This is a genomic window from Kitasatospora sp. NPDC059462, from assembly GCF_042749955.1.
GTDB lineage: Bacteria > Actinomycetota > Actinomycetes > Streptomycetales > Streptomycetaceae > Kitasatospora.
Genome location: NZ_JBHYUU010000002.1, coordinates 1 through 55,967 on the forward strand (window position 1 = coordinate 1; position 55,967 = coordinate 55,967).

Below are 55,967 nucleotides of genomic sequence, written 5' to 3' on the forward strand. Positions count from 1 at the left end.
GCCCGCCCGCCATTGACATCTAGGCCCCAAGCCTACCTGAAGGGCGTGGCATCTTTACCGGGTCCCGACCGGGCGCGGGTGGGATGGGGGGGAGTACCGCACCTGCCCGCCCGCGTCATGAACGGGTCGCCAAGATCTCACCTGCCGGACAGGTCGGGGGGCTATCCCCCGGCCCGGGCGCACGGCACACTTCTACGCGCGTACTTCTACGCGCGTCACCGAGGTCCGTTCCGTAGTCCCACCGGGAGAGTCGTCCAATGTCCCTGAACCGCCGTGACTTCGTCACCCGGTCCGCCGCCACCGCCGCCGGCGCCGCCCTCGCGAGCAGCGCCGCCCTCGCCGCCGCCACCCCCGCCGCGGCGGCCGGACCGGACGAGGCCCGCGCCAAGGGCCGGACCAAGCGCCAGGCCTTCACCGTGATGGGCACCACCGACCTGCACGGCCGGGTGCTCAACTGGGACTACTTCACCGACGCGGTCTACGCCGACAAGGCGCACAACGAGGTCGGCCTCGCCAAGATCTCCACGCTCGCCAAGCAGGTGCGCGAGGAGAAGGGCTGGGACCGCTGCCTGCTCATCGACGCCGGTGACACCATCCAGGGCACCCAGCTGACGTACTACTACGCCCGGGTCGAGCCGATCGCCACCGACGCCGACACCGCGCCCGAGCACCCGATGGCGCTCGCCATGAACACCATGGAGTACACCGCCGCCGCGCTCGGCAACCACGAGTTCAACTACGGCATCGACACCCTGCGCGCCTACGAGGAGCAGCTGGACTTCCCGCTGCTGGGCGCCAACGCGCTGAACGCCCGCAACGACAAGCCGGCCTTCCCGCCGTACGTGATCCGCAAGCTGAAGCTCGGCAACGGCCCGGCCCTGAAGGTCGGCATCGTCGGCCTGACCAACCCGGGCATCGCGATCTGGGACAAGGCCAACGTCGCCGGCAGGATGACCTTCCCGGGCATCGTCGAGACCGCGAAGACCTGGGTGCCGAAGGTGCGGGCGGCCGGCGCGGACGTCGTCGTGGTCGCCTGCCACTCCGGCACGGACGAGGCCACCTCCTACGGCGACCAGCTGCCCTGGCCGGAGAACGCCTCGGTGGCGCTGGCCGAGCAGGTGCCGGGCATCGACGCCGTCCTGGTGGGCCACGCCCACAAGGAGATCGCCCAGCGCCTGGTCGTCAACAAGGAGACCGGCCGGACGGTCGTGCTCTCCGAGCCGCTGTGCTGGGGCCAGCGCCTGACCTGCTTCGACTTCGAGGTCGAGTTCGACAAGGGCGCGTGGAAGGTCGTCTCGCTCACCTCCCGGGTGCTGAACTCCAACACCGTCCCGGAGGACCCGGAGATCGTCGGCCTGATGACCGAGCAGCACAAGAAGGTCGTCGAGTACGTCAACCAGGTCATCGGCACCGCCAGGATCGAGCTGTCCATCGCCGAGGCGCCGTTCCGGGACACCCCGATCATCGACCTCATCGGCAGGGTCCAGGCCGACGTGGTGCGCGCCGCGCTGGCCGGCGGCCAGTACGCCGAGCTGCCGGTCCTCGCCCAGGCCGCGCCGTTCAACCGCACCGCGGTCATCCCGTCCGGCCAGGTCAAGCTGCGTGACGCGGCCGGCCTGTACATCTACGAGAACACCCTGGAGGCCCGCGTCCTGACGGGCGCCCAGATCAAGGACTACCTGGAGTTCTCGGCGAAGTACTACGCCCGGCTCGCCCCGGACGCGCCGGTCGACAAGGCCACGCTCACCAACGCGCAGAACACCCCGGACTACAACTACGACGCGGTGTACGGCGTCTCCTACGACATCGACATCTCCCAGCCGGTCGGCTCGCGGATCGTCGGCCTCTCCTTCGAGGGCAAGCCGATCGACCCGACCGCCCGGTTCGTCCTCGCGGTCAACAACTACCGCGCCAACGGCGGCGGCAACTTCCCGCACGTCGCGGCCGCCCAGAAGCTGTGGGCCAACTCGGACGAGATCCGCAACGCGATGATCGCCTGGGTGAAGGAGAAGGGCGTCATCGACCCGGCGGACTTCTTCACCGAGTCCTGGCGCCTGGTGCGGGCCGGCCGGCCGGTCTTCTGACGCCACCCGGTTCGACCCCACCACCGGACGGCCCCCGGGGCGCCCGCCCGGGGGCCGCTCCCGTGCTCAGGCGGCGAGCAGTGCCAGCTGCCCCATCGCCTCGCGCTCGATCCGCGCCAGCTCCCCCAGCAGGCGCCCGGCCCGCTCCAGGTGCGCCGCGTCCCCGGACTCCCCCGCCGCGCCGACCAGGGCGGCCACCTCGGTCCAGCCCGCCGCGGCCTCGGCGTACCGGTCGCGGGCGCCGCGCACCCGGGGGTCGCCGAGCAGGTCGGCGCTCTCGCCGAGGAAGTCCCGGTAGAGGTTGCGGAACAGCGCGCCGCCCGTCCCGGCCTGCTCCATCATCCGGGCGGCCTGCGGCAGTTGGATCCGCGGCCGGTCGGCGCGGGCCAGCCAGCCCGGCACCAGCGCGGCGGCCTTCGCGATACCGCGGTGCCCGAGGTTGGCGATCGGCGGGTTCAGGAACGCCGCCGCACACGCGGCCATCGCCGGGGCCGGCAGGCCCCGCACGTCCGGTGCTCCGCCGGGCCGGGTGAGCGTGAAGGAGCGGTGGCGGGCGGTCATCGGGCCGCGTTCGGCGCGCGCCGCGGCGAGCGAGGCCAGGCTGGTGGTGACCGCGCCGCCCTGCTGGGCGGTGTCCACCAGGTGCGCGTCGTGCGCGTCGTAGCCCTCCATCGCGACCACGTGCCCGCCGAAGTGCACCCTGGAAGTGAAGTACTCCAGGTGGTAGCTGTCCAGCTGGAGCCCGACCGGGCGCCCCGCGTCCAGCTCGCCGACCACGTTCTGCCAGGCCCGGCGGGCGGAGGCGGTCTCCCGGACGTCCAGCTCCAGCCCGAGCCGGGCGGCCAGCGCGCGGGTCAGCTCGAAGGGCTTGACCCGGCCGCCGAGGAACGGGAAGTCCATCCCCCTGCCGTCCCAGTAGACGAACGACAACCCCGCCCCGAGCCCGAACAGCATCGGCTCGGACAGGTCGATGCCCTCGTGGCGCAGCAGCACGCCCAGCGCCGTCGTCTCGCAGTGCTCCCCGCCGCGCGACCCGCTCACGCCGCCTCCTCCGTCCGCTCCTCGACCCGGACCACCAGCCGGGTCGTCCACTCCTCCGCCGGGGCCTCCCCCGGTCCGACCAGGTACGCCTCCCGCACCGGCGCCAGCGGCCGCAGTCCGCGCTCGTGCACGGCGGCCAGCAGGGCGTGGTAGGCGAGCGGCAGTTGGGAGTACGGGCCGTGGTGGACGGTCTCCACCACCGGCCCGCCGGGCAGCACCTCGTGCTCCAGCCCGGCCGCCTCGTGCGCCTCGTCCACCTCGGCGCCGACGGCGATCCGCATGCCCTCCCCGAGGTCCAGCGGGAACAGCCCCCACAGCGGCGGCCGCCACGGCGTGCCGTCCAGGTGCGCCAGCAGCAGCCCGACGCACCCGCCGACCCGCTGCGCCAGCTCGCCCGGGCCGGCCACCGCCCGCACGACGGCGAGCGTGCGCCGCGGCTCGCGGCCGAGGGTGATCTCGTAGCCGGGCAGCCCGCCGCCGTCCGCGAGGCGTTCCAGCAGCTCCAGGCGGGCCCGGTCGCGGCTGATCCGCTCGGCGACCCGGTCGCGTTCGGCGCGCAGCAGCCGGGCCCGTTCCGGCTCGCCGGCCGCCATGGTCGCGGCGATCACCGCGAGCGGCAGGTCGAGTTCGCGCAGCAGCGCGACGGTGAGAGCGTCACGGGCCTGGGCGGGGGCGTAGTAGCGGTAGCCGGTGGCGGGGTCGACCCGGGCCGGCGGCAGCAGGCCCGTGTCGTCGTAGTGGCGGAGCTGTTTGACGCTCAGCCGGCAGAGGCGGGCGAAGCGCCCGATGGTGAGGAAGTCGTCCTGGTCTCGCACGGGCCCATGGTGGACCCTCCCCCCGTGGGAGGGTCCACTTCGCCCGCTCTCCGGACCGGACGGCCGGCGGGCGAGACGCTGGGACATCTTTCCGAGACAGCGGGATATTCAGCCGCGCGCGGGCCCTGCCTACCGTTGATCACGTCAACGAGAGCACGATCCTTGCGAGAAGGAGCGGTCCCATGCGCGCAGTCACCCAGAAGTCCTTCGGCGGTCCCGAGGTCCTGGAGCTCGTCGAGATCGAGCGGCCCGCCCCGCGCGGCGGCGAGGTCCTGGTCCGGGTGCACGCCAGCGGCGTCAACCCGGTGGACGCGGCGGTCCGTTCGGGCGCGTTCCCGCTGCTCGGCGAGCCGCCGTTCGGGGTCGGCTGGGACATCTCCGGCGTGGTCGAGGAGGCCGGTCCCGGCGCCCGTTTCAAGGCCGGCGACGAGGTGTTCGGGATGCCGTTCTTCCCGCGCGCCGCCACCGGCTACGCCGAGTTCGTGGCCGTGCCCTCCCGCCAGGTGGCCCGCAAGCCCGCCGCGCTGGACCACGTGCGGGCCGCCGCGCTGCCGCTGGCCGCGCTGACCGCCTGGCAGGGCCTGGTGGACGCGGCGGGGCTGGCCGGGGGACAGCGGGTGCTGATCCACCGGGCGGCGGGCGGCGTCGGCCACCTCGCGGTGCAGATCGCCAAGGCCCGCGGCGCGCACGTGATCGCCCTCGCGAGCGGGCCCAAGCACGACTTCGTGCGTTCGCTGGGCGCCGACGAGGTGATCGACTACCGCGAGGAGGGCTTCCTGGGCCGGGTCGGGCAGGTGGACGTGGTGTTCGACTCCTCCTCGCAGGGCACCGCCTCGCTGGAGGTGCTGCGCGAGGGCGGCGTGCTGGTCTCGATCATGGAGCACTGGAACACCGCGCTGGCCGCCGAGGTCGAGGCCGCCGGGCGGCGGTTCGCCGGTGTCTCGGTGGAGCCGGACTACGCCTCGCTGGAGGCGATCGCCGCGCTGGTCGACGAGGGCCGGATCCGGCCGCACATCGCCGGGACCTTCCCGCTGGAGGAGGCCGGCAAGGCCCACGAGCTGATCGCCACCGGCCGCACCCAGGGCAAGATCGTCCTCACCGTCGGCTGAGCCGTGGGGTGCGCCGTAAGGTGCTCGGGGACACACTGCGACCGGGGGAGACCGGGTGGACATCCTGACCGAGGCACTGAGCTCGATGCGGACCGGGCAGCCAGCCTCCGTCCGCACCGAGGGGCGGGCCCCGTGGGGGCTGCGGCTGCCCCCGGTCGCCGGCGCCGGGTTCCACGTGGTGCTCTACGGCACCTGCTGGCTGGTGCCGCTGGAGGACGACGCGGCCGAGCCGATCGCGCTCAGCCCGGGGGACGTCGTCTTCCTGCGGGACGGCCGCGGCCACGTCCTCGCCGACCACCCGCGGACCCCGGCCGTCCCCGAGCAGCCCTCGCACTTCCGGCCGGGCCTGCCGATCGGCACCGTCAGCCTGGGCGGGGACGGGCCGCGCACCAGCCTGCTGTGCGGCAACTACCACCTCGACCAGGCGCGGCCGCACCCGCTGGTGCGGCAGCTGCCGGAGATCGTCCACCTGCAGACCCGGCACGGGCGCCACCCCGAGCTGAGCGCGGCCGTCCAGCTGCTCGGCGCCGAGCTGGAGAACCCGCGGATCGGCTCGGCCGGCATCGTCCCGGCGCTGATCGACTCGCTGCTGCTGTACATCCTGCGGGCGTGGTTCGAGGAGCAGCCGCCCGCCACCGCGGCCGGCTGGGCGGCGGCGCTCGGCGACGCGGCGGTGGCCCCGGCGCTGACCGCGATCCACGAGGCGCCGTCCGCGGCCTGGACGGTGGAGTCCCTGGCCATCCGGGCCGGGCTCTCCCGGGCGGCGTTCGCCCGCCGCTTCACCACCCTGGTCGGCGAACCGCCGATGGCGTACCTGACCCGCTGGCGGATGACCACCGCGGCCCGGCTGCTGCGCGAGTCGGAGGCCCCGCTCACCGCCGTGGCCGCGCAGACCGGGTACGGCTCGGAGTACGCCTTCGCCAAGGCCTTCAAGCGGGAGTTCGGCCTGGCGCCGGGCGGCTACCGCCGCGAGTCCCGGGCCGCCTGAGTCCGGCTCAGCCCTTCCCGGCCGCCTCCCGGACCGCCGGGGCGACCTCCCGCGCCCACCGGCGGAGGGTGACCGGGTCGGGCGAGCCGTGGTCGGCGGCGAAGAGGGTGAAGCCGGACGCGCCGTGCTCCAGCACCGCGCCGGTCAGCTCCGCCACCCACTGGTCCACCGAGCCGCCGAGCCACCTGCCCTCGGCGTCGCGGGTCGCGGCGAGCGGCCGGTCGGTGATCCGGCCGGGCAGGTTGTAGACGGTGCGCACCTCGCGCGGGTCGCGTCCGACGGCGGCGGCCGCCTCGTCGACGACCGGTCGCGAGGTGCGGTAGCGCTCGCTGAGCCAGTCCGCCGCGTGGCCGGGGATCCAGCCGTCGGCGACCCGGCCGGTGACCGCCAGCGACTTGCGCCCGTTGGAGCCCGTCCACACCGGCGGCGCGGCCACCGGCGCCGGCTCGATGTCCCGGACGCGGTAGTGCCGGCCCTCGTGGGTGAGCGGCGGGCCGCCCCCGGAGAGCCGCTTGATCAGCACGATCGCCTCCTCGAAGGCCTCCACCGCCTCGCCCGGAGCGAGCCGCTCGACGCCCAGGTCGGCGATCCGGTCCCAGATCCCGCCGGCGCCCATCCCCAGCACCACCCGCCCGCCGGACAGCGCGGAGAGCGAGGTGACGGTCCGCGCCAGCAGCGGGGCGGGCCGGCTCGGCAGGTTGGTGACGTTGGCGAAGCCGCTGATCCGCCCGGTGCGCCCGAGCAGGAAGCCAAGCGCGGCGTAGGCGTCCACCCGCGCGCCGAGGTACGGGTGGTCGGACAGCGAGAAGTGGTCCAGCCCGTCCCGGTCGGCCTGCTGGACGACGTCCAGCAGCTGCGCGGTACCGGCGAGCTCCCCCGGCGCTCCGAACCCGAAGACGACGCCCGCGTTCTCGATGCTCATCGTTCCCCCAAAGCAAAAAAGAGCTGAAGTTCGCAGCACGAACCTATTGGTTCGTTCCGCGAACTGCAACCCCTTCCGGCCCCCGGCCGCCGGCTAACCGCCGAACACCGGCGGCACCTCGTTGTCCAGCACCACCCGCCCGAGCAGCCCGGCGAGCACCTCCCGCTCCCCGGCGGACAGCCCGGCCGGCAGCTCGTCGATCCGCCGGCAGGTCTCCGCGTGGAACCGCTCCCCCAGCGCGAGCCCCTCCGCCGTCAGCGCGACCCGCACCGACCGCGCGTCCCCCTCGCAACTCTCCCGCCGCACCAGCCCGTTGCGCTCGCTCCGGTCCACCAGCCCGGACAGGCTCGACTTGGCCAGCCGCAGCACGCCGCCCAGCTCCCCCATCACGTACGACCGCCCCAGCAGCACGCACAGCAACTGCCCCTGCTGCGGCGTCAGCCCATGCTCCCGCGCCGACTCGGCGTACACCGCGTCCACCAGGAACGCCGCCCGCACCAGCGCCCCCACGACCCCGATCCCGCCACCCTCGCTCTTCGCCATCCGGCCAGCCTAACAGCAGAAATTCGCACCACGAACTACTGCGACGGGGTTCGGCCCCCGCGACCGCCGGACGGCTCCGGCGCCCCGCCTAGGACTTCTCGCCGACGGCGGCCCAGATGCCGATCTGGGAGTCGGTGGGCCGCTCGGGGGTGTCGGGGCGCCAGAGGGGGGCGGTGACCAGGCCGGGGTCGGCGAGGGTGAGGCCGTCGAAGAAGCGGAGCACCTGCTCGCGGCTGCGCATGGTCAGCTGGGCGGAGGCGCTGCGGTAGACGGCGGGGCCGCGGCCGGCGTCGGCGGTCGGGGTGAAGTCGAGGGTGCCGTGCGACAGCACGAGGCGGCTGCCGGGCGGCAGGGCGTCCACCAGGGTGCGCACGATGCCGTACGGGTCGTCCTGCTCGTCGATGAAGTGCAGGACGGCCACGAGCAGCAGTCCCACCGGCTCGCCGGAGTCCAGTGCCCGGCGGACCTCGGGGGTGGCCAGGATCGCGGCCGGGTCGCGCAGGTCGGCCTGGACCACCGAGGTGCTGCCCGGGGCGGCGCCGCTCAGCAGGGCGCGGCCGTGCACCAGCACGATCGGGTCGTTGTCGAGGTAGACCACCCGGGCGTCCGGCCGGACCTGCTGGGCGACCTCGTGGGTGTTCCCGGCGCTGGGGATGCCGGTGCCGATGTCGACGAACTGCCGGATGCCCTCGCCGGCGAGGTGGCGCACCGCGCGGCCGAGGAAGGCCCGGTTGGCGAGCGCGCTGAGCCGCACCATCGGGCTGATGGCGAGCACCCGCTCGGCGGCCTCGCGGTCGGCCGGGAAGTTGTCCTTGCCGCCGATGTAGTAGTCGTACATCCGGGCGGGGTGCGGGATCTCGGGGCGCAGGTCGGCGGGCGGCCGCACCTCGTCGCCCTCGTCACCGACGAGCCACTCCCGGCCGATCTCCTGAAACCCGGTCACCCCTGCCACCCCTTCGGTCCGTTCCGGTCACCCACGGTCGCATGCGGTCGAACACAGTCCCCACTGGTCCCCGCACGATCCGACAGGCGCAGCATAGGGCAGCCCTGCCGGGCAAGTGGAACCCGGCCGTCCCCTCCGTCGCGGGAGCGGGCGGAGCGGACGGCCGGAGCGGCCGCGGCCGTCAGAACGGGAAGCGGCTGCGCCCGTGCTGGATCGAGATCCACTTCACGGTGGTGAACGCGTCGACCGTGGCATCGCCGTTCAGCCGGCCCACGCCCGAGTTCTTCTCGCCGCCGAAGGGCACCACCGGCTCGTCCGCGATGGTCCCGTCGTTGACGTGGATCATGCCGGTCTCGATCCGCTGGGCGACCCGCACGCCGCGCTCCACGTCGGCCGTGTGCACCGCGCCGCTGAGCCCGAACGGGGTGTCGTTGGCGATCCGCACCGCCTCGTCCTCGCCGTCGAACGCCACCAGCAGCACGACCGGCCCGAACAGCTCGTTGCGCAGGATCGGCGCGTCGGCCGGCAGGTCACCGAGCACCACGGGCTCCATCAGGCTGCCGGTGGTGGTGCCGCGCAGCAGCGCGGTGGCGCCGGCGGCGACCGCCTGGTCGACCTGCGCGGTGAGGGCGTCGGCCTGGACGGGGTTGATCAGCGGGCCGATGTGGGTGGCCGGGTCCCGCGGGTCGCCGACCTTCAGGGTGGCGACCTTGGCGACGAACCTGCGGGTGAACTCCTCGGCCACCGTGCGGTCGACCAGCACCCGGTTGGCAGCCATGCAGACCTGCCCCTGGTGCACGAAGCGGCTGAACACGGCCGCGTCCACCGCGTAGTCGAGGTCGGCGTCGTCCAGCACGATCAGCGCGCTGTTGCCGCCCAGCTCCAGGACGGTGCGCTTGAAGTGCGCGGCGGCGACGGTGGCGACGTGCCGGCCGACCTTGTCGGAGCCGGTGAAGGAGATCACCTTGGGGACCGGGTGCTCGATGAACGCGTCGCCGATCTCGGCGATGTCGGTGACCACGACGTTCAGCAGGCCGGCGGGCAGGCCCGCCTCCTCGAAGATCTTGGCGATCAGGGTGCCGCCGACCACCGGCGTCTCCTGGTGCGGCTTGAGCACCACGCCGTTGCCGAGCGCCAGCGCCGGGGCGACCGCCTTCATCGACAGGAACAGCGGGAAGTTGAACGGGCTGATCACCCCGACGACGCCGACCGGCAGCCGGTAGAGCCGGTTCTCCTTGCCGTCCACCGGGGAGGGCAGCAGCCGGCCCTCGGCGCGCAGCGACAGCTGCATCGCCTCGCGCAGCATGTCCTTGGTGAGCGAGAGCTCGAACCAGGCCTTGACGGCGGTGCCGCCGAGCTCGGTCATGATGTCGCGGGTGATCTCCTGCTCGCGGTCCTCCAGGATCCGCAGCGCGCGCTCGAACACCAGCCGGCGGGTGTAGGGGTTGGTGGCCGCCCACTCCTTCTGCGCCAGCGCCGCGGCCCGGTAGGCCTGGTCGACCTCCTCGACGGTGGCGACGGTGATGGCGGCGATCTTGTCGCCGGTGAAGGGGTCGACGTCGACGATGTCCCAGGAGCCGCTGCCCTCGCGCCACTCACCGTCGATGTACTGCAGCGCCAACTCGGAAAGGTACGACATCTGATCCCTCTCATGCCTACGGGAACGCACGAACATCGCTCGCGGTCGTTCGCGATCAGATCTGATCGGGGCTCATCGTACTTATCCGTCAGAGTTCTTGGCGTACGGAGCGAAGAAGTTCTCGTGTCCGCTCGGGGGAGAGGCTGTCCGCCACCAGACCGTCCATCGCGCCCGCGTACTCGGCGACCTCGGCCGGCTTGTCCAGGTACAGGGCGGTGGTGAACTGCTCCAGGTAGACGATGTCCGGCAGTTCCTGCTCGTCGAAGGCCAGCACCGAGAACGCCCCGCCCTCCGCCCGCAGCCCGCCGAAACCCAGCGGCATCACCTGGAGTTCGACGTTCGGCAGGTCGGTCAGCTCCAGCAGGCGGTCGACCTGCGCCCGCATCGGCTCCGGGCCGCCCCAGGGCCGGCGCAGCACGGCCTCGTCCAGCACGGCGACCAGCCGCGGCGCCCGGTCGGCGGTCAGCACCTCCTGGCGTTTGAGCCGCACCTCCACCCGCCGCTCGATCTCGGCCGCCTCGGTGACGTGCCCGCCGTGGGTGATCACCGACCGCGCGTAGTCGGCGGTCTGCAGCAACCCGTGGACGAACTGCACCTCGTAGCTGCGGATCTCGGTGGCGGCCTCCTCCAGCCCCAGGTAGTTCTGGAACCAGCCCGGCAGGACGTCCCCGTAGCCGTGCCACCAGGACGTCGCGTTGGCCGCCCGCACCAGACCCAGCACCGAGGCCCGCTCCGGCTCCGCGTCGACCCCGTACAGCGTCAGCAGGTCGGCGACGTCGCGCTCCTTGAAGCCGACCCGGCCGAGCTCCATCCGGCTGATCTTGGACTCGGAGGCCCGGATCGAGTACCCGGCCTCCTCCCGGCTGACGCCCCGGGCCTCCCGGAGCCTTCGTAGTTGCGACCCCAGCAGCAGACGCCGCACCGTGGCACCACCACCCGCCTGAGTCGCACCCATCGCCTCAACCCTCCGCACCTCGCGCAGCCCCCCGGCCGTCGGCCGCAGTCTTCCATCAGGGACCGACAAACAACAGTCCTCGGAACACCCTCCGCGGAGCCGTCGGCCGCCGCCGTGACCGCCCGGACGACCACCGTCCGGATACGCGCGGTAGCCGACCCGTAGCTCCCCGGAACGCACTCTAGTCCCCCACCGTCGCCATGGACATCCCCAACCCCCCGATGACCCCCCGGGATCCACAACTCGGCCGGAATCGACAACGGTTGACGCAACCCGAGCGCGCCGCCGGGCGTCCCCGACGATGTGCTGAGACGACTTCGCACCGCCGCCGTGGTCCTGCTCCCCGTCCTGGCCGTGCTCACCGTCCCCGGTGACACCTCCCCCGTCCCCGCCGTCACGCCGGCCGCCGTCCGCGACACCCCGGTCCCCGCCGGGGCGCTGGAACGCGCCCGCCAGGTGGCGCAGTCCTGGCCCGGCTCGGAGTCCGAACGGATCTGGCGCGACGGCTACTACCCCCAGCAGGACGGGCAGTACTGGCTGCCGAGGGACTTCCACCAGGACGACCGCGCCTTCGCGGCGTTCCTCGGCGACCGGATCGACCTGGACGCCGAGTTCCCCCCGTTCTCCGGCCCGGGGACGGTCTCCTTCCCGGACGGGACCTCCCGGACCCTGCCGCTGACCGACCCGCGCGCCGCCTACGAGCAGCTCGTGCGCTACCGCGACAGCCCCTGCACCAGGGAGCCCTGCGACACCGTGCTCACGGTCATCGCCGTCCGGCCCGCGACCCGGCCCCAGATCACCAGCCGCGGGACGGCGACGGTCCCGGTCTGGGAGTTCCGGTTCGCCGGAGTCGACGACCCCTACGCGGTCGCGGCCGTGGAGTCGCAGGAGCCGCCCGGCCCGCACAAGGTCGAGGACGGGGACCTTCCCGAGGGCGTCACGGACCTCTGGTGGGCCAATCGCACCGCCGGCGAGAGCGACTTCTGGGCCCTGTTGTCCCCCGAGAACTGCGCCGCCCCGCTGCCGGGCGCGACGTACGGGACCGCCGGCGTCCTGGTGCTGATCGGCCGCACCGACGGCCGGCCGGCCGACTGCGAACCGAACGGCGACGCACGGGAGGCCCGGTTCCGGCCCGCCGAGCCCCTGGGCGACCGGGTGGTCCTCAACCTCGCCGGCCGCCCCGTCTACTTCCCCGCCGGCTGACCCGCAGGCCGGCCCGGGGACCGGCCCGCCCCGGGAAACGCGAAAGGCGCCTGCCCCCAAACTGGTCGGGGATGTGGGCAGGCGCCATGGACCGCGGTGGCCCGGCGACGCTGACGGGGTGCGGCTCGGTACGACCCGGCAGTGCGGCGCCGGGCTACCTGGACCGGATCAGACCACCAGGGGGCGGTCCGTCGGCCGGATCGGTGCGGGCAGCGGGGTCTTGCCGCCCAGGTAGGTGTCGACCGCCGCGGCGGCCGAGCGGCCCTCCGCGATGGCCCAGACGATCAGCGACTGGCCCCGTCCGGCGTCACCGCAGACGTAGACGCCATCGACGTTGGTGGCGAAGCGGCCGTCGCGGGCCACATTACCGCGTGCGTCGAGGTCCACGCCCAGCTGCTCGACCAGACCGTTCTTCACGTCCGTCCCGGTGAAGCCCATCGCCAGGGTGACCAGCTGCGCCGGGATGGCCCGCTCGCTGCCCGGCACCTGCTCGAACTTCCCGTCCTTGAACTGCACTTCGACGAGGTGCAGCTGCTGGACGTTGCCGTCCTCGTCGCCGGTGAAGTGGGTGGTGGAGACGGAGTAGACCCGCTCGCCGCCCTCCTCGTGCGCCGAGGTGACCTTGTAGGTCATCGGCATGGTCGGCCACGGCTGGCCGGCCGGCCGCTCCTCGCCGGGCCGCGGCATGATCTCCAGCTGGGTGACGGAGGCCGCCCCCTGCCGGTGCGCGGTGCCGACGCAGTCCGCGCCGGTGTCGCCGCCGCCGATGACCACGACGTGCTTGCCCTTGGCGCTGATCGGCGACTCCACGAAGTCGCCCTCCTGCACCTTGTTGGCCAGCGGCAGGTACTCCATGGCCTGGTGGACGCCCTTGAGCTCGCGCCCGGGCACCGGGAGGTCGCGGGCGGTGGTGGCGCCGGCCGCGACGACCACCGCGTCGAAGCGCTCGCGCAGCTGCTGCCCGGTGAGGTCCTCGCCGACGTGCACGCCGGTGCGGAAGCGGGTGCCCTCCGCGCGCATCTGCTCGATGCGGCGGTTGATGTGGCGCTTCTCCATCTTGAACTCGGGGATGCCGTACCGCAGCAGGCCGCCGATCCGGTCGGCCCGCTCGTACACCACCACCGTGTGCCCGGCCCGGGTGAGCTGCTGGGCGGCGGCCAGGCCGGCCGGCCCGGAGCCGATCACGGCGACCGTCTTGCCGGACAGCCGCTCGGGCACCTGCGGGGTGACCCCGCCCCGGTCCCAGGCCTTGTCGATGATGGTGACCTCGACGTTCTTGATGGTCACCGCGTCCTGGTTGATGCCGAGCACGCAGGCCGACTCGCAGGGCGCCGGGCAGAGCCGCCCGGTGAACTCCGGGAAGTTGTTGGTCGCGTGCAGCCGCTCGATCGCGCCGTTCCAGTCGTCCCGGTAGGCGAGGTCGTTCCACTCGGGGATGAGGTTCCCGAGCGGGCAGCCGTTGTGGCAGAACGGGATGCCGCAGTCCATGCAACGGCCGGCCTGCTTGGTGATGATCGGCAACAGGCTGCGTTCGACGTAGACCTCGTTCCAGTCGCGCAGGCGCACGTCCACCGGACGCCGCTCGGCCAGCTGCTTGGGCGTGGTCAGGAAGCCCTTGGGGTCAGCCATGTGCCGCCTCCATCATCTTGCGAGTGGTCTCGGCCTCGGAGAGGCCATCGCGCTCAGCGGCGTCCTTGGCGGCGAGCACTGCCTTGTAGTCGGTCGGCATGATCGTGGAGAAGCGGGAGACCCCGCTGCCCCAGTCCGCCAGGAGCTCGGCGGCGACGGTGGAGCCGGTCTCCTCGTAGTGCTGCTGCACGGTCTCGCGCAGCCATTCGCGGTCGGCGGCGCTCGGGGCCTCGATGCCCACCATGCCGCTGTTGACGTTCGCGGGGCGCAGGTCCAGCACGTAGGCGATGCCGCCGGACATGCCGGCCGCCAGGTTGCGTCCGGTCTCGCCGAGGATGACGACCCGGCCGCCGGTCATGTACTCCAGGCCATGGTCGCCCACGCCCTCGACGACCAGGGTGGCACCCGAGTTGCGGACGGCGAAGCGCTCACCGGCCTTGCCGCGCAGGTGGATCCGGCCGCCGGTGGCGCCGTAGCCGATGGTGTTGCCGGCGATGACGTGGTTCTGCGCGTCGTTGCCGATCGCCGCCGCGTCGCGGGCCGGACGGACCACGATCACGCCGCCGGACAGGCCCTTGCCGACGTAGTCGTTGGCGTCGCCCTCCAGGCGCAGCGTGATGCCGCGCGGCACGAAGGCGCCGAAGGACTGGCCGGCCGAGCCGGTGAAGGTGACGTCGATGGTCCCCTCCGGCAGGCCCTCGCCGCGGTACCGCTTGGTCACGTGGTGGCCGAGCATGGTGCCGACGGTCCGGTTGACGTTGCGGATCGGCAGCTGGATGCGGACGGCCTCGCCGTTCTCCAGGGCGTCCTGGGCCAGGTCGATCAGCTGGTTGTCCAGGGCCTTGTCCAGCGCGTGGTCCTGGGTGGTGGTGCGGTGCAGGGCCGCGCCCTCGGGCAGCTCGGGCACGTGGAAGAGCGGGGCCAGGTCGAGCCCGGCGGCCTTCCAGTGGCCGACCGCGGCCTCGGCGTCGATGTGCTCGGCGTGGCCGACGGCCTCCTCGACGGAGCGGAAGCCCAGCGAGGCCAGGATCTCCCGGACCTCCTCGGCGATGAACTCGAAGAAGTTGACCACGAACTCCGGCTTGCCGGAGAACCGCTCGCGCAGCACCGGGTTCTGGGTGGCGACGCCGACCGGGCAGGTGTCCAGGTGGCAGACGCGCATCATGATGCAGCCGGAGACCACCAGCGGGGCGGTCGCGAAGCCGAACTCCTCGGCGCCCAGCAGGGCGGCGATGACGACGTCGCGGCCGGTCTTCAGCTGGCCGTCGGTCTGCACCACGATCCGGTCGCGCAGGCCGTTGAGCAGCAGGGTCTGCTGGGTCTCGGCGAGGCCGAGCTCCCAGGGGCCGCCCGCGTGCTTGAGCGAGGTGAGCGGCGAGGCGCCGGTGCCGCCGTCGTGGCCGGAGACCAGCACGACGTCGGCGTGCGCCTTGGACACGCCGGCCGCGACCGTGCCGACGCCGACCTCGGAGACCAGCTTCACGTGGATGCGGGCCTCGGGGTTGGCGTTCTTGAGGTCGTGGATCAGCTGCGCCAGGTCCTCGATCGAGTAGATGTCGTGGTGGGGCGGCGGCGAGATCAGGCCGACACCCGGGGTGGAGTGCCGGGTCCTGGCGACCCACGGGTACACCTTGTGGCCGGGCAGCTGGCCGCCCTCGCCGGGCTTGGCGCCCTGGGCCATCTTGATCTGGATGTCGTCGGCGTTGACCAGGTACTCGGAGGTGACGCCGAAGCGGCCGGAGGCGACCTGCTTGATCGCCGAGCGGCGCTCCGGGTCGTGCAGGCGCTCCGGGTCCTCGCCGCCCTCGCCGGTGTTGGACTTGCCGCCGAGGCGGTTCATCGCGATGGCCAGGGTCTCGTGCGCCTCGCGGGAGATCGAGCCGTAGGACATGGCGCCGGTGGAGAACCGCTTGACGATCTCGGAGACCGGCTCGACCTCCTCGACCGGCACCGGGGTGCGGCCGAGCGCGTCGAGCTTGAACAGGCCGCGCAGCGTCATCAGCCGCTCGGACTGCTCGTTCACCCGGTCGGTGTACTGCTTGAAGATGTCGTAGCGGCGGTTGCGGGTGGAGTGCTGCAGCCGGAAGACGGTGTCCGGGTCGAACAGGTGCGGCTCGCCCTCGCGGCGCCACTGGTACTCGCCGCCGATCTCCAGCGCGCGGTGCGCGGCCGGGATGCCGGAGGCCGGGTAGGCCTTGGCGTGCCGGGCGGCGGTCTCCTTGGCGATCTCCTCCAGGCCGATGCCGCCGAGCTTGGTCGTGGTGCCGGCGAAGTAGGCGTCCACCAGCTCCCGGGAGAGGCCGATCGCCTCGAAGACCTGGGCGCCGCGGTAGGAGGCGACGGTGGAGATGCCCATCTTGGACATCACCTTGAGCACGCCCTTGCCGAGCGCCTTGATCAGGTTCTTGATCGCCCTCTCGGGCTCCGCGCCCTGGATGAACACGCCCTGGGCGACCAGGTCCTCGACCGACTCCATGGCCAGGTACGGGTTGACCGCGCCGGCGCCGTAGCCGATCAGCAGCGCGACGTGGTGCACCTCGCGGACGTCGCCCGCCTCGACCAGCAGCGACACCTGGGTGCGCTGCTTGGTGCGGATCAGGTGGTGGTGGATCGCCGAGGTGAGCAGCAGCGAGGGGATCGGGGCGTGTTCGGCGTCGGAGTGCCGGTCGGAGAGCACGATGATCCGGGCGCCGTCGGCGATGGCCGCGTCGGCCTCGGCGGCGATCGCGGCGAGCCGGGCGGCCAGTGCCCCGCCGCCGCCGGCGACCTTGTAGAGGCCGGACAGCGTGACGGCCTTGAGGCCGGGCTGGTCGCCGTCCGCGTTGATGTGGACCAGCTTGGCCAGCTCGTCGTTGTCGATCACCGGGAAGGTGATGCCGACGGAGCGGCAGGACGCCGCCTCGGCGGCCAGCAGGTTGCCCTCGGGGCCGAGGTTGGACAGCAGCGAGGTGACGAGTTCCTCGCGGATGGCGTCCAGCGGCGGGTTGGTGACCTGCGCGAAGAGCTGCACGAAGTAGTCGAACAGCAGGCGCGGCTTCTCGCTCAGCGCGGCGATCGGCGAGTCGGTGCCCATCGAGCCGAGCGCCTCGGCACCGGTCTTGGCCATCGGCGCCAGGATGACCCGCAGCTCCTCCTCGGTGTAGCCGAAGGTCTGCTGGCGGCGGGTGACCGAGGCGTGGGTGTGGGCGATGTGCTCGCGCTCGGGGAGCTTGGCGAGCTGGATCTGGCCGCCCGCGACCCACTCCTCGTAGGGGTGCTCGGCGGCGAGCGCCGACTTGATCTCCTCGTCCTCGACGATGCGGTGCTCGGCGGTGTCGACGAGGAACATCCGGCCGGGCTGCAGCCGGCCCTTCTTGACCACCCGGGTCTGCTCGATGTCGAGCACGCCGACCTCGGAGGAGAGGACGACCAGGCCGTCCTCGGTGATCCAGTAGCGGGCGGGGCGCAGGCCGTTGCGGTCCAGCACGGCGCCGATCTGCGTGCCGTCGGTGAAGGTGACGCAGGCCGGGCCGTCCCAGGGCTCCATCAGGTTGGAGTGGTACTGGTAGAAGGCGCGGCGGGCCGGGTCCATGGTGGCGTGGTTCTCCCACGCCTCCGGGATCATCATCAGCACGGCGTGCGGCAGCGAGCGGCCGCCCAGGTGGAGCAGCTCCAGGACCTCGTCGAAGGAGGCCGAGTCGGAGTGGTCCGGGGTGCAGACCGGGAAGATCCGCTCCAGGCCCTGCCCGTTGCGGTTGGCCGGGATGAGGTCGGTGGCGAGCTGCGACTCGCGGGCGGTCATCCAGTTCCGGTTGCCCTTGACGGTGTTGATCTCGCCGTTGTGCGCGACGAACCGGTACGGGTGGGCGAGCGGCCAGCTGGGGAAGGTGTTGGTGGAGAAGCGCGAGTGCACCAGGCCGAGCGCGGAGGCGTAGAGCCGGTCCGACAGGTCGGGGAAGAAGGGCTCCAGCTGGCCGGTGGTCAGCATGCCCTTGTAGACGATGGTGCGCGCGGACAGCGAGGGGAAGTAGACCCCGGCCTCGCGCTCGGAGCGCTTGCGGACCACGAAGGCGATCCGGTCCAGCGCGAGGCCGGCCTTGCCCTCGCCGGCCAGGAAGAGCTGGCGGAAGCGCGGCATCACGCCGCGCGCGGTGGCGCCCAGCAGGTCGGGGGTGACCGGGACGTCGCGCCAGCCGAGGACGGTGAGGTCCTCCTCGGCCGCGATCGCCTCGATCCGGGCGACGGCGGCGGCGTCCTCGTCGTCGGCGTCGGGCAGGAAGGCGATGCCGACCGCGTAGGACCCGGCCTCCGGGAGGTCGAAGGAGACCTTGGCGCGCAGGAAGGCGTCCGGGATCTGGGTGAGGATGCCCGCGCCGTCGCCGGAGTCCGGCTCGGCGCCGGTGGCGCCGCGGTGCTCCAGGTTGCGCAGGACGGTCAGCGCCTGCTCGACGACGGTGTGGTCGGCGGTGCCGGTCAGCGTGGCGACGAATCCGACGCCACAGGCGTCGTGCTCGTTACGCGGGTCGTACAGGCCCTGAGCAGCAGGTCGCGCATCCGGAACGAGCGCGTACGGCGGGCGGGCGGCGCCGGCCTGGGGCTCGTTGGCGGAGTGCATGGATGCAGACAGCATCGGCTCTCCCGTCGTCGTCTTTCGAAACTGGTGCAGTAGGGACGACGTTGGCCCTGATGCGATTGAGGCACGCACGTTACATGATGCCGAAGGTCCCGGGAAGCGGAGTATTGCGTCCACATCGCGGACTGATCCGCAGGTCACCGGGTGGGTGAGGGGACGTGCCACACCGCACGTCCCGACGATTGTGCCCGGCCCTCCAGGGCCTGAAACAGGGCCGAAATCCCGCGATTCCGGTGGCCCGTCGGAGCGGCCTGCGATTCCATCCCGGAACGTGACCGGGGGATGCGATTCTTCGGCCCATGGGCCCACATGGCGAGACAAGGCCAGGCGCGGCCGGGCGACCGTGTGTGCAACCTCACCCGTTCGGCTGCATAACAATGCAACGGCACAGTGCCCGGCCGTCCCCTGCGGCGGCCCGTCCGGCCGTCAGCCGACCTGCCCGCCGATCAGCGCGCCCAGCAGGTAGGTCACCCCGGCCGCGATCCCGCCCAGCGCCAGCTGCCGCACGCCGCTGTACCACCAGCTGCGCGCCGTCACCCGGGCCACCACCGCCCCGCAGGCGAACAGGCCGGCCGCCGCGACCAGCAGCGCCGGCAGCAGCGAGGTCGCGCCCAGCAGGTACGGCAGCAGCGGCAGCAGCGCGCCCACCGCGAAGCAGACGAACGAGGAACCGGCCGCCACCCACGGCGAGGGCAGGTCGTCGGGGTCGACGCCCAGCTCCTCCCGGGCGTGGATCGCCAGCGTCTGCTCCGGGTCGGCGGACAGCTGCCGCGCCACCTCGTGGGCGAGGTCCGGGTCGACCCCGCGCTCGACGTACAGCTGGGTCAGCTCGGCCAGCTCGCCGTGCGGGTTGCGGCGCAGCTCCAGCCGCTCGACCTCGATCTCGGCCTGCACCAGCTCCCGCTGGGACGCCACCGAGGTGTATTCGCCCGCCGCCATCGAGCAGGCGCCGGCCGCCAGCCCGGCGAGGCCGGTGAGCACGACGGTGCTGCTGGAGACGGCGCCGCCGACCACACCGGTCATCAGCGCGAAGTTGGAGACCAGGCCGTCCATCGCGCCGAACACCGCCGGGCGCAGCCAGCCGCCGTTGACGTCCCGGTGGTGCCCGGCGGCGGGTATCCGGGGGTGGTGTCCGCTCTCGTGTTCCAGGGCGGTCGCAGTCACGGCCGTTCCCCTCCGTCCATCGGTCCGATCGCCTTACCTGTCGACCGTAGCCCTGTTGAGCTGGGCATTTCCAGCAAAGTAAGGCTGTCCGAACATGGCTCCGGCCGCCCTGCGCACGGGGTGCGGGGCGGCCGGGAGCGGGGGTCGGTGCAGGTCAGGCCGGGTGCTTGGCACCCTTCTCCAGCGGGTCGGACTTCTCGGCGCGGCCGTCCTGCGGCCGGTCGTCCGTCGGCCGGTCGCCCTCCGGCCGGTCGTTCCCGGGCTCGTCGGCCGGCGCCGCGGCCTCCGCCTCGGCGCGCGCCATCGGGTCGATGCTCGCCGGGTCCTCCCGGCCGGGCCGCTTCTTCCCGACGACCACGAAGTACGCCACCGCGCCGAGGAAGACGAGGATCGCCACCCAGTCGTTCAGCCGCAGGCCGAGGATGTGGTGCGCCTCGTCGACCCGCAGCCACTCGGTCCAGAACCGGCCCGCCGTGTACCCGGCCACGTACAGCGCGAAGGCCCGCCCGTGGCCCAGGGTGAACCGCTTGTCCGCCCAGATCACCAGGGCGGCGACGCCCACGCACCAGAGCGACTCGTAGAGGAAGGTGGGGTGGTGGATCGTGGTGACCACCTCACCGCCGGGGAGCGTCTTGGTGATCTCCAGGCCCCACGGCAGGGTGGTCTCCCGCCCGTACAGCTCCTGGTTGAACCAGTTGCCCCAGCGGCCGAGCGCCTGGGCGAGCGCGATGCCCGGGGCGATCGCGTCGGCGTAGGCGGGCAGCGGGACACCGCGGCGGCGGGCGCCGATCCAGGCGCCGACCGCGCCCAGCGCGATCGCGCCCCAGATGCCGAGGCCGCCCTCCCAGATCTTGAAGGCGTTCCAGGGGTTCTTCCCCTCGCCGAAGTACAGCTGGTGGTCGGTGATCACGTGGTACAGCCGGCCGCCGACCAGGCCGAACGGCACGGCCCAGACCGCGATGTCGCCGACGGTGTGGCGGCCGCCGCCCCGGGCGACCCAGCGCTTGCTGCCGAGCCAGACGGCCACGACGACACCGAGGATGATGCAGAAGGCGTAGGCGCGCAGCGGGATCGGTCCGAGGTACAGGACACCCCGCGACGGGCTGGGAATGTAGGCGATATCCATGGCAGCTCCGACGCTACAGGGTCGGCGGCCCGTCCAGGACACCCCGGCGGGTCACAGTCGGGCACAGATCGGCGCGCGGGCCCGGAGCACGGCCCGGCGCCGCCCCCTCCGGACGGGGAGGGGGCGGCGGCCACCCCGCAGCGTACGCGCCCGGTTCAGCCGGCGTTGGGCGAGGGGTTGTTGGCCTCCGAGGCGGTGCTGGTGGGCGCGGGCGACTGGCCGTGGCTGCCCGGGGTGCCCAGCTGCTTGCCCTGGTTGGCGGCGTCCACCCACGCGACCAGGTTGGCCGGGGTGATCTCCTCGTTGTTGAACTTGGGGTAGATCGGCTGGCCGTTGAGCAGCACGGTCGGCGTGGACTTGAAGTTGGACTTGTCGAAGTCCTGCTGCACCGCGGACACCCAGTCGCCGAACTTCAGGTCGTTGACGCAGGACTCGAAGGCCGGCGTGACCAGGCCGTCGACCTGCTTGGCGAGGTTGATCAGGGTCGCCTTGTTCCCGAACGCGTCGTTGGTCTCGTCCGGCTGGTTGCGGTAGAGGACGTCGTGGTAGTCGCGGAAGTGCCCGGCGTCCTGGGCGCAGCCGAGCGCGTTGGCGGCGTACTTGGAGCCCTTGCCCGGCACGGCCCGGTCGATGAACGAGACGATGTGGTAGTTGGTGAAGATCTTGCCCGCGTCCTCCAGCTGGCTGATGGTGGGCGAGAACTCCCGCTCGAAGACGCCGCAGGCGGGGCAGCGCGGGTCCTCGTAGACGGTGAGGACGGACGGCGCGTTGTCCGAGCCGACCGGGACGACCAGGTTCTTGTCCCCGATCGTGCCGGCCGGTACGGCGGTGGGGGTCTCCGGCGTGGAGCGCTGGTCCTGCACCACGACGCCGGTGACCACCGCGGCGGCGATCACCGCGAGCGCCACTCCGCCGATGACCAGCTTGCGCTTCCGCCGGCCGCGGACCTCCTCCTCGGCGCGTTCCGCCAGCATCCGCTCACGGGCGGTGCGCTTGCCTTCTCGGTTCTTCTCGCTCATCAGCCTTGGAATTCCAGGTTCGGGGGTGGGGGTGCGGGTGGCGGGGTCCGGGGAGGGTGGGGCGGGCGCTCAGCCCGCCAGCAGGCCGTCCACCGAGAACTTGGTGCGGGGCCACCGGAGCAGCCAGCCGGCCGGCACCAGGAACCCGGTGTCGCGCAGGATCTCCTGCAGGTACTCGGTCTGCGAGGCGTCGACCGCCCCGCCGCCGCCGAAGCAGCCGCAGTCGATCGAGATGCCGCGCGCCCAGGCGGAGGCGATGCCCCCGATGAAGGCGAGCAGCAGCACCGCGGAGACCGCCGCGGCCACCCGGGTGCCCAGGCCGGCCAGCAGCAGCAGGGCGAGCGCCAGCTCCAGGAAGGGCAGCCCGTGGCCCACCGGTTTGACCAGGGACTCGGGCAGGATCTCGTACGCGCGCACCGCCTGGGCGGCCTCCGCCGGGTCGGCGATCTTCGCCAGCCCGGCCCAGCCCCAGACCACGGCCAGGCCCAGCCGGGCGGCCGTGCCGATCCACTCCGTCGCCGGCCCGGCCATCCGGACAACCCCCTCGGGAAACACCGTCACGCCCCTATGAACCGCTCCCGGGGACGCCGGGTTCCTCCGGTTTTCGGAGTTAAGCCAAAAGAGTGAAGGTTGATATGTTCTGAGGTGGTTTCACCCTAACGAGTGGTCAGGGTCGCAGCCGAACGGCCATCCCAGGTCGTGCCGGTCGACGTCGTGCCGGTCGGTGCGCCCGGAGCCGCCGGACCCGGCGGGGGCCGGGCGGCCCGCCCGCGCGGCCGCCGCCTCCATCCGGACCGCCTCCGCGCAGACGTAGGCGTCCCGCTCGGCGCGCTCCACCCCCCGCCTGGCCAGCGCCGGCCCGACCGCGCACTGCGCCCCGAGCGCGGCGCCGAGCGCCAGCGCGGCCGCGGCCGCCCGCAGCAGCACGGCTCGCTGAAGACCGGGCATCGGCCGACCCCTTCCGCTCGCTTGGCCCCCGGGCACGTCGCTCGTGCACTCGTCCCTCCACTCAACGCCGCCCAACCGCGGGCTGGTGCGCGTGCCCGCCACTGTTCACCCGTTCGGGTCGAGGGGGTGACCGAACGGGTCCGGGAACGCCGACGGCCCGCCACCCCGGGCGGGGTGGCGGGCCGTCGGGCACCGCGCGGGAGGGGTGGTCTACCGCCGGCGGACGCCCTGCGCCAGTTCGCCGGCCAGTTCGCGCACCGCCGCCAGCGCGGCCGGCTCGTCCCCGTCGGCGTCCAGGATCCGCTGCACGAACGCCGAGCCGACGATCACGCCGTCCGCGAACCCGGCCACCTGGGCGGCCTGCTCCCGGGTCGACACGCCGAGGCCGACGCAGACCGGCAGCTCGGTGGTGGCCCTGGTCCGGGCGACCAGGTCCTCGGCCAGCTCGCCGACCTGCGCCCGGCTGCCGGTCACGCCCATCACCGCGGCCGCGTACACGAAGCCGCTGCCGGCTGCCGTGACCTCGGCCAGCCGCTTGTCCTTGCTGCTCGGCGCGACCACGAACACGGTGTCCAGACCGTGCTCCCCGGCCGCCTTGCGCCACTCCTCGGACTCCTCCACCGGAAGGTCCGGCAGGATGCAGCCCGCCCCGCCGGCCGCGGCGAGGTCGGCGGCGAACCGCGCGACGCCGTACCGGTCCACCGGGTTCCAGTAGGTCATCACCAGCACCGCCGCGGCGGGGTGCGCGGCGGCGACCTCCTGGACGGTGCGCAGCACGTCCTTGATCCGCACGCCGGCCCGCAGCGCGATGTCGTCGGCGGTCTGGATGGTGGGGCCGTCCAGCACCGGGTCGGAGTGTGGCAGGCCGATCTCGACGACGTCGCAGCCGCCCTCGACCAGCGCGCCGACCGCGCGGATGCCGCCGTCCACCGACGGGAAGCCGGCCGGCAGGTAGCCGATCAGCGCGGCGCGGTCCTCCGCCTTGGCGGCGGCGAGGACGCCACTGAGCTTCGAAGCCATGGTCACTTACCCCCGTGGGCGGAGCCGGCGCCCGGCTCGTCGTAGAGGCCGAAGTACTCGGCGGCGGTGTGCATGTCCTTGTCGCCGCGCCCGGAGAGCGAGACCAGGACGGTGGCCTCGGGCCCGAGCTCGCGGCCCAGCTCCAGGGCGCCGGCCAGCGCGTGCGCGCTCTCGATCGCCGGGATGATGCCCTCGGTGCGGGACAGCAGCCGCAGCGCCTGCATGGCGGCGTCGTCGGTGACCGGGCGGTACTCGGCCCGGCCGGTGTCCTTCAGCCAGGCGTGCTCCGGGCCGACGCCCGGGTAGTCGAGGCCGGCCGAGATCGAGTGCGACTCGATGGTCTGGCCGTCCTCGTCCTGCAGGACGTAGGTGCGCGAGCCGTGCAGCACGCCCGGGTCGCCCTTGGTGAGGGTGGCCGCGTGCCGCGGGGTCTCGGCGCCCTCGCCGGCCGCCTCGCAGCCGATCAGGCGCACCCCGGCGTCCGGGATGAACTCGTGGAAGATGCCCATCGCGTTGGAGCCGCCGCCGACGCAGGCGACGACCGCGTCGGGCAGCCGCCCGGTGCGCTCCAGGACCTGCTCGCGCGCCTCCACGCCGATGACCCGGTGGAAGTCGCGGACCATCATCGGGAACGGGTGCGGCCCGGCCACGGTGCCGAACAGGTAGTGGGTGGAGTCCACGTTGGCGACCCAGTCGCGGAACGCCTCGTTGATGGCGTCCTTGAGGGTGCGGCTGCCGGAGGTCACGGCCACCACCTCGGCGCCGAGCATCCGCATCCGGGCGACGTTCAGCGCCTGGCGCCGGGTGTCGACCTCACCCATGTAGATGGTGCAGTCGAAACCGAACAGGGCGCAGGCGGTGGCGGTGGCCACGCCGTGCTGGCCGGCGCCGGTCTCGGCGATGATCCGGGTCTTGCCCATCCGCTTGGTGAGCAGGGCCTGGCCCAGCACGTTGTTGATCTTGTGCGAGCCGGTGTGGTTGAGGTCCTCGCGCTTGAGCAGGATGCGCGCGCCGCCGGCCTCGGCGGAGAACCGCCGCACATCGGTCAGCGGGCTGGGCCGGCCGGTGTAGTCCTTGAGCAGCGCGTCGAGCTCGGCGGCGAAGGCCGGGTCGGCCTTGGCCTTCTCGTACTCCTCGGCGACCTGCTCCACGGCGGCGACCAGCGCCTCCGGGATGAAGCGGCCGCCGTACGCGCCGAAGTAGCCGCGCGCGTCCGGCACCTCGGCGCCGGGCAGGTAGTCCTTCTCGGACCGTTCGGACATGGTGAAGTCCCTCGGGAAGATGACGACGGTTGACGGTGACGTCCGCCGGCTGCGATCAGCCGGACGTCGCGCGCCATCGCCGCCCCGGCACCTGCCCGGGCTCGCAGCCGATGACGTACCGCACCCGCCGGCCCAGCACCCGCCGCGCGGGCGCGCGGCAGCCGCGCGGGCGGCAGCCGGGGGCGAGACGGGTGGCGATCTTCATGGCGGCGGGATCAGTCCTTGTGCCGGATCGCCGGGTGGGCGCCGGCCGCGACCAGGTCGGCCACCGCGGCCCGCGGGTCCTTGCCGGTCACCAGCGACTCGCCGACCAGCACCGCGTCCGCGCCCAGGTTGGCGTAGGAGATGACGTCCAGCGGGCCGCGCACCCCGGACTCGGCGACCTTGACGACGCCGTCCGGGATCGCGTGGACGACGTTGCCGAAGGTGTTGCGGTCCACCTCAAGGGTCTTGAGGTTGCGGGCGTTGACGCCGATGATCCGCGCGCCGGCGTCCACCGCGCGCTTGATCTCCTCCTCGTCGTGCACCTCGACCAGCGGGGTGAGGCCGATCGACTCGGCCCGCTCGATCAGCGACACCAGGGCCGGCTGGTCGAGGGCCGCGACGATCAGCAGCGCGAGGTCGGCGCCGTGCGCGCGGGCCTCCCACAGCTGGTAGGCGGTGACGATGAAGTCCTTGCGGAGCAGCGGGGTGTCCACCGCGGCCCGGACGGCGTCCAGGTCGGCCAGCGACCCGCCGAAGCGGCGCTGCTCGGTCAGCACGCTGATCGCGGCGGCACCGCCGGCCGCGTAGTCGATCGCCAGCGACGCCGGGTCCGCGATCGCGGCCAGCGCGCCCTTCGACGGGCTGGAGCGCTTGACCTCGCAGATCACCCGGACACCGTCGCCGCGCAGCGCCGCCACGCCGTCCTTGGCGTCCGGCGCCTTGGCGGCGAGCTCCTTGAGCTCGTCCAGCGAGACCCGGGCCTGCCGCTCGGCGAGGTCCTCGCGGACCCCTTCGACGATCGAGTCGAGCACACTCACTCGGGCGCCCCCATCATGTCTGCCAGTCCTGGTCCTGCTGGCGAGGAGCCGGACGACCAGCGGGCCTCCGGCCCTTCGATGGTATCGGCAAGGGGGAGCGCACAGCGCATCCGCCCGGCGCGCGTCTCACGGTACGGACCCCCGGACACCCCCGCGAACTGCGGCTTCACACCATCGCCACCCCGGCGGTCAGACCGGCGGCGGGGCCAGGCCGGCCCCGATCGGCAGGTTGCGGACCACCGTGAAGACGAGGACGAGCAGCCCCACCAGCACCCAGCGCCGGGCCCCGAGCGCCGGCCGGGGGCCGGGCAGGGCGCGCACCGCCGCCCAGAGCCAGCGCACCCAGAGCACCGCCAGCACGGCGAACAGCAGCACCGCCACGGCGTTGTCGTGCAGCGCCCCGCTGAGGTCCCCGTGGGCCAGCGCGTGCACGCAGCGCAGCCCCCCGCAGCCGGGACACCACCAGCCGGTGGCCGCCAGGAAGGGGCAGTCGGGGTAGTGCCCGGGGACGTTCGGGTCCACCGCGGCGACGTACCCGGCGGGGAGGGCCACGGCGGCCGCTGCGGCCAGCGGCGGCACCAGCCGGCGCGGCGCGGAGGGCCGGGCGGAGGCGGTGGGGGCGGGGGCGGCGTTCACGCCCATGATTGTGCCCCGCCGCGGCACGTTTCCGGCCCCACCGGGACACGCGGAACGGCGGCCCGTGGGCCGCCGTTCACGCGAAGCGCCGGTCGGTCAGGCGGAGGCGGCGGCCAGCGCGGCCTGCTCCTCGTGGGTGTACACGTTGGTGCTGGGCTGCTTGCCCATGCCCGCCATCGACATGGCCTTGCCGACCACGCCGCCGAGCAGGACGACCGCCAGGCCGGCCCAGGTGAGCAGCACCGACGGCAGGATCATCGCGACGCCCGCGACGCAGAAGCCGAGGAACGAGATGGTCACGCCGGTCCAGGCGGCGGTGGTGTGGCCGTGTGCTGCTGCTGCCATTGGATGGTGCTCCTACGCTCTCGGGGGCCCGGCCGGGCCTGCTCGGCCCCTCCCGGGTTGACGTGTCCCATGGACGTCTCCATTGTGCCGGGCCACACACCGGCGCCCCAAAGGGGGTGGCGGGTCTATCGCGTCACAGTGCTCCGCCCGCGTCCGCGCCGGTCAGCGCGCCGTCGGGTCCTCGCCCCGGTCCAGCGCCTTCCACAGGTCCGCCGGGCTCTCCGCGGCGGCCGGCCGCCGCTTCACCGGCGCCTTGCCGGCGGGCGCCTCGTAGCGGCTGCCCATGGCCGGCCAGCCGCGCCCGTACCGGGCGGTCAGCAGCCCGGCCAGCGCCAGCAGCAGCCCGCCCAGCAGCGCCACCCACGGCCAGCCGGTGTGCCCGACCCCGGTCGCGGCCGAGCCGGTGAGCGCGAGCTTGCGGGCCGCCTCGGCGTCCAGCGCGCCGGTGTCCCCGGCGCCCGCCGCGGCGGCGGCCGCCGCGCCCAGCCCGGCCAGTACGGTCAGCGCCCCCACCGCGATCCGGCCGGCGCCGCGCACCGCGAACACCGCCACCGCCGCCGCCAGCGCCACCAGCGCCAGCCCGGCGGGCAGTTCGGAGATCTTCCCGCCGGTGACGGAGACCTCCAGGGTCCCCGCCGTCCCCTCGGCCCAGACCCGGCCTGCGGCGGTCAGCACCAGCACCGCGCCCAGCACGGTGAGCAGCAGCATCACCCCGAGGGTGCGCCGCCCGGCCCGCGCGGCGGGCGCGGTCGCGGCGGCGGGGTCGGGGTCGGCGGTCACGGTGTCGGCAGGGGCTTCGGCGCTCACCGCTCCAGTGTCCCCCGTCCTCACCCCGCCGCCGCACCCGGGGTGGGCGGCTCGGTGGGGAAGCCGCCCGTCTCCAGCACCAGTGTCCGCTCCCCCAGCGGCAGGAACAGGTCGTTGCCGAAGGGCACCCGCTCCGCCTCCCGGTACCCGGTGCCGGGCAGCGGACGGCTGTGCACCGTGCAGACCCTCTCCGCCGGGTCCACCACGACGTACAGCGGGACGCCCGCGGCGGCGTGGAAGCGGTGGCGTTCGGCCCGTTCCGGCGCCGGGAGCACGTCCAGCACCACCAGCGCGTCCACCGCCCGGTAGTGCCCGGCCGGGTCCGGCACCGCCCCGGGTGCGAGCAGCACCAGCGCGGCCGCCCGCCCCTCCAGGCGCACGTCCGCGAGGACGCCGCCGTGGCCGCCCGGCTGCCGCACGAGCTGCTCCCTGGCGGCGGTCACGATCCGCCGCTGCACGTCCGGCATCCTGCTGTCCCTTCCGCTGCGGCGGCCCCCGCGGGCCGCGCGGGGGCCCACGTCCTGGGGCGTGTCCTACGGCCTACGCAGCGTATTCGCCGTGGCGACCGCGCGCAGGACGGCGGCGGCCTTGTTGCGGCATTCGGTGTCCTCGCCGTGCGGGTCGGAGTCGGCCACCACACCGGCGCCGGCCTGGACGTACGCGGTGCCGTCGCGCAGCACCGCGGTGCGGATGGCGATCGCGGTGTCGGAGTCCCCCGCGAAGTCCAGGTAGCCGACGCAGCCGCCGTACAGGCCGCGGCGGGTGGGCTCCAGCTCCTCGATGATCCGCATCGCCCGCGGCTTGGGCGCGCCGGACAGGGTGCCGGCCGGGAAGCAGGCGGTCAGCACGTCGAAGGCGGTCCGTCCCTCGGCGACCTTGCCGGTCACCGTGGAGACGATGTGCATGACGTGGCTGTAGCGCTCGATCTGCATGAAGTCGACGACCTCGACGCTGCCCGGCTCGCAGACCCGGCCGAGGTCGTTGCGCCCGAGGTCGACCAGCATCAGGTGCTCGGCGCGCTCCTTGGGGTCGGCGAGCAGTTCGGCGGCCAGCTCGGCGTCCTCGTGCGGGGTGGCGCCGCGGTGCCGGGTGCCGGCGATCGGGTGCAGCATCGCCGCGCCGTCGGTGACCTTGACCAGGGCCTCCGGGCTGGAGCCGACCACGTCGAAACCGCCCTCGGCGCCGCCGTCCGGGCCGGGGAAGCGGAACAGGTACATGTACGGGCTCGGGTTGGTGGTGCGCAGCACCCGGTAGACGTCGAGCGCGGAGGCCGGGCAGGGCGCCTCGAACCGCTGCGAGGGCACCACCTGGAACGCCTCGCCGGCCCGGATCCGCTCCTTGATCTCCTCCACCGCGGCCCGGTAGGGCTCCCCGCCGAACGGCGAGCGGACCTCGCCGGGGCCGCTCGGGGTGAAGGTGGCCAGGCCCGGGTCGACCGGCTTGAGCAGGTCGGCCTCCATCGCGTCGAGCCGGGCCACGGCGTCCGCGTGGGCCTCGTCGACGCCGCTCGCCAGGTCGTTGTGGTTGACCGCGTTGGCGATCAGCAGCACGGTGCCGTCGGCGTGGTCGAGCACCGCGAGGTCGGTGGCGAGCAGCAGGGTCAGCTCGGGCAGCTTCAGGTCGTCGGGGTTGAGGTCGGGCAGCTTCTCCAGCCGGCGCACCACGTCGTAGCCGAGGTAGCCGACCAGACCGCCGGTGAGCGGGGGCAGGCCGTCGTCGGCGTGGCGCGGGGTGTGCAGGGCCCGCAGCGCGGCGCGCAGCACCTCCAGCGGGTCGCCGGTGGTGGGGATGCCGACCGGCGGGGTGCCGAGCCAGCGGGCCTCGCCGTCCGGTCCCGCGGTCAGGGTGGCGGCGCTGCGTACGCCGACGAAGGAGTAGCGCGACCAGCTGCGGCCCTGCTCGGCGGACTCCAGCAGGAAGGTGCCGGGGCGCTCGGCGGCGAGGCTGCGGTACAGGCCGATCGGGGTGAGGCCGTCCGCGAGGAGCCTGCGGGTGACCGGGATGACCCGGGTGTCGACGGCGAGCTTGCGGAAGGCTTCGAGGTCCATGGCGGGCGGCACCTTACGACGGAGGGACGGAAGGGGTGGGTCGGCCGGGCGGGCGGTCAGCCGAGCGGGAGCACGTCGGCGTCGAAGCAGGTGCGGTCGCCGGTGTGGCAGGCCGCGCCGGTCTGGTCCACCTTGACCAGCAGGGTGTCGCCGTCGCAGTCCAGCGCGACCGACTTGACCTGCTGGACGTGGCCGGAGGTGTCGCCCTTCACCCAGTACTCCCGGCGGCTGCGGCTCCAGTAGGTGCAGCGGCCGGTGGTGAGGGTGCGGTGCAGCGCCTCGTCGTCCATCCAGCCGAGCATCAGCACCTCGCCGGTGTCGTACTGCTGCGCGACGGCCGGGAGCAGGCCGTCCTCGGTGCGCTTGAGCCGGGCGGCGATCTCGGGGGCCAGGGCGGTGGAACCGGGGGCGGCGGGTGTGGTGGACATGGGGCCATTGTGTCAGCCCGGTCCGGGCCGCCGGGCAGCCGTCCGGATCACGGCCGGGCCCCTCCGGCCGCGGCGGACCGGCCCGCCGGGCGCCGGGCCGACCATCCGATCGAACGAGTTGTGGAAACCGCCTGCCGCACGGCCCCGCTCTGCGCCATTCTCGTGGTCATGACCTCCGAGCAGCGCGCTTCCGGACCGGCCGGGCCGCCGGACGACGGCGACGACGACCGCCCCCGCCCGGGGGGCACCTCCGACACCCGGCCGTCCCGGGGCCTGCTGATCGCCGTCGTGGCGGTGCTGGCGGTCCTGCTCGCGGTGGTGGCGACGGTCCTGCTGTGGCCCGAGGACGCGCCGGCGCCCAAGCCGCCGCCGCCCTCCCCCACCACGGCCACCCCGACCCCCACGCCCACACCGACCCCCACCCCGACGCCGACGCCCACGCCGACGCCGACGCCGACCAAGGTGGTGCCGTACAGCTTCTTCCCCGTCGGCAGCTGCCTGGACCACCCGCAGCTGAGCAAGACCGTCACCAAGCCGGAGCCCCGCCCCTGCGAGGAGAAGCACGACGGCGAGGCGATCGCCGACCAGCTGCTGCCCGAGGGGCTGTCCGGCGACTACCAGGTCGCCAACGCGATGCGGGACGGCTGCAAGGAGGCCCAGGCCGCCGCCGAGGCCCGGCAGGGCGGCGGCGGGCCGTACTACAGCTATCCGGTGGGCCCGAGCTACACCTTCTACCAGCAGGGCTGGCGGGACTACACCTGCATCCTGACGGCGAGCAACCGCACCGGCTCCACCAAGCTGACCGGCCAGCTGCGCTGACCCGCCGTCAGCCCGCCGATGGCGGGCGGCGGATCGTCTCGGAGCCGGCACGGATCCAAGGGACAGACCCTAGGGTGGAGGCATGTCGAACCACGCCCACGCCGAGCGCCACCGTCTGGCCGAACTGCTGGCCGCCGCCGGGCCGGACGCGCCCACCCTCTGCGCCGGGTGGTCCACCCGGGACCTCGCCGCCCACCTGGTGATCCGCGAGCGGCGGCCGGACGCCGCCGCCGGCATCCGGATCGGGCCGCTGGCGGGCCGGACCCGCCGGGTGCAGGAGTCGTACGCCGAGCGGCCCTACGAGGAGCTGGTCCGGCTGTTCCGCTCCGGCCCGCCGGTCCTCTCGCTGTTCTCGCTGCCCGGCGCGGACGAGGCGGCCAACACCGTCGAGTACTACGTGCACGCCGAGGACGTCGCCCGGGCCGGTGACGGCCCCGGGCCGCAGCCCGTGCCGCCCGGCCGGGCCGAGGCGCTCTGGCGCCGGCTGCCGCTGATCGCCCGGCTGGAGGCGGGCCGCCGCTCCCCGGTGCGGCTGGAGCTGAGCCGCCCGGACGGCACCGGTCCGACCATCGGCCCGGCCGGCCGGCCGACGGTGCGGATCACCGGGGAGCCGGGCGAGCTGCTGCTCTTCGTCTACGGCCGCGGCGCCCGCGCCGAGCTGACGGTGGACGGCGACCCGGACGCCGTCGAGGCGCTGCGCCACGTGCTGCCGCTCCCGTAGCCGGCCGCCCCGGCTGCGGATGTCGGTGGCGGGGTGCAGACTCGCAGGTGGCAGCGGCCGGGCGGGTACGCCCGCCCGGCCGGTCGTACCCGTCTGCCTGCCTCGAAGGGACGCGACACCATGCTCACCACCGACTTCCCCGCCGGTTCCCCCTGCTGGATCGACCTCGGCAGCCCGGACCCGGCCGCCGCCGCCGCCTTCTACGGCACGGTCTTCGGCTGGACCTTCCGGTCCGCCGGCCCGGAGGCCGGTGGCTACGGCTTCCTCCAGCTGGACGGGAAGACGGCCGCGGCCGTGGGCCCGCTCACCGAGGAGGGCGCGCGGTCCGCCTGGACGACGTACTTCCACGCACCCGACGCCGAGGCCACCTGCACGGCCGTCGAGCGGGCCGGCGGCGCCGTCCGGGTCCCGGCCCTCGACGTGATGGACGCCGGGCGGATGGCCCAGCTGACCGACCCGCAGGGCGCCCGGTTCGCGGTCTGGCAGCCCGCCGCGGTGCCCGGTCTGGACGTCGTCTCCGAGGACGGCGCGCTGATCTGGGTCGAGCTGCACACCAGCCCGGTGGACGCGGGCTTCGCCTTCTACCGGACGGTGTTCGGCTGGCGCTCCGAGGACTTCCCCGCGCCCGGTATGACGTACAAGGTGGTCTCCCCGGCCGGGGGCGACCTGCGGGCCACCTCCTTCGGCGGCATCGCCCCGGTGCTGGACGAGGCCCAGCCGCCCAGCTGGACGCCGTACTTCGGCGCCTCCGACGTGGACGGCGTGGTCTCCCGGGCCACCGGCGCCGGCGGCACCGTGCTGATGGGCCCGGAGGACGTCCCGGACGTCGGCCGGCTCGCCTGGCTGGCCGACCCGTTCGGCGCCCCGTTCGCGCTGATCAAGGGCGAGCCGCCGAAGGATTCCTGACCGCTTCCACGGCCCCGCCCCCTGCGCTATCTTCGCGGACGAGCAGCGCAGGGGGTGGGCCGTGCGGCACGCGGGAGCGGACGGGGGCTGGCCCGAGGGCACCCTGCTGGCCGAGCTGCGCCGCGACGGTTCGCCCGCCGCGCTCGCCGCCGAGCGGGCCGTCCTGCGGCTGGGCACCCGGCGCGCCCACGCCCACGGCGAGACGCTGATCCTCGACCGGGACCTCGGCGGCTTCGTCCTGCTGCTGCTGACCGGCTTCGCCAAGGCCACCGTCGAGGACACCGCGGGCGCGACCGCCCTGCTGGACGTCCGCGCGTACGGGGACGTGGTCGGCGAGGCGGCCGCCCTCGACGGCCGACCCCGCTCGGCGACCGTGACCGCGGCCGGACCGGTCACCGTGCGCCGGATCTCCCAGCCCGACTGGCTGCACTGGCTCGGCGCCCACGCCCCGGCCGGCATCGCCCTGAGCCGCTGCCTGGTGCACCGCGGCCGGGTCACCACCCGCCGGCTGGTCGGCCTCGCCTCCGAGCCCGTGCTGCAGCGGCTCGCCGGCCAGCTCGCCGACCTGGCCCGGCGGTACGGCACCACCGGCCCGCACGGCACCGGCATCACGGTGCGCCCGCGGCTGACCCAGGCCGAGCTGGCCGCCCTGACCGGCGCCGGCGAGCGCCGGGTCCACCACGCGCTGCACGAGCTGGCCGGCCGGGGCCTGATCCGGCTGGGCCGGCGCAGCACCACCGTGCTCTCGCTGCCCGGCCTGCTGGAGCTCGCCGAGGACGCCCGGCCGGCTAGCGGACCGGGTGCCCGGCCTCCCGCAGCGCGTCCTTGACCTCGCCGATCCGCAGGTCGCCGAAGTGGAAGACGCTGGCGGCCAGCACCGCGTCCGCGCCCGCCTCCACCGCCGGGGCGAAGTCGGCGAGCTTGCCGGCCCCGCCGGAGGCGATCACCGGCACCGACACGCTCTTGCGGACGGCCCGGATCAGCTCCAGGTCGTAGCCGTCCTTGGTGCCGTCGGCGTCCATCGAGTTGAGCAGGATCTCGCCCGCGCCCAGCTCGGCGGCGCGCCCGGCCCACTCGACGGCGTCCAGGCCGGTGCCCTTGCGGCCGCCGTGCGTGGTGACCTCGAAGCCGGAGGCGGTTTCGGTGCCCTCGGGGCAGCGGCGGGCGTCCACCGAGAGCACCAGCACCTGGCGGCCGAACCGCTGGGCGATCTCCCGGACCAGCTCGGGCCGGGCGATGGCGGCGGTGTTCACGCCGACCTTGTCGGCACCGGCCCGCAGCAGCTTGTCGACGTCCTCGACGGCGCGGATGCCGCCGCCGACGGTCAGCGGGATGAAGACCTGCTCGGCGGTGCGGCGCACCACGTCGTAGGTGGTCTCGCGGTCGCCGGAGGAGGCGGTGATGTCGAGGAAGGTCAGCTCGTCGGCGCCCTCGGCGTCGTAGAGCTTGGCCATCTCGACCGGGTCCCCGGCGTCGCGCAGGTTCTGGAAGTTGACGCCCTTGACCACGCGGCCGGCGTCGACGTCCAGGCAGGGGATGACACGTACTGCGAGGGTCACGGCTGATTGCCTTCCAGAGCTTCCAGGGTTGCGGCGAGTCCGGCGCGGTGGGCGTCGAGTTCGGTCTCGACGAGCATCCGCGAGTCGACCAGGCTCTCGACCACCACCACGGCGGCCGCCGGGCGCACCGCGCCGAAGAGCTCGTGGTGGGCGCGGCCCGCCGCGTCGATGTCACGGGCGTGGGTGAGGTACATCCGGGTGCGGACCACGTCGTCCGCCGTCAGACCGTACGCGGCCAGGGCCTCCAGCGCGTTGCCGAAGGCGGCCTTCGCCTGCTCGTAGGGGTCGCCCTCGCCGGACAGCACCCCGTCCACCAGCGGCCGGGCACCGGCCACGTGGACGTGGTCCCCGGCGGCGACCGCCTGCGACGCGCCGAGGAGGTCCTCCCAGTGCGAGAACCCGCCGACCCGGCCGCGTACGATCCGACGTTCCGTCATCCCGAAACCGCCTCCAACGCCTCTCCGAGGGTGAACTTCTGCTCGTAGAGTGCCTTGCCCACGATGGCGCCCTCGACTCCCTCGCCGACCAGGCCGGCGATCGCCCGCAGGTCGTCCAGCGAGGAGACACCGCCGGAGGCCACCACCGGCCGGTCGGTGGCGGCGCAGACGTCGCGCAGCAGCTGCAGGTTGGGGCCGGTCAGGGTGCCGTCCCGGTTGACGTCGGTGACCACGTAGCGGGCGCAGCCCTCGGCGTCGAGGCGGGCCAGCACGTCGAAGAGCTGGCCGCCCTCGCTGGTCCAGCCGCGGCCGCGCAGCGTGGTGCCGACCACGTCCAGGCCGACGGCGATCCGCTCGCCGTGCTCGGCGATGGCCTTGGCGACCCACTCGGGGCTCTCCAGGGCGGCGGTGCCGAGGTTGACCCGGGTGCAGCCGGTGGCCAGGGCGGCGGCCAGCGACGCGTCGTCGCGGATGCCGCCGGACAGCTCGACCTTGATGTCCAGGGTCTCGGTGATCTCGCGCACCAGGTCCCGGTTGGAGCCGGTGCCGAAGGCGGCGTCGAGGTCGACCAGGTGCAGCCACTCGGCGCCGGCGTCCTGCCAGGCGAGGGCGGCGGCGAGCGGCTCGCCGAAGGAGGTCTCGGTGCCGGAGGCGCCCTTGACCAGGCGGACGGCCTGGCCGTCCCGGACGTCGACGGCGGGCAGCAGTTCGAGGCGGCTCATGATCTGAAACTCTTCCGTCGTCAGAGGGTGCTGACCCAGTTGGTCAGCAGGGCGGCGCCGGCGTCGCCGGACTTCTCGGGGTGGAACTGGGTGGCCCACAGCGGACCGTTCTCGACGGCCGCGACGAACGGCTGCCCGTGGGTGGCCCAGGTGACCAGCGGCGGGTTGATCCGCGCGCTGTGCGCCTCCAGCTCCCAGCTGCGCACCCCGTAGGAGTGGACGAAGTAGAAGCGGGTGTCCGCGTCCAGGCCGGCGAACATCCGGCTGCCCTCGGGGGCGTCGACGGTGTTCCAGCCCATGTGCGGCACGACCGGCGCCTCCAGCGGCTCCACCGTGCCCGGCCACTCGTCGCAGCCGGCGGTCTCCACGCCGTGCTCGACGCCCTTCTCGAACAGGATCTGCATGCCGACGCAGATGCCCATGACCGGCCGGCCGCCGGCCAGCCGGCGCCCGATGATCCAGTCCCCGCGGACCGACTTCAGACCGCGCATGCAGGCCTCGAAGGCGCCGACGCCGGGGACGAGCAGACCGTCGGCGTCCATCGCGGCCTGGTAGTCGGAGGTGACGGTGACGTTCGCCCCGGTCCGCTCCAGGGCGCGCTGCGCCGAGCGGAGGTTGCCCGAGCCGTAGTCGAGCACCACGACGTTCTTGCCCATGTTCAGGTGTCCAGTCTTTCGTTCGCTCGACGGTTACAGGCGCATGAGGCCCGAGCCCAGGCACATCACCGCGCCCAGCGCGAGCACGAGGATGACGCCCTTGGACTGCTTCTGCTTCCAGAACGAGATGACCCCGCCGGTCAGGAAGAGCCCGGCGAAGATGAGGACGATCGCGGCCTTGCTCACAGCGCACCCTTGGTCGACGGGAGGATGCCGGCCGCGCGCGGGTCGCGCTCGGCGGCGTAGCGCAGGGCCCGGGCCAGCGCCTTGAACTGGCACTCCACGATGTGGTGCGCGTTGCGCCCGTACGGCACGTGGACGTGCAGGGCGATCCGGGCCTGGGCCACGAAGGACTCCAGGATGTGCCGGGTCATGGTGGTGTCGTAGGTGCCGATCATCGGCGCCATCTTCTCCGGCTCGCTGTGCACCAGGTAGGGGCGGCCGGAGAGGTCGACGGTCACCTGGGCGAGCGACTCGTCCAGCGGCACGGTGCAGTTGCCGAACCGGTAGATGCCGACCTTGTCGCCGAGCGCCTGCTTGAAGGCGGCGCCGAGCGCGAGGGCGGTGTCCTCGATGGTGTGGTGGGTGTCGATGTGCAGGTCGCCGTCGGTCTTCACGGTGAGGTCGAAGAGGCCGTGGCGCCCGAGCTGGTCGAGCATGTGGTCGTAGAAGCCGACCCCCGTGGAGATGTCGGTCTTGCCGGTGCCGTCCAGGTCTATCTCGACCAGGACGGAGGTCTCCTTGGTGGTGCGCTCGACGCGTCCGATGCGGGTCATTCGGGGTTACAGCTCCTTGATCACGGTGGCGACGGCGTCCAGGAAGGCGTCGTTCTCGGCGGGGGTGCCGGCGGTGACGCGCAGCCAGCCGGGAACGCCGTTGTCACGGACCAGGACGCCGTGGTCGAGGATGGCCTGCCAGACGGCGTGGGTGTCGGCGAAGCGGCCGAACTGGACGAAGTTGGCGTCCGAGTCGGTCACCTCCAGGCCGAGCCCGCGCAGCGCCTCGACCAGCCGGTCGCGCTCGTCCTTGAGCCGGCCGACGTAGCCGAGCAGGGTGTCGGTGTGCTCCAGGCAGGCCAGTGCGGTCGCCTGGGTGACGGCCGACAGGTGGTAGGGCAGGCGGACCAGCTGCACCGCGTCCACCACCGCCGGGTCGGCGGCGAGGTAGCCCAGGCGCAGCCCGGCCGCGCCGAAGGCCTTGGACATGGTGCGCGAGACCACCAGGTTGGGGCGGCCCCCGATCAGCGACAGCAGCGAGGCGCGGTGCGAGAACTCGACGTAGGCCTCGTCGACCACCACCAGGCTGGGCCGGGCGGCCTGCGCGGCCTCGTACAGCCGCAGCACGGTGCCGGCGTCCACGGCGGTGCCGGTCGGGTTGTTCGGCGAGCAGACGAACACCACGTGCGGGCGGTGCTCGGCGATCGCCGCGACGGCCGCGTCCAGGTCGATGGTGAAGTCGGCGTTGCGCGGGCCGGAGATCCAGCCGGTGCCGGTGCCGCGGGAGATCAGCGCATGCATCGAGTACGAGGGCTCGAAGCCGAGGGCGGTGCGGCCGGGGCCGCCGAAGGTCTGCAGCAGCTGCTGCAGCACCTCGTTGGAGCCGTTGGCGGCCCAGACGTTCGCCCGGGCGACGGTGTGGCCGGTGGTGCGGGTGAGGTACGCCGCCAGGCCGTCGCGCAGCTCGACCGCGTCCCGGTCGGGGTAGCGGTTGAGGTCGCGGGCGGCCTCGGCGACCCGCTCGGCGATCCGGGCGACCAGCTCCTCGGGGAGCGGGTACGGGTTCTCGTTGGTGTTCAGCTGGACCGGGACGTCGAGCTGCGGGGCGCCGTAGGGCGACTGGCCGCGCAGCTCGTCCCGGACGGGGAGGTCGTCGATCTTCGTCACGCGCCCGGCACACTCCATCCGAATCGGGCCTTGATCGCGTCGCCGTGACCGGGCAGGTCCTCGGCGTCCGCCAGGTTGACGACGTGCTCGGCGATGCCGGCCAGCGCCTCGCGGTCGTACTCGACGACCTGGACGCCGCGCAGGAAGGTCTGCACGGACAGCCCCGAGGAGTGGCAGGCGCAGCCGCCGGTGGGCAGCACGTGGTTGGAGCCGGCCGCGTAGTCGCCGAGCGAGACCGGGGTGAACCGGCCGAGGAAGATCGCGCCGGCGTTGCGGACCTTCGCGGCGACGGCGTGCGGGTCCCGGGTCTGAATCTCCAGGTGCTCGGCCGCGTAGGCGTTGACCACGGTCAGGCCCTGCTCCAGGTCGTCGACCAGGATGATGCCGGACTGCCGGCCGCCCAGCGCCTCGGCCACCCGCTCGCTGTGCCGGGTGCGGGCGACCTGCGCCTTCAGCTCGGCCTCGACCGCGTCGGCCAGCGCCACCGAGTCGGTGACCAGCACCGAGCCGGAGGTCGGGCCGTGCTCGGCCTGGCTGATCAGGTCGGCGGCGACGTCCACCGGGTCGGCGCTGTCGTCGGCGAGGACGGCGATCTCGGTCGGGCCGGCCTCCGAGTCGATGCCGATCCGCCCGGCGAAGTAGCGCTTGGCGGCGGCCACGTAGATGTTGCCGGGGCCGGTGACCATGTTCACCGGCTCGCACTCCTCGGTGCCGAGCGCGAACATGGCGACCGCCTGGGCGCCGCCGACCGCGTACACCTCGGTGACGCCGAGCAGCGCGCAGGCCGCCAGAATGGTCGGGTGCACCCGGCCGCCGAAGGCCTTCTGCGGCGGGGAGGTCACCGCGATGCCGCGCACGCCCGCCTCCTGGGCCGGCACCACGTTCATCACAACGGAGGACGGGTAGACGGCCAGACCGCCCGGCACGTACAGCCCGACCCGGTCGACCGGCACCCAGCGCTGGGTCACCCTGCCGCCCGGCACCACCTGGGTGGTGTGCCCCTCGCGGCGCTGGTCCCCGTGCACGATGCGGGCGCGGCGGATCGACTCCTCCAGCGCGGCGCGCACCTTCGGGTCCAGCCCCTCCAGGGCCTCGGAGATCTGCCCGGCCGGCACCCGGGTGGTCTCCAGCCGCACGCCGTCGAAGCGTTCGGTGATCTCGATCAGCGCCGCGACCCCGCGATGATGCACGTCCTCGGCGATCGGACGCACCTTCTCCAGGGCGGCCGCGACGTCGAAGTCGGCACGGGGCAGCAGGTCGCGCGGGTCGTCGAGCGAGCCGCGCAGATCGATTCGAGAGATCACGCCACCCAGTGTAAGGAGTGGCCGGAACCGGCGGTCCCGCATTTCAGTCCGTGATACGAAGGGCGAGACGGCCGGGGGAGGCCGGGGACGACTGGGGGGAACCGTGACGGATCGGGCACCGGACGACTGGACGGCGGCCGAGCAGGCGCTCTGGCACGCGTTCCGACACGGCCGGATCCACGATCTGCGCACCGGCGACGCGGCCGAGGACGACCCGTTCGGCGCGGCCGCCTGGGGCCGCGGGCGGACGGTCCGCGCCCAGGTGCTCTCCCGTCTGCTGCTGGACGGGCCCGCCGCCGTCCCCGGCCGGGTCGCCTCGCTCAAGCTCACCGGCGCCCTGGTCACCGGGCCGCTGCGGCTGGCCGGCGGGACCATCGGGCACTACGTCGAACTGCACGACTGCCGCTTCGAGCAGAAGATCCTCATGTCCGAGGCCGAGGCCGGCACCCTGCGCCTGGTCGGCTGCCTGGTCCCCCGCCTGGAGGCCTCCCGGCTGGTCACCTCCGGGGACCTCCACCTGGCCCGCTGCCGCATCCCGCAGGGCGTCCGGCTCACCGACGCCCGGATCGGCACCGACCTGCTGCTCAACCAGGCCGTCCTGGGCGGCGACCGGTTCGGCCGGGCGCTGTCCGCCGACGGCCTGGCCGTCAGCCAGGACTTCGAGGCCGAGCGGCTGGAGTCGGTCGGCGAGGTCAGCCTGCGCACCGCCCGGATCGGCGGCCGGCTCTCGCTGCGCGGCGCCCTGCTGCGGGCCGTCCCGGACAACCCCAACGCGCTCAACGCCCCCCGGATCACCGTCGGCCACACGCTGTACCTCAGCAGCTCCGCCGACCGCGGCTGGACCGACTCGCAGTCCTACTACGGCTCCGGCTACGGCCAGGTGGTCCCGCCGACCGCCGCCAGCACGCCGTTCCGCGCGTACGGGCGGGTCCGGCTCTCCGACGGCCGGTTCGAGAACGCCTGCCTGATCTCCGGCGCCGAGTTCCACCTCGGCGAGGGCGACGAACTGGCCCTGCGCCGGATCCAGACCCCCGAGCTGCGGTTCACCTGCCGCACCCCGCCCACCGGCACCGTGGCGCTCTCCCGCGCCCGGATCGGCAACCTCGTCGACGCCCCCGACGCCTGGCCGCAGGGCAGGCACCTCGGCCTCACCGGCTTCACCTACGAGTGCCTGCGCCCGGCCGCGCCGTTCACCGTCCAGCAGCGGATCGCCTGGCTGGAGAGCGCCTCGGTGGACTTCCAGCCCGAGTCCTACGAGCAGCTCGCCGCCGCGCTGCGCCGCGACGGCGCGGACGACGACGCCCGCACGGTGCTCTACGCCAAGCAGCGCCGGCGCCGGCGCACCCTGCCGCTGCCGGCCCGGATCTGGGGCCGGGTCCAGGACGCCACCGTCGGCTACGGCTTCCGCCCCGGCCGGGCGGCGCTGTGGCTGCTGCTCGCCTGGGCGCTCGGCAGCCTCTACTTCGCCACCCACGCCCTCCAGCCGCTCAAGGCCGACGAGCGCCCGCACTGGAACCCGGTGCTGTACGCGCTCGGCCAGCTGCTGCCGGTCGTCGACCTCGGCCAGAGCGGCTGGAACCCCGGCGGCACCGCCCAGTGGGTCTCCTCCGGCCTGGTGATCGTCGGCTGGGTGCTCGCCACCACGGTCGCCGCCGGCGCCAGCCGGATGCTCCAGCGCGGCTAGCGCGGCCCGCGCGGCCAGGGCCGTGAAGGCCCGGCCGGTCCGGGGAACTACGCTGTCCGCCGTGACAGAACGGCTTCCGCTCTTCCCGCTGAACACCGTGCTCTTCCCGGGCCTGGTGATGCCCCTGAACGTCTTCGAGGAGCGCTACCGCCGTCTGGTCGCCGATCTGCTGGAGCAGCCCGAGGACCGGCCGCGCCGCTTCGGCGTGCTCGCCATCAAGGACGGCCGCGAGGTCGCCCCGGTCCGCCCCGAGGACGGCCCGGCCGGCCCGCTGGACGGCCTCGGCACCGCCACCGGGGACCCGCTGGAGGCGCTCCACCACATCGGCTGCGTCGCCGACATCACCTCCGTCCAGACGCAGCCCGACGGCCGGTACGAGCTGCTGGTCACCGGTACCGCCCGGTTCCGGCTGCGGTCCGTCGACGTCGGCGGCCCGTACCTCACCGGCGAGACCGAACCCGTCGAGGAGCGCACCGGCGAGGGTTCCGGCGCGCTCGCCGCCGAGGTCGAGCGGATCTTCCGCACCTACCAGCGCCGGCTCGCCGGCGCCCGGGAGGCCAGCACCGTCGGCCGCCAGGAGCTGCCCGAGGACCCCCAGGTGCTGTCCTACCTGGTCGCCGCGGCCGCCGTCCTGGAGGTCCCGCTGAAGCAGCGGCTGCTCGCCTGCCCCGACAACGCCCAGCGGCTGCGCGCCGAGCTCGACCTGCTGCGCCGCGAGACGGCGGTGCTCGGCTGGCTGCCGTCGCTGCCCGCCGTCCACCTCACCCGCCAGTCCTTCAGCCCCAACTGACGACGGAGCCCCCCGTGGCCAAGAAGCCGAAGAAGGGCGGTCAGGGCACGCCCGCGACGGTCGCCCTGGAGACCGCCGCCGTGCCGTTCACCGTCCACTCCTACGCGCACGACCCGGCCGCCGCCTCCTACGGCGGCGAGGCCGCCGAGGCGCTCGGCGTCCCGGCCGAGCGGGTGTTCAAGACGCTGGTCGCCGATGTCGACGGCGTCCTCACCGTCGGCGTCGTCCCGGTCACCGGGCAGCTCGACCTCAAGGCCCTGGCCGCGGCGGTCGGCGGCAAGCGCGCCGCGATGGCCGACCCGGCCGCCGCCGAGCGCAGCAGCGGCTACGTCCTCGGCGGCATCTCCCCGCTGGGCCAGCGCCGCCCCCTGCGCACCGTCGTCGACGCCAGCGCCCTCACCCACCCCACCGTCTACGTCTCCGCCGGCCGCCGCGGCCTCGAAGTCGAACTCGCCCCCGCGCACCTCGTCGCCCTCACCGACGCCCGCACCGCCCCCATCGCCCGCTGAACCGCCCGGGGCGGACGCGGCGGGGGCGCGGGGCGCGGCCCGGGATCCGGCGCCGCACCGCCCCCGTCCGGCCCGGCGGGTGTCCTCAGCCCTCCCGCCGTTCCTCCGCCGCAGCCCCGGCGTCCACCGCCACGGGCCCCGGCATCCAGTACGGCGGCGGGTCCTCCTCGCGTTTGCCGAACGCCGCCGACAGCGCCAGCAGCACCACCATCGCCGCCATCGGCCACGCCAGCACCGCCCCGTAGGCCCCGAGGTCGATGTCCGCCTGGAAGTGCCCGCCGTTGCCGACCCGCCGCGCCTCGGCGACCAGGTCGCTGCCCGGCCCGAGCCACCGCCCCAGCCCCCAGGCCCCCACCGACGCGAGCAGCCCGCCGACCGCCAGCCCGACCGCCACGGCGATCCCGCCGCCGCGCTTGCGGGTGACCAGGAACGCGCCCAGCGCGGTCAGCAGGCCCATCCCCAGCCCGATCAGCACGAACACGCTGTCGGCCCCGGCCCGCTGCTCCCCCTCCGGGTCCCCGTAGAGGATCTTGTTGCCGTCCACCACCAGCGGCACCCTGGGCGCCAGCCAGGCCCACAGCCCGCCCATCACGACCCCCAGCACCAGGCAGGCCAGCACCGTGGCCGCCCCGACCCTCAGCTCGGGCAGCAGCCGCTGCACCGGCGGCTCCGCGGGCCGCGCCCCGCCCAGCAGGTCCGGCCCCGGCGGCAGTGCGTACGGATCACGTGGGGCGTTCGGAGCGGGCACGGCGTCCGCCGGGGCGGCGTCCGCGGGATCCGGAGGTGTGTTCGGTACGGTCACGCCCCCATCGTTTCACGGTCGGCGGCCCCGCGGCCCGGCCACCCACCGACCGGGCGGCCGGACGCCCGGCCCGGTCCGGCTACCGCCGGGTCGCCCGCCGGTACGCCCAGGTGGCGACGGCCAGCGACACCACGCCCACCCCCGCGCACACCGCGAGGTCCCCGAGCACCGCCGCCCAGTCCGGCGACGGCCGGAACGTGCGGGCGAACGCCTCCACCGCGTAGGTGGACGGCAGCAGGTCGCGCAGCCACAGCACCGGCTGCGGCAGGTGGTCCACCGGCAGGACGCCGAGCAGCAGCGCCGCCGACATGCCCAGCTGCCCGAGCATGGTGGCGATCTCCTGCTTGGGCGCGAGCAGCCCGCAGGCCGCGCCGAGCCCGGAGAGCGCCGCCCCGGCCAGCGGCACCACCGCGAGCAGCACCCACAGCTGCCCGAGCGGCAGCCCGAACATCACCGCGCCGACCCCCGCGGTGACCAGCGTCCCGGGCAGGGTGAACGAGGCGAACGCGGCGGCCGCGCCGAGCACCACGGAGGCGGCCGGCACCGGCAGCGTCGCGTAGTGGTCCAGCCCGCCGCTGGCCCGCAGCCGGCCGAAGTACTGGGCGAGCAGGTTGAGCGCCACGAAGGCGACCACCAGCACGCTGGAGCCGGACACCACGTACCGGGCGGCCGAGGTCTGCCCGGCGTCGACGACGCCCCGCATCATCACCAGGATGCCGAGCGACTGGAAGGTGGCCACGAACAGCAGCGGGATCCGCGCCACCCGGGCGCGGGCGAGCTGCGCCCGGTAGACGGCGGCGAGGGCGGGCAGCAGCCGGGCGGCCGGGGCGAGCGGGGCGGGCCCGCCGGCCGCGTCCGGGGTGGTCCGCGGCGGTGCCGAGAGCAGCGTCACTTGGCCAGTCCTCCGTGGCGGCCGCCCAGCTTGAGGTAGGCGTCCTCAAGGCTCGGGGTGGCCAGGGTGAAGTCGTCCAGGGCGGCGAAGGCCGGGCCGGTGGTGACGGCGGCGACCAGTTCGCGGGCCTGCTCGGGGGTGGTGCGCACGGTCCAGCGGCGGCCGGTGCGCTCGGCCCGTTCGGCGAGCGCCGCCACCGCGGGGACGGCCAGCGGGGCCTCGTCCCGCCAGACCAGGTCGAGCCGGACGTCACCGTCGACCAGCGCCTTCAGGCCGCCGGGGGTGTCGCAGGCGATCACCCGGCCGTCGTCGATCACGGCGACCCGGTCCAGCACGGTCTCCGCCTCGATCACGTTGTGGGTGACCAGCAGCACGGTGGTGGAGCGCTCGGCCCGGCGGCGTTCGACCGCCGACCAGACGGCGCGCCGGGCGACCGGGTCCATGCCGGTGGTGGGCTCGTCCAGGACGAGCAGCGGGCGGTCGCCGACCAGGGCGGCGGCGAAGCAGGCGAGCCGGCGCTGACCGCCGGAGAGCTTGGCGAGCGGCCGGTGGGCGAGCGGTTCCAGGGCGAGCTCGGCGATCACCTCGTCGGCGGCGGCGCGGGCCGCCGCCCGGCTCAGGCCGCGCAGCCGCCCGGTGGTTTCGGCGGCGAGGGCGACGGTCAGCTCGTCGAGCGCGGTGGACTCCTGGCCGAGGTAGCCGAGCAGCCGGGCGGCGCGCTCGGGGTGCCGGACCACGTCGTGGCCGAGGATCTCGATGCTGCCGGAGTCGGGGCGCAGCAGTCCGGTGAGCTGGCGGACCAGGGTGGACTTGCCCGCGCCGTTGGGTCCGAGCAGGCCGAAGATCTCACCCTGCCGGACGGTCAGGGTGATGCCGTCGTTGGCCCGGATCCCGGTGGCGGAGGCGCCGCGCCCGGCGCGGTACGTCCGGACGAGGTCGCGTACGGCACAGCACGGCGAGGTCTCCTGGGGTGCCCGCCCTGCCGACTCACTCACGACCGAAGACTCTACGCGGTGCAACGGGCGAACCGGACAACGGGGCCCCGCCCGGCCGCCCGGCCCGGTCAGTCGTCGACGACCACGTCCCCGCCGGGGACGCGGGCGGCGAGCTCCTTCCAGAAGCCCGCCCGGATCGCGTAGCGGTCGTGCTCGTCGATCTGGTCGTCCTTGTGGGCGAGCAGCCCGAAGCGGGCGGCGTAGCGCAGCAGCTCGCCGTCGACCCGGTGCGGGATGCGCGGGTAGCCGGGCCACAGGACGGTGAGCCGTTCGGCGTCGCCGACCCGGCTGGTCCAGCGGCGGGCGAAGACCTGGCCGACCTCGTGGGCGTCGCCGCCGATGGAGGTGATGTCCTCCTCGCGGTCGGCCCAGCGCTGCTCGGCGGTGGTGAGCTGGGCGAGGGTGGGCAGGCCGTCGCCGGCGGTGCCGGCGGGCTCGGCGGCCGGCCGGTCGATCCAGCCCCGGTCGGAGGACCAGCGCAGCACCGGGCCGTTCTGCTGGTGGCCGTTCTGCTGGCCGTTCTGGTGCTGGGCGACGGCGGCCTGGCGGTCGGCGCTGCGCCCGGCGAGGTCCTTGGGGGTGGGGACGACCTTGAGTCCGGCGGCGGCCGGCTGGGGGCCCCCGTTGACGGCGGGGACGGCCGTGGCGGCGGGGACGGCCGTGGCGGCGGTGACGGCGACGGCGGGTTCGTCCTCGGCGGGACGGCCGGGCACCTGGGCCGCGGGCAGCGGGCCGGGCAGGGCGCCGGGGGGTGCCGCGGGCGGCGCGGCGAGGATCTTGGCGATGTCGTGCCGGGCCCCGGGGCCGGGGAAGACGCTGGAGGTGTCGCGGAGGCTGAACGACCCCTCGATCCACTCGCGGTCCAGCACCCGCCGCTCGTCGGCCTCGCCGACGAGGTCCTCGGACTGGTTGAAGTCGCCGTCGGCGGCCTGCAGCGCCCAGAGGTGGACGACGACGCCGTGCTCCTTGGCGGACATCATGCCGGGCAGCAGATCGCCGTCGCCGGTGATCAGCACGACCTCGGCGCAGGCCCGGTTGCGGGCGAGTTCGGAGAGTTCGGCGTGCATCGCGGCGTCGACGCCCTTCTGCACCCAGCGGCCCTCGGCCCGGGTGAGCGCGCCGAGCCGGACGGTGACCCGGGGCAGCACCCGCAGCCGCCGGTGCTCGGGCATCGGGCGCCGTTCGGGCGCGGCGTCGAACCAGTAGATCCGCAGCAGCGGCAGGCCGGTCTCGGCCTCGGCGCGCTCGCGCAGGGCGGCGATCAGCGCGGTGTGGTCGACGGTGACCTTGGAGCGGGAGGGGTCACCGGCGAGCAGGCTCGCGGCGGCGCCCAGCAGGTATCCGGCGTCCACAAGGACGACACAGCGGTCCATCGCGCACCTCTTTCCGCTCGCCCTCGGGTGGGGCTCCGCCGGGGCCGACGGTGCCGGGGTGGGCGCGGTGCGCCCGGCCCGGACGGAGTGGGGTGAGGGGGTGCCCGCAACCGCCCGATCGTTGCGTCACCTTTTTCCCCGCGATCAGCCCCCCGAACCTCGGGCCGCCTCCGGCTTTCCCGCGCGCGGCACGAGGGACCCCGTCCGCTCCCGGACGGGGCCCCTCACGGTGCGTGTGCGGCCGCTCAGCCCTTGAGCTCGGCGGCGACCAGCTCGGCCAGCTGGACGGCGTTGAGCGCGGCGCCCTTGCGCAGGTTGTCGTTGGAGACGAACAGCGACAGGCCGTTCTCCACCGTCTCGTCGACGCGGATCCGGCCGACGTAGCTCGGGTCCTGGCCGGCGGCCTGGAGCGGGGTGGGGATCTCGCTCAGCTCGACGCCCGGGGCGCCGGTGAGCAGCTCGGCCGCGCGCTCGGGGCTGATCGGGCGCTCGAAGCGGGCGTTGATCTGCAGCGAGTGGCCGGAGAAGACCGGGACGCGCACGCAGGTGCCGGCCACCTTGAGCTCGGGGATGCCGAGGATCTTGCGGCTCTCGTGGCGCAGCTTCTGCTCCTCGTCGGTCTCGTTGGAGCCGTCCTCGACGATCGAGCCGGCCAGCGGGACGACGTTGAAGGCGATCGGGCGGCGGTAGACCTTGGGCTCGGGGAAGTCCACGGCGGAGCCGTCGTGGGCGAGCGCGGCGGCGCCGTCCACGACCTTGGCGGCCTGGTCCTGGAGCTCGGCCACGCCGGCCACGCCGCTGCCGGAGACGGCCTGGTAGGTGGAGACGACGAGGGCGGCGAGGCCGGCCTCCTCGTGCAGCGGGCGCAGCACGGGCATGGCGGCCATCGTGGTGCAGTTCGGGTTGGCGATGATGCCCTTGGGGCGGTTCGCGATCGCCTCGGGGTTGACCTCGGAGACGACCAGCGGGACCTCGGGGTCGCGGCGCCAGGCGGAGGAGTTGTCGATGACGACGGCGCCGGCGGCGGCGGCCTTGGGGGCGAGCGCCTTGGAGGTGGCGCCGCCGGCCGAGAAGATCACGATGTCCAGGCCGGCGTAGTCGGCCGTGGCCGCGTCCTCGACGGTGACCTCGGTGCCCTTCCAGGGCAGCGTGCGCCCGGCCGAGCGGGCCGAGGCGAACAGCCGCAGCTGCTCCACCGGGAGGTCGCGCTGGGCCAGGATCTCGCGGACCACGCCGCCGACCTGGCCGGTGGCCCCGACAATGCCGATCTTCATCCGACTACTCCTCATTGATCTTGCTACTCACAGCCGCACTCCGCCCATCATGCCTTGTCACAGCGATCGGACGGCCTTGCATTCCATCCTGCGGACCCTAGTGGTCCAGACCACTCGCCAGTTCCAGCGCCCGCGCGACCTCGTCCGGCCCGGCCGGCAGCAGCGGCAGCCGGACGTCCGGCGTCGGGATCAGTCCCTGCGCGTGCAACACGCCCTTGACCACCGCCGGGTTCGGTGCGGCGAAGGCCGCCACCGCCAGGGCGGTCAGCCGGTGGCCCAGCTCCCGGGCGCGGGTCACGTCCCCGGAGCGCCACGCCCCGGCCAGCTCCACGAAGCGCGCGGTGGCCAGGTGCGCCGAGGCCAGGATGCCGCCGGCCGCGCCCAGCGCCAGCAGCGGCGCCAGGACGGCGTCGTCCCCGCCCAGCACCGAGAACCCCTGCGGCGCGGCGGCCAGCAGCTCCACCGCCGCCTGGTCCACCCCGCCGGTCGCGTACTTGACGCCCACCACGTTCGGCAGCGCGGCCAGCTCCAGCAGCGCGGCGCCGGACAGCGCCTGCCCGGTCCGGTACGGGATGTGGTAGATCACCAGCGGCACCGAACTGGCCTCGGCCAGCGCCCGGAAGTGCGCGACCGTCCCGGCCTCGCCCGGCCGGACGAAGGACGGCACCGTCACCAGGGCACCCGCCGCCCCCGGCACCCGCGCGGCCAGGGCGGCCAGCTCCCCGGCGGCCGCGGCGGTGCCCGGCCCGCCCGCGCCGACCAGCAGCGGCACCCCACGCGCCGCGCAGACCGACGCGCAGACCTCGGTGACCGCGCGCCGCTCGTCCGCGCTCAGCGCGGCCGGCTCGCCGGTGGTCCCGAGCGCGACCAGCCCGGCCGCGCCGTCGTCCAGCACCCGTCCCGCCAGCTTCTCCAGCGCGTCCAGCGCCACCGAGCCGTCGGCGGCGAACGGGGTGACCAGCGGGATGAGAATGCCTTCGAGTTCCATGCCCACGATCCTCGGGGCCGCCGATCCCCCAGGTCCAGTTCACGTTTCCGAAGCTTCTCGTAAGCTGAGCCGATGCTCGACGTCCGACGCCTGCGCCTGCTGCGCGAACTCGCCCACCTCGGCACCATCGCCGCCGTCGCCGAGGCGCTCAGCTTCAGCCCTTCGGCGGTCTCCCAGCAGCTGTCCGTCCTGGAGAAGGAGGCCGGCGTCCCGCTGCTGGAACGCACCGGCCGCCGGGTCACCCTCACCCCGGCCGGGCGCAACCTGGTCCGGCACGCCGAGGCCGTGCTCGAACGCCTGGAGCAGGCGGACGCCGAACTCGCGCACGCCCGCGAGGGACTGGCCGGCCCGCTGCGGATCGGCACCTACCCGTCGGCGGCCCGCGCGATCATCCCCGCCGTCCTCGCCGAACTCGCCGGCTGGCACCCGGGCCTGGAACCGATGGTGACCGAGGTCGACCCGGCCGCGGTGGCGGCGGCGCTGCGGGCGGGCGAGCTGGACGTGGCGCTGGTGCACGAGTACGACCTGGTGCCCGCCGACCCGGAGCCCGGCCTGGCCGTGACCCGGCCGGTCTTCACCGAACCGATGTACCTGGCGGCCCGCGTCCCCGGTGCCGTCGCCGACCAGCGCGCCGAGCCGTGGATCCTGGCCCCGCCCGGCACCCTGTGCCACAGCATGGCCGTCCGGGCCTGCGAGGCCGCCGGCTTCGCGCCCCGGATCCGCCACCAGATCGACGACTTCGCCACCGTGCTCGCCCTGGTCGCGGCCGGCCAGGGGGTCGCCCTGGTCCCGCACCTCGGCACCGACCGGCCCCCGCCGGGGGTCGTCCTCACCCGGCTGCCGATGTACCGCCGCACCCGCGCGGCCTTCCGCGCGGGCGCCGGCGCCCACCCGGCGGTCTCCGCCTTCGTCTCCGCCCTGCACACCGCCGTCCCGGCCCCGCTGCGCAACTCCGCCTAGCGGCGGGGCCGGGCGGGGGGTCAGCCCGCCCCGTTGCCCGCCAGGCAGCTCGGGCCGAGCAGCTGCTTGAGGTCCCCGAACAGCGCCGGGTCCGACTTCACCCGGTGCCGGTCGAGCCGCAGCACCGTCGTCTTGCTGCGCGCCTCCAGCCGGACCCGCACCTCCGTGGTCCCCCGGTGGCTGCTCAGCACCTCGCCGAGCCGCGCCACCAGCGGGGGCGTCACCTTCCCGCTCGGGATGTTGATGATGATCGGCGCGTCGGCGTGCGCGTTCGACAGGTCCGGGACGGAGAGCTCCATCCCCATCAGCCGCGGCACGTCCTCGCGCTTGTCCAGCTTGCCGCGCACGAACACCACCGCGTCCTCGACCAGCTGCGAGGACACCAGCTGGTAGCTGGCCGGGAAGAACATGCAGTCGATCGAGCCCGCGAGGTCCTCGACCGTCGCGATCGCCCAGGCGTTGCCCTGCTTGGTCATCTTGCGCTGGAGGCCCGAGATGATGCCGCCGATGGTGACGATCGTCCCGTCCGGCCGCTCGGCGAGGTCCGCCACCGCGCAGTCCGCCTTGTCGGCGAGCACGTGCTCGATGCCGTGCAGCGGGTGCGAGGAGACGTACAGGCCGAGCATCTCCCGCTCCTGGGTGAGCAGGAAGGACTTCTCCCACTCCTCCTCGGAGAACACGACGTCCAGCCCGAAGCTCGGCTCGTCGCTCGACGTGTCGCCGCCGAACAGGTCGAACTGTCCCTCGGCCTCCTTGCGCTTGATGCCGACGACGTTGTCGATCATCGGCTCGAACTGCGCGGTCAGGCCCTTGCGGGTGTGCCCGAGCGAGTCGAAGGAACCGGCCTTGATCAGCGATTCCACGGTCCGCTTGTTGCAGACCACCGACTCCACCTTCTCCAGGAAGTCCGGGAAGGAGGAGAACTTCCCCTTGGTCTTCCGGGTCCGGATCATCGACTCGACGACCGGACCGCCGACGTTGCGGATGGCGGTCAGGCCGAAGCGGACGGTGGTGTCACCGTGCGGGGTGAAGTCCGCGTCCGACTCGTTGACGTCCGGCGGCAGGACGTTGATGCCCATCTTGCGGCACTCGTTGAGGTAGACGGCCGACTTGTCCTTGTCGTCCTTCACCGAGGTCAGCAGGCCGGACATGTACTCGGCCGGGTAGTTGGCCTTGAGGTACGCCGTCCAGTACGAGACGAGCCCGTAGCCCGCGGTGTGCGCCTTGTTGAACGCGTAGCCGGAGAAGGGGACCAGCACGTCCCAGACCGCCTGGATCGCCGCGTCCGAGTAGCCGCGCTCCCGGCAGCCCTTCTGGAACGGGACGAACTCGGCCTCCAGGATCTCCTTCTTCTTCTTGCCCATCGCGCGGCGCAGCAGGTCGGCCTGGCCGAGCGAGTAGCCGGCCAGGATCTGCGCGGCCTTCTGCACCTGCTCCTGGTAGACGATCAGGCCGTAGGTGGGCCGGAGCACCTCCTCCAGGGGCTTCTCCAGCTCCGGGTGGATCGGGGTGATCTCCTGCTGGCCGTTCTTGCGCAGCGCGTAGTTGGTGTGCGAGTTGACGCCCATCGGGCCGGGCCGGTAGAGCGCCAGTACCGCGGAGATGTCCTCGAAGTTGTCGGGCTTCATCAGGCGCAGCAGCGAGCGCATGGGGCCGCCGTCGAGCTGGAAGACGCCGAGCGTGTCGCCGCGTGCCAGCAGTTCGTAGGTCGGCTTGTCGTCCAGGGGCAGATCAAGAAGGTTGATCTTGATGCCCTTGTTCTTCTCGATCGCCTTGACGGCGTCGTCCATGATCGTCAGGTTGCGCAGGCCGAGGAAGTCCATCTTGAGAAGGCCGAGGCCCTCACAGGTGGGGTAGTCGAACTGCGTGATGGTGACGCCGTCGGTGTGCCGGGTCCAGACCGGGATGTGGTCGGTCAGCGGCTCGGCGGACATGATGACGCCGGCCGCGTGCACGCCGGGCTGGCGGATCAGGCCCTCGATGCCGCGCGCGGTGTCGATCACCTTGCGCACGTCGGGGTCGGTCTCGTACAGCCCGCGGATCTCGCCGGCCTCGCTGTAGCGCGGGTGGCTGTTGTCGGTGATGCCGGACAGCGGGATGCCCTTGCCCATGACGTCCGGCGGCATCGCCTTGGTGATCCGGTCACCCATCGCGTACGGGTAGCCGAGGACGCGCGAGGAGTCCTTGATGGCGGCCTTCGCCTTGATGGTGCCGTACGTGACGATCATGGCGACCTTGTCGGATCCCCACTTCTCCGTCACGTACCGGATCACGTCACCGCGCCGGCGCTCGTCGAAGTCGATGTCGACATCGGGCATGGAGATGCGCTCGGGGTTGAGGAAGCGCTCGAAAATGAGGCCGTGCGGGATCGGGTCGAGGTCGGTGATGCCCATGGCGTAGGCGACCAGCGAGCCGGCCGCCGAACCACGGCCCGGACCCACCGCGATGCCCTGGCCCTTCGCCCACATGATGAAGTCGGCGACCACGAGGAAGTACGCCGGGAACCCCATCTGGATGATGGTGTCCATCTCGTACTCGGCGAGCTTCTTGTGCTCCTCGTCGTACCCGTCCGGGAAGCGCCAGTCCATGCCCTCCCAGACCTTGGACTTGAAGAAGTCCGCCTCGGACTCGAAGCCCTCCGGGATCGGGAAGCGCGGCATGAGGTTGCGGAACTGGAACATGCCCTCGGTGTCGACCCGCTCGGCCACCAGCAGCTGGCTGTTGCGGCAGCCCTCCTGCCAGGCGTCCGACTGGTCCAGGGCGTACATCTCGGCGGCCGACTTGATGTAGTAGCCGGTGCCGTCGAACCGGAAGCGGTCCGGGTCGGAGAGGTTCTTGCCGGTCTGCACGCAGAGCAGCAGGTCGTGGGCGCCGGCGTCGGCCTCGGTGGTGTAGTGCGAGTCGTTGGTGACGACCGGCGGGATGCCGAGCTTCCTGCCGATCTCGATCAGCCCGTCGCGGACCCGCTTCTCGATGTCGAGGCCGTGGTCCATCAGCTCCAGGAAGTAGTTCTCCTTGCCGAAGATCTCCTGGTACTCGCCGGCCGACCGCAGCGCCTCGTCGAACTGGCCGAGGCGCAGCCGGGTCTGCAGCTCGCCGGAGGGGCAGCCGGTGGTGGCCATCAGGCCGCCGGACAGCTCGGAGATCAGCTCCTTGTCCATCCGGGGCCACTTGACCAGCCAGCCCTCGGAGTAGGAGCGCGAGGTCAGCTTGAAGAGGTTGTGCAGGCCCTCCTTGTTCCGGGCCCAGATGGTCTTGTGGGTGTAGGCACCGGACGCCGAGACGTCGTCCTTCTTCTGGTGCGGCTGGCCCCACAGGATGCGCTTGGTGTTCGAGCGGGACTCCGGGGCGACGTACGCCTCGATGCCGATCACCGGGGTGATGCCGGCGGCGGTGGCCTGCTTGTGGAACTCCGCCGCGCCGTACATGTTGCCGTGGTCGGTCATCGCGACATGGGTCTGGCCCAGCCGCTCGACCTCCTTGAACATCTGCTTCAGCCGGGCGGCACCGTCCAGCATCGAGTACTCGGTGTGAACGTGCAGATGCGCGAACGGCTGATCGCTCAAGGCGGGGCCTCCGTAGGCTCGGTGCAGGCAGGTGGGCCGGCGAACGCGCAGGTCACGAAGGGTGCCCGGAAACAGATACGGTCCGAGCCGCTACCAGGGCCCGGACCAGCACTCACACGTTCACGCTCCTACTCTAGCCTCCGGACGCAGCTGTCCCCCGCCACTCGCCGCGCCCCGAAGGATCGCCCGCGTCCCACCCGCGGCCCGCCGTCACCGACCGTGCCGCCCGGTCAGGGCGGCCAGCCGCGCCGAGGCGGCGGCCCTGACCTCCGCCGTCTCCAGCGCGTCGTCCCGGAGGCCGGCCAGCCGCTCCCTCACCCCGGGCCCGTCCGGCGCCCGCTCCACGCCCAGCAGCCGCGCGGCGTCCTCGCAGTCCCACAGGCACTCCGCGTAGATCCCCTCCAGCCCCGCCGGCTCGATCACCGCCAGCGCCTCCAGGTACGCCACCCGCTCGTGCGAGTGCGGCGTCCACAGCCAGAACCTCCTGAGCAACGACGCCGCGCCGCCGGCCCCGGCCCCGAACCGCGCCAGCCCCCGCGCGGTGTCCGCCGGCCCGCACCACCGCTTCTCCACCCAGTCCCGCTCCAGGCGCGCCACCAGCGTCCCGACGTCGCCCTCGACGTCCTCCGCCGGCCCGTCGTGCCGCCGCCCGGCCCCGGCCTCCCCCGCCGGCTCCGCCCGTACCCCGGTGTCCCGCACCAGCCGCGCCAGGTACACCGACCGCTGATCGGCGTCGTCCCAGCGCCAGTCCCACCGCACGCACCCCGCCACCACCTCGGCGGTGCCCCGCGGATCCTCCGCCACCATCCGCGCACCGAGCCCGCGCCCCCGCTGGACCATCCCGATCAACGACCCCGCCGGCGCGTACCGCCCGTCACTCATCCTCGTCACGCCCCCATCCTCCCCGCCCCGCCGCGGCAGGAAGTCGGCCGGGCCGACTTCCTGCGCCGGGCCGACTTCCTGCGCCGGGAGGAGGAGCGGGCTACGCGTCCAGCTCGGCCAGGAAGTCCAGGGCCACGGCCCAGGTCCGCTCGGCGGCCTCGGCGTCGTAGTCCGGCAGGTCGGGGTCGGTGAAGAGGTGGCCGGCACCGTGGTAGCGGTGGATCTCGACGTCGGCGCCGATCCTGCGCATGTTGAGGTACCAGGCGTTCAGCCAGTCCTCCGGCTCGAACGGGTCGGGCTCGGCGACGTGGAGCTGGACGGGGACGGCGGTGGACGCGTCCTCGCGGATGTCGGAGGTGCCGTGCAGGAGGAGCAGGCCGCGCGCGTTCTCGTCGGCGAGCGCGAGGTTCTGGGCGAGCGAGCCGCCGAGCGAGAAGCCGGCGTAGACGAGGGCGGTGCCGGGGGTCAGCAGCGGGGCGGCCGCGCCGACCGCCCGGCGCAGGAGTTCCTCGCTGCCGACCTCCTCCTTGTACGCCATGCCCTCCTCGACGTCGTCGAAGGTCCGTCCCTCGTAGAGGTCGGGGGTGTGCACGGTGTGTCCGGCGGCGCGCAGCCGGTCGGCGGCGGCGTGGACGGCGGGGCGCAGGCCGAAGGCGGAGTGCAGGAGCAGGATCTGGGCCACGGGGAGGGACTTCCTTGCAGCGGACGGGAACCCTCCCATCATCGCGCATGGCCGCCAGGTGGCCGCGCCCACCCGGCGCGGTGGCGCGACGTCAAGGACCGGTGAATCGACGACAAACAGTCAGTTCATCCTATGGAACAGCTCGTTACCCGCCGGTAGCCTGTCCGCCGTGACCGACCTTGTCGAAGACATGACCCCCGCCCGCCCCTGCCGCCGCCAGGTGCTCAAGGCCACCGCCGTCGTCGCGGGCGCCACCGCCCTGCCGCTCACCCTCGGCGCCGCGGCCCGGGCCGCCACCGCCCCGCAGTTCCTGCACGGCGTCGCCTCCGGCGACCCGCTGCCCGACGGCATCCTGCTCTGGACCCGGGTCACCCCGGCCCCCGAGGCCGTCCCCGGCTCGGGCCTGGGCGCCGACACCGAGGTCCGCTGGGAGATCGCCGCCGACAAGGGCTTCACCCGGATCGCGGCGAGCGGCACCGTGACCACCTCCGCCGCCACCGACCACACCGTCAAGGCGGACGTCCGCGGCCTCACCCCGGACACCGCCTACTGGTACCGCTTCACCGCCGGCGCCACGACCTCCCCGGTCGGCCGCACCCACACCACCCCGGCCGCCGACGCCGCCCTCGACCGGCTCCGCTTCGGCGTCGCCTCCTGCGCCAACTGGGAGGCCGGCTACTTCTCCGCCTACCGCCACCTGGCGGCCCGCGGCGACCTCGACGCCTTCCTCTTCCTCGGCGACTACATCTACGAGTACAAGACCGGCGAGTTCTGCGCCGCCGGCTCCGTGGTCCGCCCGCACGCCCCCGCCCACGAGATCCTCACCCTCGCCGACTACCGCACCCGCCACGGCCGGTACAAGACGGACGAGGACCTCCAGGCCCTGCACGCACAGGTCCCGGCCATCGCGATCTGGGACGATCACGAGTTCGCCAACGACGCCTGGTCCGGCGGCGCCGAGAACCACACCCCGGGCGCCGAGGGCGACTGGGCGGCCCGGGTGGCCGGCGCCAAGCAGGCCTACTTCGAGTGGATGCCGGTCCGCCCGTCGGTGGCCGGCACCACCTACCGCCGGCTGCGCTACGGCAAGCTGGCCGACCTGCACCTGATGGACCAGCGCTCGTTCCGCTCCCAGCAGGTCAAGGTCGGCAACGGCGACGTCGACGCGGCCGACCGCACCATCACCGGCCGCGCCCAGATGGACTGGCTGAAGGCCGGCCTCTCCGCCTCCGACACGGCCTGGCGCCTGATCGGC

The 55,967-nt window shown here is 73.8% G+C and carries 54 protein-coding genes (1 of these 54 running past the window's edge); 13 read left to right on the top strand and 41 right to left on the bottom strand.

Annotated elements, in window-relative coordinates:
• The first annotated feature begins 257 nt into the window (after positions 1-257).
• Positions 258-2,084 (top strand): bifunctional metallophosphatase/5'-nucleotidase, encoded by a 1,827-nt coding sequence (locus tag ACFXAM_RS00735; RefSeq protein ID WP_380286775.1) that lies wholly within the window; start codon positions 258-260, stop codon positions 2,082-2,084.
• A gap of 66 nt (positions 2,085-2,150) precedes the next feature.
• On the opposite strand, the gene ACFXAM_RS00740 is transcribed toward ACFXAM_RS00735, so the two are convergent.
• Positions 2,151-3,125, bottom strand: coding sequence for a BtrH N-terminal domain-containing protein (locus tag ACFXAM_RS00740; RefSeq protein ID WP_380286776.1), 975 nt, complete (start codon positions 3,123-3,125; stop codon positions 2,151-2,153).
• Positions 3,122-3,940, bottom strand: coding sequence for a MerR family transcriptional regulator (locus ACFXAM_RS00745; protein WP_380286777.1), 819 nt, complete (start codon positions 3,938-3,940; stop codon positions 3,122-3,124). Before ACFXAM_RS00745 ends, ACFXAM_RS00740 begins: the two co-directional genes overlap by 4 nt.
• A 182-nt stretch (positions 3,941-4,122) precedes the next feature.
• On the opposite strand from ACFXAM_RS00745, the gene ACFXAM_RS00750 reads away from it, so the two are divergent.
• Both ACFXAM_RS00750 and ACFXAM_RS00755 read left to right on the top strand, forming a co-directional pair.
• On the top strand, positions 4,123-5,049 hold the full coding sequence (locus ACFXAM_RS00750) for an NADP-dependent oxidoreductase (RefSeq protein ID WP_380286778.1): 927 nt from the start codon (positions 4,123-4,125) through the stop codon (positions 5,047-5,049).
• 55 nt (positions 5,050-5,104) lie between these two features.
• Entirely contained in the window at positions 5,105-6,037 is a 933-nt protein-coding gene (locus ACFXAM_RS00755) for an AraC family transcriptional regulator (protein ID WP_380286779.1), read from the top strand.
• Positions 6,038-6,044: 7 nt separating this feature from the next.
• On the opposite strand, the gene ACFXAM_RS00760 is transcribed toward ACFXAM_RS00755, so the two are convergent.
• From ACFXAM_RS00760 to ACFXAM_RS00780, 5 genes are all read right to left on the bottom strand, one after another.
• On the bottom strand, positions 6,045-6,959 hold the full coding sequence (locus ACFXAM_RS00760) for an LLM class flavin-dependent oxidoreductase (RefSeq protein ID WP_380286780.1): 915 nt from the start codon (positions 6,957-6,959) through the stop codon (positions 6,045-6,047).
• A 93-nt stretch (positions 6,960-7,052) separates the two neighbouring features.
• Positions 7,053-7,502 carry a MarR family winged helix-turn-helix transcriptional regulator gene (locus ACFXAM_RS00765; RefSeq protein WP_380286781.1) on the bottom strand — a complete coding sequence of 150 codons (450 nt, stop codon included), beginning with the start codon at positions 7,500-7,502 and terminating at the stop codon, positions 7,053-7,055.
• Between the two features lie 88 nt (positions 7,503-7,590).
• The gene (locus ACFXAM_RS00770) at positions 7,591-8,445 is read right to left on the bottom strand and encodes an SAM-dependent methyltransferase (RefSeq protein WP_380286782.1); all 855 of its coding nucleotides are present in this window, start codon (positions 8,443-8,445) and stop codon (positions 7,591-7,593) included.
• A 181-nt stretch (positions 8,446-8,626) separates the two neighbouring features.
• Complete coding sequence (locus tag ACFXAM_RS00775; protein WP_380286783.1) at positions 8,627-10,084, bottom strand: aldehyde dehydrogenase family protein; 1,458 nt, start codon at positions 10,082-10,084, stop codon at positions 8,627-8,629.
• 88 nt (positions 10,085-10,172) lie between these two features.
• Positions 10,173-11,039 carry a helix-turn-helix domain-containing protein gene (locus ACFXAM_RS00780; protein WP_380286784.1) on the bottom strand — a complete coding sequence of 289 codons (867 nt, stop codon included), beginning with the start codon at positions 11,037-11,039 and terminating at the stop codon, positions 10,173-10,175.
• A gap of 303 nt (positions 11,040-11,342) precedes the next feature.
• Here ACFXAM_RS00780 and ACFXAM_RS00785 point away from each other — a divergent pair, with 303 nt between their 5' ends.
• Complete coding sequence (locus ACFXAM_RS00785) at positions 11,343-12,242, top strand: hypothetical protein (RefSeq protein ID WP_380286785.1); 900 nt, start codon at positions 11,343-11,345, stop codon at positions 12,240-12,242.
• A gap of 168 nt (positions 12,243-12,410) precedes the next feature.
• Here the strand turns inward: ACFXAM_RS00785 and ACFXAM_RS00790 are convergent, their stop codons facing one another.
• The 17 genes from ACFXAM_RS00790 to hisI all read right to left on the bottom strand — a co-directional run bounded on the left by ACFXAM_RS00790 (position 12,411) and on the right by hisI (position 30,308).
• A complete protein-coding gene (locus ACFXAM_RS00790; RefSeq protein WP_380286787.1) occupies positions 12,411-13,871 on the bottom strand; it encodes a glutamate synthase subunit beta in 1,461 nt (486 codons plus the stop codon).
• Positions 13,864-18,465, bottom strand: a complete 4,602-nt coding sequence (gltB, locus tag ACFXAM_RS00795) for a glutamate synthase large subunit (RefSeq protein WP_380286888.1) — start codon at positions 18,463-18,465, stop codon at positions 13,864-13,866. Before gltB ends, ACFXAM_RS00790 begins: the two co-directional genes overlap by 8 nt.
• Before the next feature lie 444 nt (positions 18,466-18,909).
• Positions 18,910-19,632: a VIT1/CCC1 transporter family protein gene (locus ACFXAM_RS00800; protein ID WP_380286889.1), complete on the bottom strand. Its 723-nt coding sequence runs from the start codon at positions 19,630-19,632 to the stop codon at positions 18,910-18,912.
• A gap of 169 nt (positions 19,633-19,801) precedes the next feature.
• Entirely contained in the window at positions 19,802-20,773 is a 972-nt protein-coding gene (gene lgt, locus ACFXAM_RS00805; protein ID WP_380286788.1) for a prolipoprotein diacylglyceryl transferase, read from the bottom strand.
• A gap of 155 nt (positions 20,774-20,928) precedes the next feature.
• Positions 20,929-21,792, bottom strand: coding sequence for a DsbA family protein (locus tag ACFXAM_RS00810; RefSeq protein ID WP_380286789.1), 864 nt, complete (start codon positions 21,790-21,792; stop codon positions 20,929-20,931).
• A 69-nt stretch (positions 21,793-21,861) separates the two neighbouring features.
• Positions 21,862-22,323: a MauE/DoxX family redox-associated membrane protein gene (locus ACFXAM_RS00815; RefSeq protein ID WP_380286790.1), complete on the bottom strand. Its 462-nt coding sequence runs from the start codon at positions 22,321-22,323 to the stop codon at positions 21,862-21,864.
• A 120-nt stretch (positions 22,324-22,443) separates the two neighbouring features.
• Positions 22,444-22,740 carry a hypothetical protein gene (locus tag ACFXAM_RS00820; protein ID WP_380286791.1) on the bottom strand — a complete coding sequence of 99 codons (297 nt, stop codon included), beginning with the start codon at positions 22,738-22,740 and terminating at the stop codon, positions 22,444-22,446.
• A 210-nt stretch (positions 22,741-22,950) separates the two neighbouring features.
• The gene (gene trpA / locus ACFXAM_RS00825; RefSeq protein WP_380286792.1) at positions 22,951-23,760 is read right to left on the bottom strand and encodes a tryptophan synthase subunit alpha; all 810 of its coding nucleotides are present in this window, start codon (positions 23,758-23,760) and stop codon (positions 22,951-22,953) included.
• 2 nt (positions 23,761-23,762) lie between these two features.
• Positions 23,763-25,022: a tryptophan synthase subunit beta gene (gene trpB / locus ACFXAM_RS00830; RefSeq protein ID WP_380286793.1), complete on the bottom strand. Its 1,260-nt coding sequence runs from the start codon at positions 25,020-25,022 to the stop codon at positions 23,763-23,765.
• Between the two features lie 55 nt (positions 25,023-25,077).
• Positions 25,078-25,227 carry a tryptophan biosynthesis modulator TrpM gene (gene trpM, locus ACFXAM_RS00835; protein ID WP_350543990.1) on the bottom strand — a complete coding sequence of 50 codons (150 nt, stop codon included), beginning with the start codon at positions 25,225-25,227 and terminating at the stop codon, positions 25,078-25,080.
• A 10-nt stretch (positions 25,228-25,237) separates the two neighbouring features.
• Positions 25,238-26,044, bottom strand: a complete 807-nt coding sequence (gene trpC, locus ACFXAM_RS00840) for an indole-3-glycerol phosphate synthase TrpC (RefSeq protein WP_380286794.1) — start codon at positions 26,042-26,044, stop codon at positions 25,238-25,240.
• 189 nt (positions 26,045-26,233) lie between these two features.
• A complete protein-coding gene (locus tag ACFXAM_RS00845; RefSeq protein WP_380286795.1) occupies positions 26,234-26,686 on the bottom strand; it encodes a DUF2752 domain-containing protein in 453 nt (150 codons plus the stop codon).
• Positions 26,687-26,776: 90 nt separating this feature from the next.
• Positions 26,777-27,025 carry an HGxxPAAW family protein gene (locus ACFXAM_RS00850; RefSeq protein ID WP_380286796.1) on the bottom strand — a complete coding sequence of 83 codons (249 nt, stop codon included), beginning with the start codon at positions 27,023-27,025 and terminating at the stop codon, positions 26,777-26,779.
• 162 nt (positions 27,026-27,187) lie between these two features.
• On the bottom strand, positions 27,188-27,832 hold the full coding sequence (locus tag ACFXAM_RS00855; RefSeq protein ID WP_380286797.1) for a TIGR02234 family membrane protein: 645 nt from the start codon (positions 27,830-27,832) through the stop codon (positions 27,188-27,190).
• A gap of 20 nt (positions 27,833-27,852) precedes the next feature.
• On the bottom strand, positions 27,853-28,299 hold the full coding sequence (locus ACFXAM_RS00860; protein WP_380286798.1) for a hypothetical protein: 447 nt from the start codon (positions 28,297-28,299) through the stop codon (positions 27,853-27,855).
• 66 nt (positions 28,300-28,365) lie between these two features.
• Positions 28,366-29,880 (bottom strand): anthranilate synthase component I, encoded by a 1,515-nt coding sequence (locus tag ACFXAM_RS00865; protein ID WP_380286799.1) that lies wholly within the window; start codon positions 29,878-29,880, stop codon positions 28,366-28,368.
• Between the two features lie 56 nt (positions 29,881-29,936).
• Positions 29,937-30,308, bottom strand: coding sequence for a phosphoribosyl-AMP cyclohydrolase (gene hisI, locus ACFXAM_RS00870; RefSeq protein ID WP_329882099.1), 372 nt, complete (start codon positions 30,306-30,308; stop codon positions 29,937-29,939).
• Positions 30,309-30,476: 168 nt separating this feature from the next.
• On the opposite strand from hisI, the gene ACFXAM_RS00875 reads away from it, so the two are divergent.
• From ACFXAM_RS00875 to ACFXAM_RS00890, 4 genes are all read left to right on the top strand, one after another.
• On the top strand, positions 30,477-31,127 hold the full coding sequence (locus ACFXAM_RS00875) for a hypothetical protein (protein ID WP_380286800.1): 651 nt from the start codon (positions 30,477-30,479) through the stop codon (positions 31,125-31,127).
• An 82-nt stretch (positions 31,128-31,209) separates the two neighbouring features.
• Positions 31,210-31,848, top strand: coding sequence for a TIGR03085 family metal-binding protein (locus tag ACFXAM_RS00880; RefSeq protein ID WP_380286801.1), 639 nt, complete (start codon positions 31,210-31,212; stop codon positions 31,846-31,848).
• Positions 31,849-31,968: 120 nt separating this feature from the next.
• Positions 31,969-32,754: a VOC family protein gene (locus ACFXAM_RS00885; protein WP_380286802.1), complete on the top strand. Its 786-nt coding sequence runs from the start codon at positions 31,969-31,971 to the stop codon at positions 32,752-32,754.
• A gap of 61 nt (positions 32,755-32,815) precedes the next feature.
• Positions 32,816-33,583: a Crp/Fnr family transcriptional regulator gene (locus ACFXAM_RS00890; protein ID WP_380286804.1), complete on the top strand. Its 768-nt coding sequence runs from the start codon at positions 32,816-32,818 to the stop codon at positions 33,581-33,583.
• Here the strand turns inward: ACFXAM_RS00890 and hisF are convergent.
• From hisF to hisD, 8 genes are read right to left on the bottom strand one after another with little or no spacing between them, the layout of a single operon-like run.
• Positions 33,543-34,313 carry an imidazole glycerol phosphate synthase subunit HisF gene (gene hisF / locus ACFXAM_RS00895; protein WP_380286805.1) on the bottom strand — a complete coding sequence of 257 codons (771 nt, stop codon included), beginning with the start codon at positions 34,311-34,313 and terminating at the stop codon, positions 33,543-33,545. The two genes, ACFXAM_RS00890 and hisF, sit on opposite strands and share 41 nt — an antisense overlap.
• The gene (locus ACFXAM_RS00900) at positions 34,310-34,750 is read right to left on the bottom strand and encodes a Rid family hydrolase (protein WP_380286807.1); all 441 of its coding nucleotides are present in this window, start codon (positions 34,748-34,750) and stop codon (positions 34,310-34,312) included. Before ACFXAM_RS00900 ends, hisF begins: the two co-directional genes overlap by 4 nt.
• Positions 34,747-35,472 (bottom strand): bifunctional 1-(5-phosphoribosyl)-5-((5-phosphoribosylamino)methylideneamino)imidazole-4-carboxamide isomerase/phosphoribosylanthranilate isomerase PriA, encoded by a 726-nt coding sequence (gene priA, locus ACFXAM_RS00905; RefSeq protein WP_380286808.1) that lies wholly within the window; start codon positions 35,470-35,472, stop codon positions 34,747-34,749. Before priA ends, ACFXAM_RS00900 begins: the two co-directional genes overlap by 4 nt.
• 20 nt (positions 35,473-35,492) lie before the next feature.
• A complete protein-coding gene (hisH, locus tag ACFXAM_RS00910) occupies positions 35,493-36,128 on the bottom strand; it encodes an imidazole glycerol phosphate synthase subunit HisH (protein ID WP_380286809.1) in 636 nt (211 codons plus the stop codon).
• A 33-nt stretch (positions 36,129-36,161) separates the two neighbouring features.
• Complete coding sequence (locus ACFXAM_RS00915; RefSeq protein ID WP_380286810.1) at positions 36,162-36,314, bottom strand: hypothetical protein; 153 nt, start codon at positions 36,312-36,314, stop codon at positions 36,162-36,164.
• Positions 36,311-36,904, bottom strand: coding sequence for an imidazoleglycerol-phosphate dehydratase HisB (gene hisB, locus ACFXAM_RS00920; RefSeq protein ID WP_380286811.1), 594 nt, complete (start codon positions 36,902-36,904; stop codon positions 36,311-36,313). The genes ACFXAM_RS00915 and hisB overlap by 4 nt, the downstream gene beginning before the upstream one ends.
• 6 nt (positions 36,905-36,910) lie before the next feature.
• Positions 36,911-38,011, bottom strand: coding sequence for a histidinol-phosphate transaminase (locus ACFXAM_RS00925; RefSeq protein WP_380286812.1), 1,101 nt, complete (start codon positions 38,009-38,011; stop codon positions 36,911-36,913).
• The gene (hisD, locus tag ACFXAM_RS00930; protein ID WP_380286813.1) at positions 38,008-39,315 is read right to left on the bottom strand and encodes a histidinol dehydrogenase; all 1,308 of its coding nucleotides are present in this window, start codon (positions 39,313-39,315) and stop codon (positions 38,008-38,010) included. The genes ACFXAM_RS00925 and hisD overlap by 4 nt, the downstream gene beginning before the upstream one ends.
• Before the next feature lie 103 nt (positions 39,316-39,418).
• Between hisD and ACFXAM_RS00935 the strand changes: the two genes are divergently transcribed.
• The 3 genes from ACFXAM_RS00935 (at position 39,419) to ybaK (ending at position 42,298) form a co-directional block, all read left to right on the top strand.
• Positions 39,419-40,999 (top strand): oxidoreductase, encoded by a 1,581-nt coding sequence (locus ACFXAM_RS00935; protein WP_380286814.1) that lies wholly within the window; start codon positions 39,419-39,421, stop codon positions 40,997-40,999.
• A 61-nt stretch (positions 41,000-41,060) separates the two neighbouring features.
• Entirely contained in the window at positions 41,061-41,789 is a 729-nt protein-coding gene (locus ACFXAM_RS00940; protein WP_380286815.1) for an LON peptidase substrate-binding domain-containing protein, read from the top strand.
• A gap of 14 nt (positions 41,790-41,803) precedes the next feature.
• Positions 41,804-42,298, top strand: a complete 495-nt coding sequence (gene ybaK, locus ACFXAM_RS00945; protein WP_380286816.1) for a Cys-tRNA(Pro) deacylase — start codon at positions 41,804-41,806, stop codon at positions 42,296-42,298.
• Positions 42,299-42,383: 85 nt separating this feature from the next.
• On the opposite strand, the gene ACFXAM_RS00950 is transcribed toward ybaK, so the two are convergent.
• From ACFXAM_RS00950 to ACFXAM_RS00975, 6 genes are all read right to left on the bottom strand, one after another.
• Positions 42,384-43,100, bottom strand: a complete 717-nt coding sequence (locus ACFXAM_RS00950; protein WP_380286817.1) for a hypothetical protein — start codon at positions 43,098-43,100, stop codon at positions 42,384-42,386.
• A 79-nt stretch (positions 43,101-43,179) separates the two neighbouring features.
• Positions 43,180-43,992: an ABC transporter permease gene (locus ACFXAM_RS00955; RefSeq protein ID WP_380286819.1), complete on the bottom strand. Its 813-nt coding sequence runs from the start codon at positions 43,990-43,992 to the stop codon at positions 43,180-43,182.
• Complete coding sequence (locus ACFXAM_RS00960; protein ID WP_380286820.1) at positions 43,989-44,987, bottom strand: ABC transporter ATP-binding protein; 999 nt, start codon at positions 44,985-44,987, stop codon at positions 43,989-43,991. Before ACFXAM_RS00960 ends, ACFXAM_RS00955 begins: the two co-directional genes overlap by 4 nt.
• Before the next feature lie 68 nt (positions 44,988-45,055).
• A complete protein-coding gene (locus tag ACFXAM_RS00965; protein WP_380286821.1) occupies positions 45,056-46,360 on the bottom strand; it encodes an NYN domain-containing protein in 1,305 nt (434 codons plus the stop codon).
• Between the two features lie 245 nt (positions 46,361-46,605).
• The gene (locus tag ACFXAM_RS00970) at positions 46,606-47,634 is read right to left on the bottom strand and encodes an aspartate-semialdehyde dehydrogenase (protein ID WP_380286822.1); all 1,029 of its coding nucleotides are present in this window, start codon (positions 47,632-47,634) and stop codon (positions 46,606-46,608) included.
• Between the two features lie 97 nt (positions 47,635-47,731).
• Positions 47,732-48,622, bottom strand: coding sequence for a dihydrodipicolinate synthase family protein (locus tag ACFXAM_RS00975; protein ID WP_380286823.1), 891 nt, complete (start codon positions 48,620-48,622; stop codon positions 47,732-47,734).
• Between the two features lie 72 nt (positions 48,623-48,694).
• On the opposite strand from ACFXAM_RS00975, the gene ACFXAM_RS00980 reads away from it, so the two are divergent.
• Positions 48,695-49,582, top strand: a complete 888-nt coding sequence (locus ACFXAM_RS00980; RefSeq protein ID WP_380286824.1) for a LysR family transcriptional regulator — start codon at positions 48,695-48,697, stop codon at positions 49,580-49,582.
• A 20-nt stretch (positions 49,583-49,602) separates the two neighbouring features.
• Here ACFXAM_RS00980 and dnaE read toward each other — a convergent pair whose 3' ends face one another.
• The 3 genes from dnaE to ACFXAM_RS00995 all read right to left on the bottom strand — a co-directional run bounded on the left by dnaE (position 49,603) and on the right by ACFXAM_RS00995 (position 54,751).
• Entirely contained in the window at positions 49,603-53,148 is a 3,546-nt protein-coding gene (gene dnaE, locus ACFXAM_RS00985; protein ID WP_380286825.1) for a DNA polymerase III subunit alpha, read from the bottom strand.
• 210 nt (positions 53,149-53,358) lie between these two features.
• Positions 53,359-54,039 (bottom strand): hypothetical protein, encoded by a 681-nt coding sequence (locus ACFXAM_RS00990; RefSeq protein WP_380286826.1) that lies wholly within the window; start codon positions 54,037-54,039, stop codon positions 53,359-53,361.
• 91 nt (positions 54,040-54,130) lie between these two features.
• Positions 54,131-54,751, bottom strand: coding sequence for a dienelactone hydrolase family protein (locus tag ACFXAM_RS00995; RefSeq protein WP_380286827.1), 621 nt, complete (start codon positions 54,749-54,751; stop codon positions 54,131-54,133).
• Positions 54,752-54,902: 151 nt separating this feature from the next.
• Here ACFXAM_RS00995 and ACFXAM_RS01000 point away from each other — a divergent pair, with 151 nt between their 5' ends.
• A protein-coding gene (locus ACFXAM_RS01000; RefSeq protein WP_380286890.1) for an alkaline phosphatase D family protein crosses the window boundary here: on the top strand, positions 54,903-55,967 show its 5' portion. The gene runs 570 nt beyond the window's last position; 1,065 of the gene's 1,635 nt are visible here — the first part of the coding sequence; the start codon lies at positions 54,903-54,905; the stop codon falls past the right edge of the window.

Bases quoted from the DNA above. Each gene is read 5' to 3' on its own strand.
- ACFXAM_RS00735 (WP_380286775.1), top strand. From the start codon at position 258: ATGTCCCTGAACCGCCGTGACTTCGTCACCCGGTCCGCCGCCACCGCC.
- ACFXAM_RS00750 (WP_380286778.1), top strand. From the start codon at position 4,123: ATGCGCGCAGTCACCCAGAAGTCCTTCGGCGGTCCCGAGGTCCTGGAG.
- ACFXAM_RS00760 (WP_380286780.1), bottom strand. From the start codon at position 6,959: ATGAGCATCGAGAACGCGGGCGTCGTCTTCGGGTTCGGAGCGCCGGGG.
- ACFXAM_RS00765 (WP_380286781.1), bottom strand. From the start codon at position 7,502: ATGGCGAAGAGCGAGGGTGGCGGGATCGGGGTCGTGGGGGCGCTGGTG.
- ACFXAM_RS00775 (WP_380286783.1), bottom strand. From the start codon at position 10,084: ATGTCGTACCTTTCCGAGTTGGCGCTGCAGTACATCGACGGTGAGTGG.
- ACFXAM_RS00780 (WP_380286784.1), bottom strand. From the start codon at position 11,039: ATGGGTGCGACTCAGGCGGGTGGTGGTGCCACGGTGCGGCGTCTGCTG.
- ACFXAM_RS00790 (WP_380286787.1), bottom strand. From the start codon at position 13,871: ATGGCTGACCCCAAGGGCTTCCTGACCACGCCCAAGCAGCTGGCCGAG.
- gltB (WP_380286888.1), bottom strand. From the start codon at position 18,465: ATGCACTCCGCCAACGAGCCCCAGGCCGGCGCCGCCCGCCCGCCGTAC.
- lgt (WP_380286788.1), bottom strand. From the start codon at position 20,773: ATGGATATCGCCTACATTCCCAGCCCGTCGCGGGGTGTCCTGTACCTC.
- ACFXAM_RS00810 (WP_380286789.1), bottom strand. From the start codon at position 21,792: ATGAGCGAGAAGAACCGAGAAGGCAAGCGCACCGCCCGTGAGCGGATG.
- ACFXAM_RS00815 (WP_380286790.1), bottom strand. From the start codon at position 22,323: ATGGCCGGGCCGGCGACGGAGTGGATCGGCACGGCCGCCCGGCTGGGC.
- ACFXAM_RS00820 (WP_380286791.1), bottom strand. From the start codon at position 22,740: ATGCCCGGTCTTCAGCGAGCCGTGCTGCTGCGGGCGGCCGCGGCCGCG.
- trpA (WP_380286792.1), bottom strand. From the start codon at position 23,760: ATGGCTTCGAAGCTCAGTGGCGTCCTCGCCGCCGCCAAGGCGGAGGAC.
- trpB (WP_380286793.1), bottom strand. From the start codon at position 25,022: ATGTCCGAACGGTCCGAGAAGGACTACCTGCCCGGCGCCGAGGTGCCG.
- trpM (WP_350543990.1), bottom strand. From the start codon at position 25,227: ATGAAGATCGCCACCCGTCTCGCCCCCGGCTGCCGCCCGCGCGGCTGC.
- ACFXAM_RS00845 (WP_380286795.1), bottom strand. From the start codon at position 26,686: ATGGGCGTGAACGCCGCCCCCGCCCCCACCGCCTCCGCCCGGCCCTCC.
- ACFXAM_RS00850 (WP_380286796.1), bottom strand. From the start codon at position 27,025: ATGGCAGCAGCAGCACACGGCCACACCACCGCCGCCTGGACCGGCGTG.
- ACFXAM_RS00860 (WP_380286798.1), bottom strand. From the start codon at position 28,299: ATGCCGGACGTGCAGCGGCGGATCGTGACCGCCGCCAGGGAGCAGCTC.
- ACFXAM_RS00865 (WP_380286799.1), bottom strand. From the start codon at position 29,880: ATGGACCTCGAAGCCTTCCGCAAGCTCGCCGTCGACACCCGGGTCATC.
- hisI (WP_329882099.1), bottom strand. From the start codon at position 30,308: ATGTCCACCACACCCGCCGCCCCCGGTTCCACCGCCCTGGCCCCCGAG.
- ACFXAM_RS00875 (WP_380286800.1), top strand. From the start codon at position 30,477: ATGACCTCCGAGCAGCGCGCTTCCGGACCGGCCGGGCCGCCGGACGAC.
- ACFXAM_RS00880 (WP_380286801.1), top strand. From the start codon at position 31,210: ATGTCGAACCACGCCCACGCCGAGCGCCACCGTCTGGCCGAACTGCTG.
- ACFXAM_RS00885 (WP_380286802.1), top strand. From the start codon at position 31,969: ATGCTCACCACCGACTTCCCCGCCGGTTCCCCCTGCTGGATCGACCTC.
- ACFXAM_RS00900 (WP_380286807.1), bottom strand. From the start codon at position 34,750: ATGACGGAACGTCGGATCGTACGCGGCCGGGTCGGCGGGTTCTCGCAC.
- priA (WP_380286808.1), bottom strand. From the start codon at position 35,472: ATGAGCCGCCTCGAACTGCTGCCCGCCGTCGACGTCCGGGACGGCCAG.
- hisH (WP_380286809.1), bottom strand. From the start codon at position 36,128: ATGGGCAAGAACGTCGTGGTGCTCGACTACGGCTCGGGCAACCTCCGC.
- hisB (WP_380286811.1), bottom strand. From the start codon at position 36,904: ATGACCCGCATCGGACGCGTCGAGCGCACCACCAAGGAGACCTCCGTC.
- ACFXAM_RS00965 (WP_380286821.1), bottom strand. From the start codon at position 46,360: ATGGACCGCTGTGTCGTCCTTGTGGACGCCGGATACCTGCTGGGCGCC.
- ACFXAM_RS00970 (WP_380286822.1), bottom strand. From the start codon at position 47,634: ATGAAGATCGGCATTGTCGGGGCCACCGGCCAGGTCGGCGGCGTGGTC.
- ACFXAM_RS00975 (WP_380286823.1), bottom strand. From the start codon at position 48,622: ATGGAACTCGAAGGCATTCTCATCCCGCTGGTCACCCCGTTCGCCGCC.
- ACFXAM_RS00980 (WP_380286824.1), top strand. From the start codon at position 48,695: ATGCTCGACGTCCGACGCCTGCGCCTGCTGCGCGAACTCGCCCACCTC.
- ACFXAM_RS00995 (WP_380286827.1), bottom strand. From the start codon at position 54,751: ATGGGAGGGTTCCCGTCCGCTGCAAGGAAGTCCCTCCCCGTGGCCCAG.